Annotated in this window: 61 protein-coding genes, 6 tRNA genes and 1 riboswitch (2 of these 68 only partly in view); of the genes, 20 read left to right on the top strand and 47 right to left on the bottom strand. The window is 66.4% G+C overall.

Annotated elements, in window-relative coordinates:
• On the top strand, positions 1-190 hold the end of the coding sequence (locus tag AC5P9N_RS09260; RefSeq protein WP_005409007.1) for a Smr/MutS family protein. The gene continues 350 nt to the left of window position 1, outside the view; only the last 190 of its 540 coding nucleotides appear in the window; its start codon lies off the left edge, out of view; the stop codon is at positions 188-190.
• Positions 191-313: 123 nt separating this feature from the next.
• Here the strand turns inward: AC5P9N_RS09260 and truD are convergent, their stop codons facing one another.
• The 10 genes from truD to AC5P9N_RS09210 all read right to left on the bottom strand — a co-directional run bounded on the left by truD (position 314) and on the right by AC5P9N_RS09210 (position 8,207).
• Complete coding sequence (gene truD, locus AC5P9N_RS09255; RefSeq protein ID WP_005409006.1) at positions 314-1,345, bottom strand: tRNA pseudouridine(13) synthase TruD; 1,032 nt, start codon at positions 1,343-1,345, stop codon at positions 314-316.
• Positions 1,342-1,839, bottom strand: coding sequence for a 2-C-methyl-D-erythritol 2,4-cyclodiphosphate synthase (gene ispF / locus AC5P9N_RS09250; RefSeq protein ID WP_005409005.1), 498 nt, complete (start codon positions 1,837-1,839; stop codon positions 1,342-1,344). The genes truD and ispF overlap by 4 nt, the downstream gene beginning before the upstream one ends.
• A 34-nt stretch (positions 1,840-1,873) precedes the next feature.
• A complete protein-coding gene (gene ispD / locus AC5P9N_RS09245; protein ID WP_005409004.1) occupies positions 1,874-2,572 on the bottom strand; it encodes a 2-C-methyl-D-erythritol 4-phosphate cytidylyltransferase in 699 nt (232 codons plus the stop codon).
• A complete protein-coding gene (gene ftsB, locus AC5P9N_RS09240; protein WP_076739963.1) occupies positions 2,569-2,922 on the bottom strand; it encodes a cell division protein FtsB in 354 nt (117 codons plus the stop codon). The genes ispD and ftsB overlap by 4 nt, the downstream gene beginning before the upstream one ends.
• Before the next feature lie 4 nt (positions 2,923-2,926).
• Positions 2,927-4,219, bottom strand: coding sequence for a phosphopyruvate hydratase (eno, locus tag AC5P9N_RS09235; RefSeq protein WP_005409002.1), 1,293 nt, complete (start codon positions 4,217-4,219; stop codon positions 2,927-2,929).
• Between the two features lie 96 nt (positions 4,220-4,315).
• Positions 4,316-4,645, bottom strand: coding sequence for a hypothetical protein (locus AC5P9N_RS09230; protein WP_076739964.1), 330 nt, complete (start codon positions 4,643-4,645; stop codon positions 4,316-4,318).
• Positions 4,645-4,992: a hypothetical protein gene (locus tag AC5P9N_RS09225; protein ID WP_099485086.1), complete on the bottom strand. Its 348-nt coding sequence runs from the start codon at positions 4,990-4,992 to the stop codon at positions 4,645-4,647. The genes AC5P9N_RS09230 and AC5P9N_RS09225 overlap by 1 nt, the downstream gene beginning before the upstream one ends.
• Positions 4,989-5,819: a 3-deoxy-8-phosphooctulonate synthase gene (gene kdsA, locus AC5P9N_RS09220; protein ID WP_005408999.1), complete on the bottom strand. Its 831-nt coding sequence runs from the start codon at positions 5,817-5,819 to the stop codon at positions 4,989-4,991. The genes AC5P9N_RS09225 and kdsA overlap by 4 nt, the downstream gene beginning before the upstream one ends.
• Positions 5,820-5,908: 89 nt before the next feature.
• Positions 5,909-7,573 (bottom strand): CTP synthase, encoded by a 1,665-nt coding sequence (gene pyrG / locus AC5P9N_RS09215; RefSeq protein ID WP_005408998.1) that lies wholly within the window; start codon positions 7,571-7,573, stop codon positions 5,909-5,911.
• A 400-nt stretch (positions 7,574-7,973) separates the two neighbouring features.
• Positions 7,974-8,207, bottom strand: coding sequence for a hypothetical protein (locus AC5P9N_RS09210; RefSeq protein WP_005408997.1), 234 nt, complete (start codon positions 8,205-8,207; stop codon positions 7,974-7,976).
• A gap of 172 nt (positions 8,208-8,379) precedes the next feature.
• On the opposite strand from AC5P9N_RS09210, the gene parE reads away from it, so the two are divergent.
• From parE to AC5P9N_RS09195, 3 genes are all read left to right on the top strand, one after another.
• Positions 8,380-10,269 (top strand): DNA topoisomerase IV subunit B, encoded by a 1,890-nt coding sequence (gene parE, locus AC5P9N_RS09205; protein ID WP_005408996.1) that lies wholly within the window; start codon positions 8,380-8,382, stop codon positions 10,267-10,269.
• A gap of 191 nt (positions 10,270-10,460) precedes the next feature.
• The gene (locus AC5P9N_RS09200; RefSeq protein ID WP_012479721.1) at positions 10,461-11,039 is read left to right on the top strand and encodes a GNAT family N-acetyltransferase; all 579 of its coding nucleotides are present in this window, start codon (positions 10,461-10,463) and stop codon (positions 11,037-11,039) included.
• A gap of 110 nt (positions 11,040-11,149) precedes the next feature.
• Positions 11,150-12,646: a S10 family peptidase gene (locus tag AC5P9N_RS09195; protein ID WP_059033941.1), complete on the top strand. Its 1,497-nt coding sequence runs from the start codon at positions 11,150-11,152 to the stop codon at positions 12,644-12,646.
• 384 nt (positions 12,647-13,030) lie between these two features.
• Here AC5P9N_RS09195 and AC5P9N_RS09190 read toward each other — a convergent pair whose 3' ends face one another.
• The gene (locus AC5P9N_RS09190) at positions 13,031-14,152 is read right to left on the bottom strand and encodes an inorganic phosphate transporter (RefSeq protein WP_005408993.1); all 1,122 of its coding nucleotides are present in this window, start codon (positions 14,150-14,152) and stop codon (positions 13,031-13,033) included.
• Positions 14,153-14,165: 13 nt separating this feature from the next.
• The gene (locus tag AC5P9N_RS09185) at positions 14,166-14,792 is read right to left on the bottom strand and encodes a DUF47 domain-containing protein (protein ID WP_004152833.1); all 627 of its coding nucleotides are present in this window, start codon (positions 14,790-14,792) and stop codon (positions 14,166-14,168) included.
• Between the two features lie 292 nt (positions 14,793-15,084).
• On the opposite strand from AC5P9N_RS09185, the gene AC5P9N_RS09180 reads away from it, so the two are divergent.
• Positions 15,085-16,389 (top strand): hemolysin family protein, encoded by a 1,305-nt coding sequence (locus AC5P9N_RS09180; RefSeq protein WP_032966609.1) that lies wholly within the window; start codon positions 15,085-15,087, stop codon positions 16,387-16,389.
• A complete protein-coding gene (locus AC5P9N_RS09175) occupies positions 16,373-17,032 on the top strand; it encodes an exopolysaccharide biosynthesis protein (protein ID WP_043034336.1) in 660 nt (219 codons plus the stop codon). Before AC5P9N_RS09180 ends, AC5P9N_RS09175 begins: the two co-directional genes overlap by 17 nt.
• A gap of 93 nt (positions 17,033-17,125) precedes the next feature.
• Here the strand turns inward: AC5P9N_RS09175 and AC5P9N_RS09170 are convergent, their stop codons facing one another.
• The 4 genes from AC5P9N_RS09170 to AC5P9N_RS09155 all read right to left on the bottom strand — a co-directional run bounded on the left by AC5P9N_RS09170 (position 17,126) and on the right by AC5P9N_RS09155 (position 20,338).
• Complete coding sequence (locus AC5P9N_RS09170) at positions 17,126-17,623, bottom strand: pyridoxamine 5'-phosphate oxidase family protein (protein ID WP_005412916.1); 498 nt, start codon at positions 17,621-17,623, stop codon at positions 17,126-17,128.
• A gap of 68 nt (positions 17,624-17,691) precedes the next feature.
• On the bottom strand, positions 17,692-18,687 hold the full coding sequence (locus AC5P9N_RS09165) for an LLM class flavin-dependent oxidoreductase (RefSeq protein ID WP_005408989.1): 996 nt from the start codon (positions 18,685-18,687) through the stop codon (positions 17,692-17,694).
• A 224-nt stretch (positions 18,688-18,911) separates the two neighbouring features.
• Positions 18,912-19,679: a sulfurtransferase gene (locus tag AC5P9N_RS09160; RefSeq protein ID WP_049396359.1), complete on the bottom strand. Its 768-nt coding sequence runs from the start codon at positions 19,677-19,679 to the stop codon at positions 18,912-18,914.
• 293 nt (positions 19,680-19,972) lie between these two features.
• Positions 19,973-20,338: a DUF6164 family protein gene (locus AC5P9N_RS09155; protein ID WP_049396360.1), complete on the bottom strand. Its 366-nt coding sequence runs from the start codon at positions 20,336-20,338 to the stop codon at positions 19,973-19,975.
• Positions 20,339-20,408: 70 nt separating this feature from the next.
• Between AC5P9N_RS09155 and AC5P9N_RS09150 the strand changes: the two genes are divergently transcribed.
• Both AC5P9N_RS09150 and AC5P9N_RS09145 read left to right on the top strand, forming a co-directional pair.
• Positions 20,409-20,843 (top strand): FKBP-type peptidyl-prolyl cis-trans isomerase, encoded by a 435-nt coding sequence (locus AC5P9N_RS09150; RefSeq protein WP_099484714.1) that lies wholly within the window; start codon positions 20,409-20,411, stop codon positions 20,841-20,843.
• A complete protein-coding gene (locus tag AC5P9N_RS09145) occupies positions 20,830-22,077 on the top strand; it encodes a TIGR03862 family flavoprotein (RefSeq protein ID WP_099484715.1) in 1,248 nt (415 codons plus the stop codon). The genes AC5P9N_RS09150 and AC5P9N_RS09145 overlap by 14 nt, the downstream gene beginning before the upstream one ends.
• 53 nt (positions 22,078-22,130) lie before the next feature.
• On the opposite strand, the gene AC5P9N_RS09140 is transcribed toward AC5P9N_RS09145, so the two are convergent.
• From AC5P9N_RS09140 to AC5P9N_RS09125, 4 genes are all read right to left on the bottom strand, one after another.
• Entirely contained in the window at positions 22,131-22,592 is a 462-nt protein-coding gene (locus tag AC5P9N_RS09140) for a GNAT family N-acetyltransferase (protein ID WP_044569785.1), read from the bottom strand.
• Positions 22,593-22,691: 99 nt separating this feature from the next.
• A complete protein-coding gene (locus AC5P9N_RS09135) occupies positions 22,692-24,314 on the bottom strand; it encodes an FMN-binding glutamate synthase family protein (RefSeq protein ID WP_043034340.1) in 1,623 nt (540 codons plus the stop codon).
• A 55-nt stretch (positions 24,315-24,369) separates the two neighbouring features.
• On the bottom strand, positions 24,370-25,656 hold the full coding sequence (locus tag AC5P9N_RS09130; protein WP_005408982.1) for a nucleotide sugar dehydrogenase: 1,287 nt from the start codon (positions 25,654-25,656) through the stop codon (positions 24,370-24,372).
• 142 nt (positions 25,657-25,798) lie between these two features.
• Positions 25,799-26,233, bottom strand: a complete 435-nt coding sequence (locus AC5P9N_RS09125; protein WP_005408981.1) for a BLUF domain-containing protein — start codon at positions 26,231-26,233, stop codon at positions 25,799-25,801.
• Between the two features lie 128 nt (positions 26,234-26,361).
• Here AC5P9N_RS09125 and AC5P9N_RS09120 point away from each other — a divergent pair.
• Positions 26,362-26,448, top strand: a tRNA-Leu gene (locus tag AC5P9N_RS09120).
• A 23-nt stretch (positions 26,449-26,471) separates the two neighbouring features.
• Here the strand turns inward: AC5P9N_RS09120 and hemN are convergent.
• Positions 26,472-27,881: an oxygen-independent coproporphyrinogen III oxidase gene (gene hemN / locus AC5P9N_RS09115; protein ID WP_043034401.1), complete on the bottom strand. Its 1,410-nt coding sequence runs from the start codon at positions 27,879-27,881 to the stop codon at positions 26,472-26,474.
• Between the two features lie 44 nt (positions 27,882-27,925).
• Entirely contained in the window at positions 27,926-28,363 is a 438-nt protein-coding gene (locus AC5P9N_RS09110; RefSeq protein WP_099484716.1) for a group III truncated hemoglobin, read from the bottom strand.
• A gap of 178 nt (positions 28,364-28,541) precedes the next feature.
• Here AC5P9N_RS09110 and AC5P9N_RS09105 point away from each other — a divergent pair, with 178 nt between their 5' ends.
• Entirely contained in the window at positions 28,542-28,829 is a 288-nt protein-coding gene (locus AC5P9N_RS09105; protein WP_005408925.1) for a hypothetical protein, read from the top strand.
• Entirely contained in the window at positions 28,826-29,869 is a 1,044-nt protein-coding gene (locus AC5P9N_RS09100) for a 4Fe-4S dicluster domain-containing protein (RefSeq protein ID WP_099484717.1), read from the top strand. Before AC5P9N_RS09105 ends, AC5P9N_RS09100 begins: the two co-directional genes overlap by 4 nt.
• Before the next feature lies 1 nt (position 29,870).
• Here the strand turns inward: AC5P9N_RS09100 and AC5P9N_RS09095 are convergent, their stop codons facing one another.
• Together AC5P9N_RS09095 and AC5P9N_RS09090 are read right to left on the bottom strand one after the other, a co-directional pair.
• Positions 29,871-30,107, bottom strand: a complete 237-nt coding sequence (locus AC5P9N_RS09095) for a hypothetical protein (protein ID WP_005408923.1) — start codon at positions 30,105-30,107, stop codon at positions 29,871-29,873.
• A gap of 352 nt (positions 30,108-30,459) precedes the next feature.
• Positions 30,460-30,669: a helix-turn-helix domain-containing protein gene (locus AC5P9N_RS09090; RefSeq protein WP_005408922.1), complete on the bottom strand. Its 210-nt coding sequence runs from the start codon at positions 30,667-30,669 to the stop codon at positions 30,460-30,462.
• Between the two features lie 111 nt (positions 30,670-30,780).
• On the opposite strand from AC5P9N_RS09090, the gene AC5P9N_RS09085 reads away from it, so the two are divergent.
• Both AC5P9N_RS09085 and crcB read left to right on the top strand, forming a co-directional pair.
• The gene (locus AC5P9N_RS09085; protein ID WP_005408921.1) at positions 30,781-31,182 is read left to right on the top strand and encodes a transcriptional regulator; all 402 of its coding nucleotides are present in this window, start codon (positions 30,781-30,783) and stop codon (positions 31,180-31,182) included.
• Between the two features lie 22 nt (positions 31,183-31,204).
• A riboswitch (Fluoride riboswitch) is annotated at positions 31,205-31,268 on the top strand.
• 82 nt (positions 31,269-31,350) lie between these two features.
• Positions 31,351-31,743 (top strand): fluoride efflux transporter CrcB, encoded by a 393-nt coding sequence (gene crcB, locus AC5P9N_RS09080; protein WP_099484718.1) that lies wholly within the window; start codon positions 31,351-31,353, stop codon positions 31,741-31,743.
• Between the two features lie 3 nt (positions 31,744-31,746).
• Here crcB and AC5P9N_RS09075 read toward each other — a convergent pair whose 3' ends face one another.
• Positions 31,747-32,580 carry an AraC family transcriptional regulator gene (locus tag AC5P9N_RS09075; RefSeq protein ID WP_099484719.1) on the bottom strand — a complete coding sequence of 278 codons (834 nt, stop codon included), beginning with the start codon at positions 32,578-32,580 and terminating at the stop codon, positions 31,747-31,749.
• A gap of 134 nt (positions 32,581-32,714) precedes the next feature.
• On the opposite strand from AC5P9N_RS09075, the gene AC5P9N_RS09070 reads away from it, so the two are divergent.
• On the top strand, positions 32,715-33,209 hold the full coding sequence (locus tag AC5P9N_RS09070; protein WP_099484720.1) for a DUF6265 family protein: 495 nt from the start codon (positions 32,715-32,717) through the stop codon (positions 33,207-33,209).
• A 58-nt stretch (positions 33,210-33,267) separates the two neighbouring features.
• On the opposite strand, the gene AC5P9N_RS09065 is transcribed toward AC5P9N_RS09070, so the two are convergent.
• Positions 33,268-33,678, bottom strand: coding sequence for an SRPBCC family protein (locus AC5P9N_RS09065; protein WP_049452801.1), 411 nt, complete (start codon positions 33,676-33,678; stop codon positions 33,268-33,270).
• Between the two features lie 20 nt (positions 33,679-33,698).
• On the bottom strand, positions 33,699-34,718 hold the full coding sequence (locus AC5P9N_RS09060; protein ID WP_099484721.1) for an aldo/keto reductase: 1,020 nt from the start codon (positions 34,716-34,718) through the stop codon (positions 33,699-33,701).
• 103 nt (positions 34,719-34,821) lie between these two features.
• Between AC5P9N_RS09060 and AC5P9N_RS09055 the strand changes: the two genes are divergently transcribed.
• On the top strand, positions 34,822-35,739 hold the full coding sequence (locus tag AC5P9N_RS09055; RefSeq protein WP_049459686.1) for a LysR family transcriptional regulator: 918 nt from the start codon (positions 34,822-34,824) through the stop codon (positions 35,737-35,739).
• Between the two features lie 10 nt (positions 35,740-35,749).
• Here AC5P9N_RS09055 and AC5P9N_RS09050 read toward each other — a convergent pair whose 3' ends face one another.
• Positions 35,750-36,268: a P-loop nucleotide/nucleoside kinase family protein gene (locus tag AC5P9N_RS09050; RefSeq protein ID WP_005408914.1), complete on the bottom strand. Its 519-nt coding sequence runs from the start codon at positions 36,266-36,268 to the stop codon at positions 35,750-35,752.
• A 261-nt stretch (positions 36,269-36,529) separates the two neighbouring features.
• Between AC5P9N_RS09050 and AC5P9N_RS09045 the strand changes: the two genes are divergently transcribed.
• Complete coding sequence (locus tag AC5P9N_RS09045; protein ID WP_099484722.1) at positions 36,530-37,606, top strand: alpha/beta hydrolase family protein; 1,077 nt, start codon at positions 36,530-36,532, stop codon at positions 37,604-37,606.
• Positions 37,607-37,865: 259 nt separating this feature from the next.
• On the opposite strand, the gene AC5P9N_RS09040 is transcribed toward AC5P9N_RS09045, so the two are convergent.
• Together AC5P9N_RS09040 and AC5P9N_RS09035 are read right to left on the bottom strand one after the other, a co-directional pair.
• Entirely contained in the window at positions 37,866-38,135 is a 270-nt protein-coding gene (locus AC5P9N_RS09040; RefSeq protein ID WP_005408911.1) for a hypothetical protein, read from the bottom strand.
• A gap of 124 nt (positions 38,136-38,259) precedes the next feature.
• Entirely contained in the window at positions 38,260-38,964 is a 705-nt protein-coding gene (locus AC5P9N_RS09035) for an ArsR/SmtB family transcription factor (RefSeq protein WP_033834661.1), read from the bottom strand.
• Between the two features lie 103 nt (positions 38,965-39,067).
• On the opposite strand from AC5P9N_RS09035, the gene AC5P9N_RS09030 reads away from it, so the two are divergent.
• The gene (locus AC5P9N_RS09030; RefSeq protein WP_099484723.1) at positions 39,068-39,709 is read left to right on the top strand and encodes a flavin reductase family protein; all 642 of its coding nucleotides are present in this window, start codon (positions 39,068-39,070) and stop codon (positions 39,707-39,709) included.
• Between the two features lie 10 nt (positions 39,710-39,719).
• On the opposite strand, the gene AC5P9N_RS09025 is transcribed toward AC5P9N_RS09030, so the two are convergent.
• From AC5P9N_RS09025 to AC5P9N_RS09015, 3 genes are all read right to left on the bottom strand, one after another.
• Positions 39,720-40,265 (bottom strand): DUF4124 domain-containing protein, encoded by a 546-nt coding sequence (locus AC5P9N_RS09025; protein ID WP_099484724.1) that lies wholly within the window; start codon positions 40,263-40,265, stop codon positions 39,720-39,722.
• Between the two features lie 74 nt (positions 40,266-40,339).
• The gene (locus AC5P9N_RS09020) at positions 40,340-40,849 is read right to left on the bottom strand and encodes a GNAT family N-acetyltransferase (RefSeq protein ID WP_239498938.1); all 510 of its coding nucleotides are present in this window, start codon (positions 40,847-40,849) and stop codon (positions 40,340-40,342) included.
• Positions 40,850-40,931: 82 nt separating this feature from the next.
• Positions 40,932-41,429: a GNAT family N-acetyltransferase gene (locus tag AC5P9N_RS09015; protein ID WP_060380015.1), complete on the bottom strand. Its 498-nt coding sequence runs from the start codon at positions 41,427-41,429 to the stop codon at positions 40,932-40,934.
• A 107-nt stretch (positions 41,430-41,536) separates the two neighbouring features.
• On the opposite strand from AC5P9N_RS09015, the gene AC5P9N_RS09010 reads away from it, so the two are divergent.
• Entirely contained in the window at positions 41,537-41,941 is a 405-nt protein-coding gene (locus tag AC5P9N_RS09010; protein ID WP_060380016.1) for an NUDIX hydrolase, read from the top strand.
• A gap of 49 nt (positions 41,942-41,990) precedes the next feature.
• On the opposite strand, the gene AC5P9N_RS09005 is transcribed toward AC5P9N_RS09010, so the two are convergent.
• From AC5P9N_RS09005 to AC5P9N_RS08990, 4 genes are all read right to left on the bottom strand, one after another.
• Positions 41,991-42,326: a nuclear transport factor 2 family protein gene (locus tag AC5P9N_RS09005; protein ID WP_231347490.1), complete on the bottom strand. Its 336-nt coding sequence runs from the start codon at positions 42,324-42,326 to the stop codon at positions 41,991-41,993.
• A 122-nt stretch (positions 42,327-42,448) separates the two neighbouring features.
• Positions 42,449-42,522: transfer RNA gene (locus AC5P9N_RS09000), tRNA-Cys, on the bottom strand.
• Positions 42,523-42,588: 66 nt separating this feature from the next.
• Positions 42,589-42,664 (bottom strand) — tRNA-Gly (locus tag AC5P9N_RS08995).
• Positions 42,665-42,806: 142 nt separating this feature from the next.
• A tRNA-Gly gene (locus AC5P9N_RS08990) sits at positions 42,807-42,882 on the bottom strand.
• A 130-nt stretch (positions 42,883-43,012) separates the two neighbouring features.
• Here AC5P9N_RS08990 and AC5P9N_RS08985 point away from each other — a divergent pair.
• Entirely contained in the window at positions 43,013-43,414 is a 402-nt protein-coding gene (locus AC5P9N_RS08985; protein WP_099484728.1) for a hypothetical protein, read from the top strand.
• A complete protein-coding gene (locus AC5P9N_RS08980; RefSeq protein ID WP_099484729.1) occupies positions 43,407-43,856 on the top strand; it encodes a hypothetical protein in 450 nt (149 codons plus the stop codon). Before AC5P9N_RS08985 ends, AC5P9N_RS08980 begins: the two co-directional genes overlap by 8 nt.
• A gap of 2 nt (positions 43,857-43,858) precedes the next feature.
• Here the strand turns inward: AC5P9N_RS08980 and AC5P9N_RS08975 are convergent, their stop codons facing one another.
• The 10 genes from AC5P9N_RS08975 to AC5P9N_RS08930 form a co-directional block, all read right to left on the bottom strand.
• Positions 43,859-44,779 (bottom strand): HlyD family secretion protein, encoded by a 921-nt coding sequence (locus tag AC5P9N_RS08975; protein ID WP_099484730.1) that lies wholly within the window; start codon positions 44,777-44,779, stop codon positions 43,859-43,861.
• Positions 44,776-45,504: an ABC transporter ATP-binding protein gene (locus tag AC5P9N_RS08970; protein ID WP_012479691.1), complete on the bottom strand. Its 729-nt coding sequence runs from the start codon at positions 45,502-45,504 to the stop codon at positions 44,776-44,778. Before AC5P9N_RS08970 ends, AC5P9N_RS08975 begins: the two co-directional genes overlap by 4 nt.
• Positions 45,505-45,514: 10 nt before the next feature.
• Complete coding sequence (locus AC5P9N_RS08965; RefSeq protein ID WP_060380152.1) at positions 45,515-46,654, bottom strand: ABC transporter permease; 1,140 nt, start codon at positions 46,652-46,654, stop codon at positions 45,515-45,517.
• Entirely contained in the window at positions 46,651-48,114 is a 1,464-nt protein-coding gene (locus AC5P9N_RS08960) for an efflux transporter outer membrane subunit (RefSeq protein WP_060380151.1), read from the bottom strand. The genes AC5P9N_RS08965 and AC5P9N_RS08960 overlap by 4 nt, the downstream gene beginning before the upstream one ends.
• A gap of 369 nt (positions 48,115-48,483) precedes the next feature.
• Positions 48,484-48,559 (bottom strand) — tRNA-Gly (locus tag AC5P9N_RS08955).
• Between the two features lie 115 nt (positions 48,560-48,674).
• Positions 48,675-49,781, bottom strand: coding sequence for an NAD(P)/FAD-dependent oxidoreductase (locus AC5P9N_RS08950; RefSeq protein WP_049459966.1), 1,107 nt, complete (start codon positions 49,779-49,781; stop codon positions 48,675-48,677).
• A gap of 138 nt (positions 49,782-49,919) precedes the next feature.
• Positions 49,920-49,995 (bottom strand) — tRNA-Gly (locus AC5P9N_RS08945).
• Positions 49,996-50,230: 235 nt separating this feature from the next.
• A complete protein-coding gene (gene pgsA / locus AC5P9N_RS08940; protein ID WP_012510614.1) occupies positions 50,231-50,857 on the bottom strand; it encodes a CDP-diacylglycerol--glycerol-3-phosphate 3-phosphatidyltransferase in 627 nt (208 codons plus the stop codon).
• Positions 50,858-50,875: 18 nt separating this feature from the next.
• Complete coding sequence (uvrC, locus tag AC5P9N_RS08935; RefSeq protein ID WP_005408879.1) at positions 50,876-52,720, bottom strand: excinuclease ABC subunit UvrC; 1,845 nt, start codon at positions 52,718-52,720, stop codon at positions 50,876-50,878.
• A protein-coding gene (locus AC5P9N_RS08930) for a hypothetical protein (RefSeq protein WP_005412824.1) crosses the window boundary here: on the bottom strand, positions 52,717-52,759 show its 3' portion. 1,370 nt of this gene lie beyond the right edge of the window; the window shows 43 of its 1,413 coding nt (coding positions 1,371-1,413); its start codon lies beyond the right edge, outside the window — the gene reads right to left on this strand; it ends in the stop codon at positions 52,717-52,719. Before AC5P9N_RS08930 ends, uvrC begins: the two co-directional genes overlap by 4 nt.

Genomic DNA, 52,759 nt, shown 5'->3' with positions numbered 1-52,759 from the left:
GCATGCACACGAGTATGGCTGCGTGCGCATCATCCACGGCAAGGGATTGCAGTCCGACGGCGGTGCACCGGTACTGAAGAACCTGGTCGACCGCCTGCTGCGGCTGCGCAACGACGTACTGGCATTCCATTCGGCGCCGACCGGGCAAGGCGGCACCGGCGCGGTGCTGGTGCTGCTGGCGCGGCGCTGAAAAAAGGGGACGCCATGAGTCCAGGTAGAGTCGACTGTCAGTCGACTGCTCTTCCAGCGGCAAGCGAATACCCCGCGCTGCGCGCGCAAGTCGACTGACAGTCGACTCTACCGCGCGCCCTGCTCAGGCCTGCGAGGCGTCTTCGACCGGGCCGAGCTCGTGCAGCACGGCGGTGGCGTAGCAGCCCGGCGGCAGCGCGAACGATAGCTCCAGCACGTCATCGCCCAGCCACTGGTGCTGCAACAACGCGGGGCGCAGGCGCAGCGCGCGGCGCTCCTGCTTCAGGCGCGCGTCTTCCAGGCCGGCCCGCAGTGCCTTCGATTCCTCGTCGTCGAGCGCGGCCAGCTCCAGCTCGCGTGCCGCTTCGGTGCTGCGCAGCTCGCCTTCGCCCCACAGCGGTGCGCTGGGATGGATGTCGAACCGCGCGAGGCGCTCGGCCAGCACGTCGGTGTACGGCTCCGGGCCGAACACGCTGCGGCTGCCGTCCAGCATCCACACCTCGCCGTCCAGTGGCTGATCCCAGTTGCCCTGCTCCACGCGCGCAGCCAGCACGCGGTTGAACAGCGCCGATCGGGCGGCAGACAGCAGCAGTGAACGCTGGTCCTTGCGCATGCGGCGGCCACCGAACATCGCCAGTGCCGCCGGCACGTTGCCGCCGTCGCGGCCAAAGCGCTGCTCGCCAAACCAGTTCGGCAGGCCGCGCCCGGCAATCTGCTGCAGGCGTTCGCTGATCGCTGCGGCATCGCCCTGCACCTCGCGCAGGACCAGCTTGAAGCGGTTGCCGGCCAGTGCGCCACGCTGCAGCTTGCGGTTGTGCCAGGTCGCTTCGAGCACTTCGATCTCGTCACTGGCCAGCTCGGCCAAGTCCGGCGCAATGCGCTTGGGCAGGTGCACGCTGAAACGCTGGGTGGTGACCGCGTGGCGGTCTTTCATGCCGGCGTAACTCACCGCCATTTCCGGCAGGCCCGCCCACTTGGCCAGCACCTTGGCCACATGCACGGTGTTGGCACCGCGCTTTCGGATGTGCAGCAACAGGTGCTCGCCTTCGCCGGTGGCCTCGAAGGCCGGCAGCTCGTCAACCTGGAAATCGTCTGGCGTGGTGCGGATGCGCGCCGTCAACAACGGCGCACCAAATGCCAACGGCAGCGGAATCATGCCGCCACCAGCAACACGACCGCCTGTGCGGCAATGCCTTCACCACGGCCGGTGAAGCCCAGCTTTTCCGAGGTGGTGGCCTTGACGCTGACCGCATCCAGCGGCAACTGCAGCAGGCCGCCGATGCGCTCACGCATCGCCAGCGCATGCGGGCCAACCTTCGGCCGCTCGCAGATCACGGTGATGTCGGTGTTGCCGACGCGCCAGCCGCGCTCGCGCAGCAGGCTGTCGCAATGACGCACGAAGTCGCTGCTGTCGGCGCCCTTCCAGCGGTCGTCACTGGGTGGGAAATGCTGGCCGATGTCGCCCAGCGCAAGCGCACCGAGCATCGCATCGCACAAGGCGTGCAGGATCACGTCGCCATCGCTGTGCGCAAGCACGCCACAGCTGTGTGGAACGTTCACGCCGCCAAGCATGATGTGATCGCCTTCGCCGAAGGCATGGACGTCGTAGCCCTGGCCGATGCGGACGGGCGGGAACGGTGCGGTGCTCATGGATGCAACCCTTGCAGCAGGGCCACGCGGACGGTCAGCCGGCGCGGCGGGAAAGTACGAATTCGAACCGGTCCAGATCGGCCGGGGTGGTGACCTTGAAGTTGTCCTCGCTGCCTTCTACCAGCAGCGGGCGCTGGCCCTGGCGCTCCATGGCCATCGCCTCGTCGGTGACTTCAACACCGGCGGCAGCGGCGTCGGACAGCGCGCGGCTGAGCTGGTGGCGGCGGAACAGCTGCGGGGTCAGTGCACGCCACAGGCGCTCACGCGGCTCGGTGCCATCGATGCCACCGTCGTCGCCTGCACGCTTGAGCGTGTCACGTACCGGTGCGGCCAGGATCGCCCCCACCGGGTCGGTACGACCGACTTCAAGCAGGCGGCCGAGATCGGCCGGCGACAGGTTCGGCCGCGCGGCATCGTGGACCAGTACGAACTCATCAGCGCGCACCGTCTCCGGCAGCGCCTGCAGGCCAGCCAGCACCGAAGCGGCACGGGTCGCGCCACCGATGCAGGTCAGCACCGGCTTGCCCGCCCACTCGTTCCAGCCGGGCCAGTCGGCGTCGTCCTGGCCGATCACCACCATCGCCCCGGCCACGGCCGGGTGCGCCAGCAGGGCGTCCAGGGTATGGGCAAGCAGGATCTGTCCCCCTGCCTGCAGGTATTGCTTGGGCAACGGCGCGCCGAAGCGGGTGCCACGGCCCGCAGCCGGAACCACGACCCAGATGGCCGCACTCATGGCACGTCCGCCGAGTGGTCGCCAACCTGCGCACTGACACCTGCCGCAGGCTGCGCCGGATGGACCGGCGCATCCTCGACCACACGATAGAACTTCTCGCCGGGCTTGATCATGCCCAGCTCGCTGCGTGCGCGCTCTTCGATGGCGGACTGGCCTTCCTTGAGGTCCTTCACTTCGGCAGCGAGCGCATCGTTGCGCTGCTGCAGACCCTCATTGTCCCGCTCCTGGTTGGCGACCTGGGCTTCGAGCATCATCACTTCGCCCGAATTGCCCGGACCAAACCAGAAGCGGTACTGCAGCCAGCCCAGCAGCAGGGCCAGCACCAGCAGCATCCAGCGCCAGTCGCGCATCGGCTCAGCGCTTCAGCGAAACGAACGCGTCACGACCGGCGTAACGCGCGCCGGCACCGAGGGCTTCCTCGATGCGCAGCAGCTGGTTGTACTTGGCCACGCGATCGCTGCGGCACAGCGAACCGGTCTTGATCTGGGTGGCGGTGGTGGCCACTGCGATGTCGGCGATGGTGGTGTCTTCGGTTTCGCCCGAACGGTGCGAGACCACCGCGGCATAACCGGCGCGGTCGGCCATGGCGATCGCTTCCAGGGTTTCGCTCAGGGTGCCGATCTGGTTGACCTTGATCAGGATCGCGTTGGCGGTGCCCGAGTCGATGCCTTCCTGGAAGATCTTCGGGTTGGTCACGAACAGGTCGTCACCGACCAGCTGCACCTTCTTGCCGATGCGATCGGTCAGCAGCTTCCAGCCAGCCCAGTCGTTCTCGGCCAGGCCGTCTTCGATCGTGATGATCGGGTACTGCGCGGCCCAGTCGGCGAGGAAGTCGACGAACTGCTCGGAGGTCAGGCGCTTGTTCTCGCCGACCAGGTTGTACTTGCCGTTCTCGAAGAATTCGCTGGAGGCGACGTCCAGGCCCAGCAGCACGTCTTCACCGGCGGTGTAGCCGGCCTTGCCGATCGCTTCAAGGATGGTGTCCAGCGCTTCGACGTTGCTGCGGAAGTCCGGAGCAAAGCCGCCTTCGTCGCCGACCGCCGTGCTCAGGCCGTGGCCCTTCAGCACCGACTTCAGCGAATGGAAGATTTCGGTACCGGCACGCAGCGCTTCGGAGAACGAGGTGAAGCCGACCGGCAGCACCATGAATTCCTGGAAGTCGACGTTGTTGTCGGCGTGCGCGCCGCCGTTGATGATGTTCATCATCGGCACCGGCAGCGACGGGGTCACGCCGGTCCTGGCGGCCAGGTACTGCCACAGCGCCTGCTTGTTCGATGCGGCGGCGGCGTGCGCAGCGGCCATCGAAACACCCAGCAGCGCGTTGGCACCCAGGCGGCCCTTGTTCTCGGTGCCGTCAAGGTCGATCAGGCGACGGTCGAGGCCGGCCTGGTCGGTGGCCTCAAAGCCCTTCAGCGCGGCGGCAATCGTGGTGTTGACGTTGTCGACGGCCTTGCGCACGCCCTTGCCCAGGTAACGGGTCTTGTCGCCGTCACGCAGCTCGACCGCTTCCTTGGTGCCGGTCGAGGCGCCGGAGGGAACCGCGGCACGACCGAACGAACCGTCCTCCAGGATGACTTCGGCTTCCAGCGTGGGGTTGCCACGACTGTCGAGGATTTCACGGGCGTGGATGCTGCGGATCGTGCTCATGGTCGGACCGGTTACCTGTCTGGAGAGGGGGCGACAAAACGAATGCCGCGTGATTATCCCCGGCTGCCCGCCACTTGCCAAATGGCGTGGGCAGCTTCAGCCCCAGCTGGACCCGATCACGATCAGGACCATCGACACCAGCATCACCAGCAATGCACCAGCAACCGCCGCCAGGATGGGGCCACGCCGCCGTCGCCAGGCCAGCACCATCGCCACCGGGCTACCCAGGAAGGACAGCACCATCGTGACCAGTGCGCCCAGCAACCACCATTGCGTGGCCTGCACGCCGTTGTTCCCGTCCCCCGGCGGCCGGAAACCGGCGGTGAAGGCCAGTACGCCCACCACCAGGGCGATCCAGGTCAACACGGACAGCCCCAGGGCGATCAGGCCCCAGGGCCAGCCTCGCGCCGATGTGGTCGTATTCATCAAAGTGCTCCGTAGAACAGGGCGCCGAGCCACAGCGAGAGCAGGATGATCGCCAGGCCAGCGGCCACCTTGCCGCGATTCAGCCTCCAGGCCTGCACAGCAGCAGCGACGCATGCCACTGCACCGAGCAGCTCTGCCACCAGCAGCGCAATGAAGTACGCCCGCAGATGGAGTGCGCTGCTGCCATCACCCGGCGGCCGCACGGACGCGGCACCGATCAGCACCAGCCCGAACATGCCTACAGTGAACAGCACGGCCAGGCCCAGTGCAATCAGGCCCCATGGCCACTGTTTCCAGTGCCGGCGGCGGCGCTGGGTTTCCAGCGCCAGCCACGGGTCACGACTCACGCGAAGCGCGAGAAGCCGTGCTTCTTGGTCACTGCGTCGAGTTCCATCAAGGTCTCAAGCAGTGCTTCCATCTGGTCCAGCGGCCACGCATTGGGGCCATCGGACAGCGCCTTGGACGGATCCGGATGGGTCTCGGCGAACAGGCCGGAGATGCCCACCGCCACGGCGGCACGCGCCAGCACCGGCACGTGCTCGCGCTGGCCACCGGAACTGGTGCCCTGCCCGCCCGGCAGCTGCACCGAATGGGTGGCGTCGAACACCACCGGGCAACCGGTGTCGCGCATCACCGCCAGCGAACGCATGTCGCTGACCAGGTTGTTGTAGCCGAAGCTGGCACCACGTTCGCAGACCATGATCTGCTCGTTGCCGGTGGCCTTGGCCTTCTCCACGACCGGCTTCATGTCCCACGGCGCCAGGAACTGGCCCTTCTTGATGTTGACCGGCTTGCCGGCCGAGCACACCTTGCGGATGAAGTCGGTCTGGCGGACCAGGAACGCCGGGGTCTGCAGCACGTCCACCACCGAGGCCACTTCGTCCATCGGGGTGTATTCGTGGACGTCGGTCAGCACCGGCACGCCGATCTGCTTCCTGACCTCGGCCAGGACCTTCAGGCCCTCTTCCATGCCCGGGCCACGGAACGCGGTGCCCGAAGTACGGTTGGCCTTGTCGAAGCTGGACTTGAAGATGAAGTTGACGCCGAGCTTGTCGGTGACTTCCTTCAACTTGCCGGCGGTATCGAGCTGCAGCTGCATCGACTCGATCACGCAGGGGCCGGCGATCAGGAACAGGGGCTGGTCCAGCCCGACCTCGAATCCACACAGTTTCATGGCGTTTCCTTGTTGTCCGCAGCACCGGCCGGGCCGGTGCGCTGGGGGTTGAAGCATGCAGGATGGGGGCCGAAGCCCCCATTCACAAGTCAGGCGCGCGCTTCGGAAAGCAGCTTGCCGCCGGCCTTGCGCTCGCGTGCGGCGCGGATGAAACCGATGAACAGCGGATGGCCGTCACGCGGCGTGGACAGGAATTCCGGGTGCGCCTGGCAGGCCAGGAACCACGGGTGCGCGTCGCGCGGCAGTTCGACCACTTCCACCAGGGTGTCGTCCATCGACTTGCCGGCGATCACCAGGCCGGCATCTTCCAGCTGGGTGCGGTAACGGTTGTTGAACTCGTAACGGTGGCGGTGACGCTCGGCGACGACGTCCTTGCCATACAGCTCGCGGGCCAGCGTGCCCGGCTTCAGGCGCTGTTCCTGCAGGCCCAGGCGCATGGTGCCGCCGAGGTCGCTCTTGTCGTCGCGCTTTTCCACGTCACCGGTCGCGGTGCGCCATTCGGTGATCAGGCCGATCACCGGGTTCGGCGACTGGCGGTCGTTCTCGGTGCTGTTGGCACCTTCCAGGCCGACCACGTTGCGCGCGTAGTCGACCACGGCCGCCTGCATGCCGTAGCAGATGCCGAAGTACGGCACCTGCTGCTCGCGGGCGAACTTCGAGGTCAGCACCTTGCCTTCGAAACCACGGTCACCGAAACCACCCGGCACCAGGATGCCGTCGACATCGGCCAGTGCGGCCATGTCGGTGCCTTCCAGGTCCTGTGCTTCCAGCCACTTCAGGTTGACCTTGGTGCGCTGGCGCAGGCCACCGTGCTTGAGGGCTTCGCCGACCGACTTGTAGGCATCCTGGTGATCGACGTACTTGCCAACCACGGCGATGGTCACTTCGTCCAGCGGATGCAGGGTCGCGTCGACCGCGTCTTCCCACATCGACAGGTCGACCGGGCCGGCCTTGTCGGCCAGCTTCAGCTGGTTGACCACGATCTCGTCCAGGCCCTGCGCGTGCAGGCCCGACGGAATGCGGTACAGCACGTCCACGTCCGGCACGCTGATCACCGCGCGCTCGGAGACGTTGGTGAACTGGGCGATCTTGCGGCGCTCCGAATCCGGCACCGCCTGCTCGGAGCGGCACAGCAGCACGTCCGGCTGGATGCCGATCGAGCGCAGCTCCTTCACCGAATGCTGGGTCGGCTTGGTCTTCAGCTCGCCGGCGGCGCCGATGTACGGCACCAGGGTAAGGTGCATGAACAGCGCCTTCTCCGGGCCACGCTCGGTGCGCACCTGGCGGATCGCTTCCAGGAACGGCAGCGACTCGATGTCGCCGACAGTACCGCCGATCTCGACCAGCGCCACGTCGTAACCTTCGGTGGCTTCATCGATGCAGCGGCGGATCTCGTCGGTGATGTGCGGGATGACCTGCACGGTCGCGCCCAGATAGTCGCCACGGCGCTCCTTGCGGATCACGTTCTCGTAGATGCGGCCGGTGGTAACCGAGTTCTTGCGGCTCAGGCGGGTGCGCACGAAGCGCTCGTAGTGGCCCAGGTCGAGGTCGGTCTCGGCGCCGTCGTCGGTGACGTAGACCTCACCGTGCTGGAACGGGCTCATGGTGCCCGGGTCGACGTTGATGTACGGGTCGAGCTTCATCATCGTGACCTTCAGGCCACGGGCTTCGAGAATGGCGGCCAGTGACGCAGCGGCAATGCCTTTGCCGAGCGAGGACACCACGCCGCCGGTTACGAAAATCAAGGGAGTCATGGCTGCAAGCATCCTGTCTGGAAATGGAAAACGGCAGCACCACGCGCACCCGGAGGGCGGGCATGGAGCTTGAAGGGGGTTTTCCGGTTCGCTGGGGCAGCGAGGGAGGTGCTGGGCCGTGCGGCGGCAGGCGCCGGACGGGGACCACCCTGCGAGGTCGGGGCGGCCGTGCCGGTCAAATCGACCGTCACCTGCGACCCGCATTGCTGGCGACCACGCATGGCCGTGCCAGCCCATTCGCAAAGGGTGGACACGCACTTACTCCCGGAAAGCCATAGTTTACAGATTGATGGCCGCCAACCCAAGGGGCAGTTGCGGCCATCACCCAAAAGAAACGCCCCGCTGGGCGGGGCGTCGGGGGGCGAATCCCTTGCGGCAAGGGCTTCGGAGGGCGGAAGAATTACTTCTTCTTCCGCGCCTCTTCTTCCTCTTCCTGCTGCGGGGCCGGCTGGCCCTGCGCCTTCATTTCGGCATTGGCCTGGGCGCGGCGCTTGGCCTTGGCATCGGCTTCGGCCTGCGCCTTGTCGGCCTGGCCACCCTGCTGCGGGGCCGGCTGGCCGGCGTTCTGCGCCACCACCAGCGGCACTGCAACGGCGGCAGCGGCCAGGATCGCAATGGTCAGCAACTTCTTCATGAGGTCCTCCTCGCGGTATGGCTTGGATGTTTCGACCCAACGGGGGTCGCCGGCATTCAGATTCCAGCGGCTGCCATTTTACCCCCTCTGCGTCGCCGAGACTGAACCGCAGGCGTGCAAAATCCCGTGCCAGACCCCACACTTGCCCGTCGCTCCAAGCTTTCGAAGACAGATGAACGCCCGCTATAACGCCGCCGATATTGAAGTCCTGTCCGGCCTTGACCCGGTCAAGCGCCGTCCCGGCATGTATACCGACACCGCGCGCCCGAACCACCTGGCGCAGGAAGTGATCGACAACTCGGTGGACGAGGCCCTCGCCGGCCACGCCCGCTCGATCGAGATCACCCTGTACAAGGACGGCAGCGTGGAGGTCAGCGATGACGGCCGCGGCATGCCGGTGGACATCCACCCGGAAGAGAAGATCCCGGGTGTCGAGCTGATCCTCACCCGCCTGCATGCGGGCGGCAAGTTCAGCAACAACAACTACACCTTCTCCGGCGGTCTGCACGGCGTCGGCGTCAGCGTGGTCAATGCGCTGTCGACCCTGGTGGAAGTGCACATCAAGCGCGAGGGTGCCGAGCACCGCATCACCTTCCGCAACGGCGACCGCGCCACGCCGCTGGAAGTGGTCGGCAGCGTCGGCAAGAAGAACACCGGCACCCGCGTGCGCTTCTGGCCTGACCCGAAATACTTCGACACGCCCAAGTTCGCGGTGCGCGCGCTGAAGCACCTGCTGCGCGCCAAGGCCGTGCTGTGCCCGGGCCTGACGGTCAAGCTGACCGATGAGGCCACCGGTGAAGTCGACACCTGGTACTACGAAGACGGCCTGCGCGATTACCTGAAGCTGGAACTGGGCGAACGCGAATCGCTGCCGGCCGACCTGTTCGTCGGCAACCTGAAGAAGGACACCGAGGTGGTGGACTGGGCCGTGGCCTGGCTGCCGGAAGGCGAGCTGGTGCAGGAAAGCTACGTCAACCTGATTCCCACCGCCCAGCACGGCACCCACGTCAACGGCCTGCGTACCGGCCTGACCGAGGCGCTGCGCGAGTTCTGCGACTTCCGCAACCTACTGCCGCGCGGCGTCAAGCTGGCCCCGGAAGACGTGTGGGACCGCGTGTCGTTCGTGCTGTCGCTGAAGATGACCGATCCGCAGTTCAGTGGCCAGACCAAGGAACGCCTGTCCTCGCGCCAGGCCGCCGGCTTCGTTGAAGGCGCCGCCCACGATGCCTTCAGCCTGCTGTTGAACCAGAACGTCGAGCTGGGCGAGAAAATCGCGCAGATCGCCATCGAGCGCGCCAGCGCACGCCTGAAGACCGAGAAGCTGGTCGTCCGCAAGAAGGTCACCCAGGGCCCGGCCCTGCCCGGCAAGCTGGCCGACTGCATCAGCCAGGACCTGTCGCGTACCGAGCTGTTCCTGGTGGAAGGCGACTCGGCAGGGGGCAGCGCCAAGCAGGCCCGCGACAAGGACTTCCAGGCCATCATGCCGTTGCGCGGCAAGATCCTGAACACCTGGGAAGTCTCGTCCAACAGCGTGCTGGCCTCGGAGGAAGTACACAACCTGGCCATCGCCATCGGCTGCGACCCCGGCAAGGACGACATCAGCGGCCTGCGTTACGGCAAGGTCATCATCCTGGCCGACGCGGACTCCGACGGCCTGCACATCGCAACCCTGCTGACCGCACTGTTCCTGAAGCACTTCCCGGCGCTGGTCGATGCCGGCCACGTGTTCGTGGCGATGCCGCCGCTGTTCCGCATCGACGTGGGCAAGCAGGTGTTCTACGCCCTGGACGAGGAAGAAAAGCGCTCGATGCTGGATAAGATCGAACGCGAGAAGATCAAGGGCGCGATCAACGTCACCCGCTTCAAGGGCCTGGGCGAGATGAATCCGCCGCAGCTGCGCGAATCGACCATCCACCCGGATACGCGCCGCCTGGTGCAGCTGACCGTGGACGATCGCGAACAGACGAGCTCGCTGATGGACATGCTGCTGGCCAAGAAGCGCGCCTCCGACCGCAAGGGCTGGCTGGAGAGCAAGGGCGACCTGGCCTCGCTGGAAGTCTGATCCCGGCACGGGGTCGGATCCCTTTGTGGCAAAGGGCTCTGACCCGGTTGCCCGGTAGTGCCGGCCGCTGGCCGGCAACCTCGACTGCCGGCCAGCGGCCGCCATTACCGGCTCATGCGCCCTTGGCATTACGCCGCCATCGGCAAACCCGGCGGCGGCATAATGCGCGTCCACCCGTGTGGACCATCGTATTGGCCAGCCACTCGCTGCTGTTTCCCGCCCTGCCGCTGCACAGCGCGCGGTTGGTGCTGAGCCCGATCCGCCGTGACGACGCGGCCGCGCTGTTCGCGCTGCAATCCAATCCGGACGTGATGCGCTGGTGGAACCATCCGGCCTGGACACGACCGGCCGAAGCCCGCGAACAGATCGACGACGACCTTGCCGCGCACGCGATCGGCACCCAGTTGAAGCTGGCCTTGCGCGAATCACCCAACGGCCCACTGCTGGGCGTCTGCGTCGCATTCGCCATTGATCGTGAGGCCATGCGGGCCGAGATCGGCTATCTGCTGGCGCCCGACCGCCAGGGCCAGGGCTACATGCATGAGGCCCTGCAGCAGATGCTGGGCTATCTGTTCCACACCCTGCACCTGCACCGCATCGAAGCCGAGATCGATCCACGCAACGTACCCTCGGCACATGTGCTTGACCGCCTCGGCTTCCACCGCGAGGGGGTGCTGCGCCAGCGCTGGCGCATCCAGGGCGAGCTTTCGGACTCGGCCGTCTATGGCCTGCTGGCCAACGACGAAGCGGCAGCCACCCTGCCCGTTTGATCCAATCTGGCCGCAAGCCGCTGCAGAACGTGGCCATGCCTTTGGACACATACGGCATGGCACTCCACCGGCCTAGCATCGGACCCCCCTTCCGCTGCCGATCCGGTGCCATGAAGTCCCTGCTGCACACTGCCGCGCTCTGCGTCGGCCTGCTCATCGCCCCCACCAGCGTGCTGGCCGCGCCCGCCGCTGACACCAAGCCCGATTCGAAAGACGACAGGACCGACGCGCCTGCGCTGCCTGCCGATGCGTCGGCGCGCCAGAGCATGCGCCTGGCCGGCCGCACCCTGGACTACACCGCCACCGTCGGCACCCTGCCGGTGCGCGATGAGAAGGGCAAGGTCATCGCCGATGTGGTGTTCACTGCGTACACGATGCCGGGCAAGGACCGGCCGGTGACGTTCGCGCTCAATGGCGGCCCCGGTGCCTCGTCGGTGTACCTCAACATGGGCGCGATCGGGCCCAAGGTGGTCACCTTCGGTTCGGAAGGCGACAGCGCCTCGGCGCCCGCGACCCTGCATGACAACCCGGGCACCTGGCTGGATTTCACCGACCTGGTATTCATCGATCCGGTCGGCACCGGTTTCAGCCGCGCGCGCATCGGCGATGACGAGGCGAAGAAGCAGCTGTACAACCCCGGCGCCGACATCGAGTACCTGTCGCGCTCGATCTACGACTGGCTGCTGCGCAACCAGCGCATGGCGTCACGCAAGTACCTGACCGGCGAAAGCTACGGCGGCTATCGCGGCCCGCGCATCACCCATTTCCTGCAGACCCGGCTGGGCGTGGCGATGAACGGCCTGGTACTGGTCTCGCCGTACCTGAGCCCGACGCTGGAAGACAACGCCGACGTCTCGCCGATGGCATGGATGCAGACGCTGCCGTCGATCGCCGCGGCGCACCTGGAGCGCCAGGGCAGGCTCACCGACGCGGCAATGCGCGAGGTGGTGGAGTACACCCGTGGCGATTACGCCACCGCGTTGATGAAGGGCCGCAGCGATCCGCAGGCGACCGAGGCGATGCTGCGCCGGGTGACCGAGCTGACCGGGCTTGACCCGCAGTTCGTGCGCCGTGCCGGTGGCCGTCTTGAAACCCAGGCCTACCTGCGCGAAGTATTCCGCGACAAGGGCACGCTGGGCAGCCGCTACGACTCCAATGTGACCGCGTTCGATCCATTCCCGAATGACCCGGAGCAGCGCGCCAATGATCCGCTGCTGGACAGCATCATTGCGCCGACCACCACGGCGATGGTCGACTTCGTGACGCGCGTGGTCGGCTGGAAGGTGGATGCGCGCTACCAGGCGCTGAACTACGACGTGAATCGTCTGTGGGACCGCAACGGCGAGCTGCGCCAGGGTGCGGTGACCCAGCTGCGCCAGGCGGTGGCGATCGATCCGCATCTGCAGGTGCTGATCGTGCATGGCTGGAACGACCTGTCGTGCCCGTTCATGGGTTCGATCCTGACGGTGGACCAGATGCCGGCGATGGGCAGCAACCCGGACCGGGTGCAGGTGCGGAGCTATCCGGGCGGGCACATGTTCTACAGCCGGACGGACAGCCAGGCGGCGTTCCGAAAGGATGTGCAGGCGCTGTTCCAGCGCAATTGAGGGGTTCGGCCGGGCCTGCGGCCCGGCACCCGCCGGATCAACGGCAACGGCAACGGCAACGGCAACGGCAACGGCAAAAGCAGGGTTTCCGTGGGCTGGCGAGGTGGGGTGGGGTTGCAGGACACGCCGTAAACCCGTCCCTGGGGGCTCGATGGCGCCATCCATGGCGCCAACGGTCCTGCAACCCCACCCCACCCCGCCGCTGACAGGTTCCTGCTGCTGTTGGTGGGTGCCGACCGTTGGTCGGCACGGGATCGGATCCCTGTTTCTGCTCTGGTAGGTGTCGACCTTGGTCGACACGATGTGTCCGGAAGAATTCTCTGCCCATGAAAAAAGCCCGCCGGATACCGGCGGGCTTTTTCGTTTGCAACCTTGGCGTGGCGATCAGGTCCAGCCGAACAGCTCGAACAGCTTCAGGATCAGGTACGCACAGCCGCCGGCTGCCGGGATGGTCAGGATCCAGGCCCAGACGATGCGTTCGATCACGCCGAACTTCAGCGAGCGCGGGTTCTTGGCGAAGCCGACGCCCATGATCGCGGTGGAGATGCTGTGCGTGGTCGAGACCGGCATGCCGAAGTGCGCGGCCAGGGTCAGGATGGTGGCCGAGCTGGTCTCCGCGGCGAAGCCGTGGATCGGGTGCAGCTTGACCATCTTGTGGCCCAGGGTCTTGATGATCTTCCAGCCGCCCGAAGCGGTACCGGCGGCCATCACCACCGCACAGGTCAGCACGATCCACATCGCGATGCCGTCACCGGCGTGGGCGTCCGGGTGCATGAAGGCCAGCCAGGACGGCAGGTCATCCAGTGCGCCGGTGGCCTCGGCACCGATCAGGGTCATGGCGATGATGCCCATGGTCTTCTGCGCATCGTTGTGGCCGTGGGCGAAGCCCATGTAGGCCGCCGAGGCGATCTGGGCCTTGCCGAAGAATGCATTGACGATGCGTGGGCGGGCCAGGCGACCGATGGCGCCACCGATCCTGGCCAGGCCGGCGATCAGGCCCCACAGCAGCACCATCACCACGATGCCGAGCAGGAAACCGGCGATCGGCGAGGTGATCATCGGCACGAACACCTTCCACAGCAGGCCCTTGTTCTGCGCCCAGCTGCCCAGGCGCTCGGACCAGATCAGGGCGTCCCAGTTGTTGTGGGCCGCCGCCAGGCCGGCGCCGCAGAGGCCACCGATCAGCGCATGCGAGGACGAGGACGGCAGGCCCTTCCACCAGGTGATCAGGTTCCAGATGATGCCGCCCAGCAGCGCGCACAGGATCACCTGCGGGGTGACCTCGACCACGTTGGTGTTGAGCAGGCCCGAAGCGATGGTCAGCGCCACCGCGGTGCCGGTCAGCGCACCGATGAGGTTCATGAAGGCGGCCAGCATCACCGCCCAGCCGGGCGAGAGCACCTTGGTCGCGACCACGGTGGCAATGGAATTGGCGGTGTCGTGGAAGCCGTTGATGAACTCGAAGACGAGTGCGGCCAGGATCACCACCAGGACAAGGGTCAACATGCGGCGGCGTCCGTCAGCTGTTCTTCAACACGATCTGGTACGCAACCACGCCGGCCTCGCGGCAACGGTCGATGGCCTTTTCCAGGATCTCGAAGAATTCCTTCAGCAGGAACATCTGCAGGTTGTCCAGGCGGCCGGAATAGATGTCGCGGTACAGCTCGAGCATCAGGCGGTCGGCCTCGTTTTCCAGCGAGCGCAGCTTCTCGTTCAGCGCGGTCATCCGGTCCAGGTTCATGTGGCGCAGGTCGGCCACCATCTCCACCACCACGCCGGCGGCCTGTTCCAGCATCGCCGCGCGCGGCGCGAAGTCGATGTGCTCCAGGTGGGTCGTGGCCAGCGAATAGCGATCGGCGAACTTCTCGATCTGCTTGGGAATCTTGTACAGGGCCGAGCCCAGCGCTTCGATGTCTTCGCGCTCGATCGGGGTCATGAAGCTGTCCACCAGCGCCTGGCTGATCTTGTCCGAGGCCGCGCGCTCGCGCAGGCGGGCCAGCTTGAAGGCGTCCAGCGCGGGCTGGCGGTCGGCCTCGCGCAGCATGGAATGCAGCGCCTTGGCGGCGTCGGAGGCCGCGACGGCAGCCTCATCGAGCAGGGTGTAGAACTGTTTGCCGGAACCGAAAATGGTCTGCAGAGAGAACATTGAGAAACCTGTCAGCCGTCGCGGGAAGGACGGCACCAGACGGAATTATGACGGCTAGATGACCATCACGGGTATCCCCGCCGCCTTTCGGGGCGCTGGAACCCCCAACCTGAACAGGCGGTTGCCACCCTGCCACGCCCCTTTGCTAAGATGACAGCGCGCCTTCGGGCGCACCTTATGGACGACGACCCTTATCCCCCTGCGCCGCGCCGGACCCCGTTCCTGAGCGCCTGCCGCCATCGCAAGCACCCGCCCTCCCTGCCACCAACCGGGGACGACGCCCGTGTTTGAAATGATCCTGATTGTCTTCGCGCTTGTTCTGCTGAACGGCTTCTTCGCCATGTCCGAGATGTCGGTCATGACCTCGCGCAAGAGCCGCCTGAAGCAGATGGCCGCCACCTCCAAGCGCGCGGCCAAGGCGCTGGAGCTGTCCGAGAAGCCGGAGAGCTTCCTGTCCACCGTGCAGATCGGCATCACCGTGATCGGCGTGCTGACCGGCTACCTCGGCGGTGAAGCCCTGGGCGAAGCCTTCGCCGGCTGGATCCAGGGCCTGATGCCGGGCTTCGCCTATGCCGGCAACATCGGTACCGCACTGGCTGTCAGCCTGATCACCTTCATCACGTTGATCTTCGGCGAACTGGTGCCCAAGCGCCTGGCGCTGACCCGTTCGGAGGCCATTGCCGGCCTGGTCGCGATGCCGATGAGTTGGCTGGCCAAGCTCGCCCTGCCCTTCGTCTGGCTGCTGTCCAGGACCACCCAGCTGGTGCTGCGCCTGTTCGGCCTGGGCAAGGATGAAGTCGCCTCGGTGACCGAAGAAGAGATCCGCATGCTGGTCGCCGAAAGCCACGAGGCCGGCGTGATCGATGCCCACGAGCGCGACATGATGAACCGCGTCATGCGCCTGGGCGACCGCACCGCCGACAGCCTGATGACCCCGCGCAACCGCATCGCGTGGCTGGATACCCAGGCCGGGCTGGAGCGCAACCTGGAAATCATGGCCGAACACGAGTTCTCCCGGTACCCGGTGTACCGCGACAACGACATGGACGTGGTCGGCGTGCTCGAACTGAAATCGCTGGCCACGCGCATGGCGCGCGGTGACAACGCGCTGTTCCAGACCCTGCGCGAACCCCTGTACGTCTCCGAATCGACCCACGCGATGAAGCTGCTGGAAATCTTCCGCGAGGAACAGCAGTCGATGGCACTGGTGGTGGACGAGTACGGCGAGATCCAGGGCCTGGTGACCATCAGCGACCTGATGGGCGCGGTGGTCGGCCGCCTGCAGGCGGTTGAGAACGCCGACGAGGACGCGCTGGTGGTGACCCGCGAAGACGGCTCGCTGCTGGTGGACGGCTCGCTGCCGATCGAAGACGTGCGCGAACTGATCGGCAGCAACGACCTGCCCGACGCCGAGGACGGCGACTACTACACGCTGGCCGGCATGTGCATCCATTACTTCGGCCGCATTCCGCACGCAGGCGAGTACTTCGACTGGGCGGGCTGGCGCTTCGAAGTGGTTGACCTGGATGGTGCGCGCGTGGACAAGCTGCTGCTGCGCACGTTGTCCGACGAGCAGGCCGATGAGCTCACCGCCTGAGGCCGGCAAGGGTCCGGGCGACGAGCGCCCGGCCTACCGCAACGAGGGCATCCGTACCCTGCTGGAGATGTTCGCCTCTGGCGATCCCGCCGAGCACATGCCGCTGGGCCAGATCCTCGGCAACCTGCAGCAGAGCGCGTTCGGCGTGTTCCTGTTCGTGGCGATCCTGCCGTCGTTCATCCCGATCCCGGGCATGGGCGGCGCGGTCAGCGGCCCACTGGTGGTCCTGATCGGCCTGCAGATGCTGTTCTGCCTGCGCCGGCCCTGGCTGCCCGGCTTCATTGCCCGCCGCGGGCCAAAGCGCGGCACCATGCATCGTTTCCTGGACCGCATCGACCGCCCGCTGCGGCGCCTGGACAAGATGCTGAAACCCCGCCTGCCGCAACTGCTGACACCGCTGATGGCGCACGCCTTCACCGGCCTGCTGCTGGTGCTGCTGGGCCTGCTGCTGTCGTTGCCGATTCCCTTCACCAATTTCCTGTTCGGCTTCCAGCTGCTGCTGTTCTCGCTGGCGCTGCTGGAACGCGATGGCGCGCTGATGCTGTTCAACTGGATCGCCGCCGTGGCAGCGATCGCGTTCTTCGGTTTCAGTTCGGGGCAGCTGGTGGGTTATACGGTGGAGCTGTTCCAGCGCTGGTTCTGATCCGGAATCCGGTAGAGCCGGCCGCTGGCCGGCTGCCACGTTTCCCAGGTTTGCCGGCCAGCGGCCGGCACTACCAATACCGGACATCGGTCATCACCGAAGATCGATGAAACCGTTGTCGGCCAGCGCCGCCGGTTCGTCCTGCACCGCCGACAGCACGAACGTCAACGCCTTGCCCAGCAGCGTGCCCGGACCGTCCCAGTACTCGGCACTGTCGGCGCGCACATGGATCAGGCGAAGGTTGGGGTCATCCTTGCCACCGGGGAAGAACAGCTTCATCGCCGGTGACCACAGCTCCTCGATCTTCGCGCGATCGTCGACCACGCGTGCCCGCCCCGCCACCGACACATAGGTGTTCTTCGAGGGCGAGGCATACGCCACGTTGACCCGCGGGTCGAGCGCGATCTCGGCCACCTTGGGGCTGTCGCCGGTGATCACGAACCACAGGTCACCGTCGAAGGCGACCTGCTGGGTGGCCAACGGCCGGCTGTAGAGGCGGCCATCGACGCCGGTGGTGGTGAACATCGCCACCTCCACGTCCTTGATCAGTTCGGCCAGCTGGGCGATGTGTTCGGCACGGGTGTCGGCCATGTGGGGGCTCCTTCGATATGAGCCCCCATCAGACGCGGTTTGGCCGCAATGGGCCGTGACGCAATTGTTCAGCCCGCGTGGCGGGCGTGCCAGGCCTGCATGGTGAGTTCGAACGAGCGCAGGCGCGCGCGGTGGTCGTACAGGTTGGCGGTGAGCATCAGCTCGTCGGGCTTGTGCCGTTCGACGAACGCGGCAATGCCCTCCGCCACCTGCTGCGGATCGCCCAGCACGGTGCAGGCCAGCGCCCGCTCCACGCCCAGTTTTTCGTGCGGCTCCCAGAAGGACTCGATGTCGTCGATCGGTGCCGGAATCTTGCCCGGTCGGCCGCGACGCAGGTTCACGAAACTCTGCTGCTGGCTGGTGAACAGGCGCCGCGATTCGGTTTCGCTGTCGCTGGCAACGACGTTCAGGGCCAGCATCGCGTGCGGCTGCTTCAGCGTGGCCGAGGGGCGGAACTCGCGGCGGTACACGGCAACGGCTTCATCCATCGCGTCGGGTGCGAAGTGCGAGGCGAACGCATACGGCAGGCCCATCGAGGCGGCCATGCGCGCACCGAACAGGCTCGAACCGAGGATCCAGGTCGGCACCCGCAGGCCGCCACCCGGAACCGCCTGCACCGCCTGCCCGGGTTGTACCGGCTCGAAGTAATGCAGCAGCTCGCGCACGTCCTGCGGGAACTGGTCGGCGCTGTCGAAGTAGCGGCGCAGCGCACGCGCGGTCGGCTGGTCGGTACCGGGTGCACGGCCCAGGCCGAGGTCGATGCGGTCCGGATACAGCGAAGCCAGCGTGCCGAACTGCTCGGCCACCTGCAGCGGGGCATGGTTGGGCAGCATGATGCCGCCGGCACCGACGCGGATGCGCTTTGTGCCACCGGCGACGTGGCCGATCAGCACGGCGGTGGCCGCACTGGCGATGCCCGGCATGTTGTGGTGTTCGGCCAGCCAGTAGCGGCGGTAGCCCAGCGCGTCGGCATGCTGGGCCAGTTCCAGCATGTTGGCGAAAGCGGCGGTGGTGTCACTGCCCTCGCAGACCGGGGCCAGGTCAAGGATCGACAACGGGATCATCAGGCGTTTTTTCCGTCACAGGATCTCCCATGCATGGGGTCGGCCAGGCGCTGCGGCCAGTGACGGTGGCGGGATGCTGATTCCCGTGTGGCGGGTTCAGGGCTGACCGGGCCGATCCGGGGTGGCCTGATCCGCGCCAAGCGCGATTGGTAGTGCCGGCCGCTGGCCGGCATACAGGTAGATGGCTTCGCAGCCGGCCAGCGGCCGGCTCTATCGCGGAAGCGTCAGAACGCGCTGGGGCGTGGCTCCGGCAGCGGCTGGTCGACCATTGGCTTCAGCTCGGCATCCAGCGCCACGCGCTCATCGAACACGAAGCAGCGGCCTTCGTAGCCTTCGCCGCCCACCTCCTCGAAGTAGCCGAGGATGCCACCGTCCAGCTGCAGCACGTTGTCCATGCCGTCGTTGACCATCCACAGCGCCGCCTTCTCGCAGCGGATGCCGCCGGTGCAGAAACTGACCACGGTGCTGTCTTTCAGCGCCTCGCGGTGCGGCGTCAGCGCCTCGGGCAGGTCGGTGAACTTGTGAATCGGCAGCACCAGCGCATCCTTGAAGGTGCCGTACTCCACTTCCTGCAGGTTGCGGGTATCGAGCATCACCACCGGCTTGCCGGCGTCGTCATGCCCCTGCCGCAACCAGCGCTGCAGCGTGGCCGGATCGACCGCCGGCGCGCGCGGATAGTCCAGCGGCTGACCGTCGTCACGGCGGAAGCTGATGATCTCGTCCTTCACCTTGGCCTTCAGCCGCGCGAACGGCTGATGTTCACTGAAGCTGGTCTTGACCCGCATATCGGCAAACCGCGCGTCAGAACGCAGCGCCGCGTAGAAACCCTCGACCGCCTCCGGCGCACCCGCCAGGAACAGGTTCAGCCCCTCGCCCGCCACCAGGATCGTGCCCCGCAACTGCGCCGCCTCGGCACGCGCCAGCATCTGGTCGCACAGGGCCTGGGGAGCGTCGATGACGGCGAAATGGTAAGCGGCGGTATTGGCGATCATCCTGGCATTTTAGCGCCTCCCGCCCCTCCGGGCAGATTCAGGGGTCAGAGCCCTCTGCGCAGGAGGGGCCCGACCCCAAGCCCGGCAAACAACCGGAATCAGTCATGGGTGGGGCGGTGTGGGCAGGCGGGGGCGCAGAGCGCCATGGATGGCGCTCTACGAGGCACGCAGCAGCAGCTTTTGCCGTCCCCCGCCTGTCCACACCGCCCCGCCCTCCCACTGAAGCCCGGCTTTTGACGTTGCCGTTGCCGTTGTGTCTGCGGGTGCCGGGTGCAACCCGGCCAGAAGCCCCATTACCCCCGCAACAGCACGAACGGCAGCAGCACCAGCGCCGCCGCACCGGCCATCGCCAGCAGCACCAGCACCACGTAGACCGGCCGCCGCCGGAACAGGCTGCCGAAGGTCTCCGCCGTGCCATCACGCAATGCCTGCTCACGCTCGGCACGGATGCGCGGCCCGCGTTCGGCCTGGTATTCCGCCATCAGCGCCTTCGCACGTGGATGATCGGCGTCCTCGCGCAGCCACAGGCCACCATTGGAGATGCCCCAAGGGCTGGGTTCGGTGCGATACCAGGCGATGCCGTGCTGGTCGAGCAGCGTGCAGACATCGGCATATTCGTCGTCGCCGACATTGCGCAGATTGAGCAGGAGTTTTGCCATGCCCCCATGATACCCGGCGCCGATGCGCTACCCTTGCCGCCCTCGCCCTGCGCCCTTCCGGAGACGCCCGATGCGCCGCCTGCTGCTTCCCCTGCTGCTGTCCCTCGCCGCCGCTGGCTGCACAACCGAACCGTCCGGCCCACCGCCCGGCGGCACCCTGACCACCTTCGAGCGCATCGATACCGTGCCCGGCACCGGCACCGAAGCCGTTGCCGGCAGCAAGGTCACCGTGCACTACACCGGCTGGATCTACGACAACCGCACCGAAAGCAAGCACGGCAAGACCTTCGACAGCTCCTTCAAGCACGGCGAACCGTTCACCTTCGCGCTCGGCGCCGGCCAGGTCATCCGCGGCTGGGATGAGGGCGTGGCCGGCATGAAGGTCGGTGGCAAGCGCACCCTGATGATCCCGCCGGATTACGGCTATGGCGACCGCCGGGTTGGCCCGATTCCGGCCGGTTCGTCGCTGGTGTTCGATGTCGAGCTGCTCGATGTCAAACCGTAATGCCGCACCGCTTCCGCGGGTCGCCGTCATCGGCGGCGGCCCGACCGGCCTGTTCGCCGCCGAGCGCCTGCGCGCCGCCGGTCTGGAGGTGGACCTGTACGAGGCCAAGGGTTCGCCCGGCCGCAAGTTCCTGATCGCCGGCAAGGGCGGGCTCAACCTCACCCATTCCGATCCGCGTCCGCTGTTCGACAGCCGCTACCGCGAGCAGTCCACGACCGTGGGCCGCTGGCTGGATGGCTTCGATGCGCAGGCATTGCGCGACTGGGCCGGCGGCTTTGGCGTGGAGACCTATGTGGGCAGCTCCGGCCGCGTGTTCCCGGTCGACCGCAAGGCCGCGCCACTGCTGCGTGGCTGGGTGCGCCGGCTGAAGGAACAGGGCGTGCGCCTGCATGCCAACCACCGTTGGATCGGCTGGGGCAACGACGGCGCGCTGCGCTTCGCCACCGAAGCCGGCGAGATCGATGTCCACGCCGATGCCACCGTGTTGGCGATGGGCGGCGGCAGCTGGCCGCAGCTGGGCAGCGACGGCGCCTGGGTTGCACCACTGCAGGCCCGTGGCGTGGACATCGCGCCACTGCAGTCAGCCAACTGCGGCTTCGACGTGGACTGGACCCCGTTCTTCGCCCAGCGCAATGCCGGTGCACCGTTGAAGCCGGTGGTCGCGCACTGGATCGACCTGGCCGGACAGCCACAGTCGCTGCAGGGCGAATGCGTGGCCAGCGAGTACGGCATCGAAGGCAGCCTGATCTATGCGTTGGCGGCGGACCTCCGCGAGACCATCAACCGCGATGGCCACGCGATGCTGTGGCTGGATCTGGTGCCGGGCCGCGACGAAGCGCGCCTGCTGGCCGATCTGTCACGCCCGCGCAAGGGCCGCAGCTTCGGCGAGCACCTGCGTCGCCAGGCGGGCCTTGATGCGGTGAAGGCCGCACTGGTGTTCGAGATTCTGGGTAAGGAAGCCGGCAACGACCTGCCTGCCGTGGCGGCTACGCTCAAGCGCCTGCCGCTGCGCCTGCTGCGTCCCCGGCCGATGGCCGAGGTGATCAGCACCGCCGGTGGCGTGCGCCTGGATGCGCTGGATGATGGCCTGATGCTGCGGGCCGTGCCCGGCGTGTTCTGCGCCGGCGAGATGCTGGACTGGGAGGCGCCAACAGGTGGCTACCTGTTGACCGCGTGCTACGCCAGTGGCCTGCGCGCCGCCGAGGGCGTGATCAGGTGGCTGGCCGGGCGGTGACGCCTGCATTGTAGAGTCGAGCCATCCTCGACTGCCTTACAGTCCCCGGGCGCTCACCATGGCCTGCGCATGCTCACCGAAGCCAGCGCCACGCCGCTGGGATGCGGATAGACCTCTTCGCGCACGCTGATGAATCCCTGCCGTTGGTAGAACGGCACCGCGTTGAGCGAGGCCGACAGCACCACCTCACGCTCACGATCGGCCATTGCCAGCAGGCGCTGCATCAGCGCCTGGCCAATTCCCTGGCCGCCACGATCAGGATCAACGAACAACGCGTCGACTTCATTGGCATCGGCATCGAACACACCGAAGCCAAGAAGGCCGCCCTGCCCATCCTCGGCCACCACGCAGCCGCCCTGCCCCAGCAACCGCGCGTACTGCGACGGCGGCGGCGAGGCCGACCAGGGCGCAATCACTTCGGGCGGATAATGGCTGCTGCAGGTCTCGCGCACGCAACGCGTGCGCAACGCCCACAGCGTGGCGACATCATCCGTGGTGCCGGTCCGGAACCGCATGGCATCTCCTTGCAGCGTCGAGCCATGCTCGACTGTTCTTCGTTCCAACATCGCGATGAGAGAAGCAGCCGAGCATGGGCTCGGTTCTACAGCAACACGTTATCGCGACTTGCTGGCCCGCAGCGCCTGGATCTTCGGCGGCGGCTGGAAGGAATCGCTGCGCGCATCGGCCCAGAACGCATGGAACACGGCGTGGTCCGGCACCTTGTGCAGCAGCTCGCCCGGTTCAAGGTAGCGGTACAGCGAGGCCAGCGAACGGATCTCAACAGGCGAAACCCGACGCAGGATATGCTCCGGGCCCAGTTCCGCCGGGTCGTTCAGGCCCGCGGCACACAGCAGTTCCTTCAAGGCATGCAGCGTGTGCTCGTGGTAGCTGTACACACGGGTGGCCTTGTCCGGTGCATCCAGATGCTTCCAGCGCGCCGGGTCCTGGGTCGCGATGCCGGTCGGGCACTTGTCGGTATGGCAACTCAACGACTGGATGCAGCCCAGCGCGAACATGAAGCCGCGGCCGGCATTGCACCAGTCGGCACCCAGCGCGATGGTGCGCGCGATGTCGAACGCACTGGTGATCTTGCCGGCTGCACCGATGCGGATGCGCTCGCGCAGATCGAGGCCGACCAGGGTATTGTGCACCAGCAGCAGCGCTTCGTGCATCGGCACGCCGACATGGTCGACGAACTCGGCCGGCGCCGCGCCGGTGCCCCCTTCGGCACCGTCCACCACGATGAAATCCGGCAGCAACCCGGTTTCCTGCATCGCCTTGGCAATGCCGAACCACTCCCACGGGTGACCGATCGCCAGCTTGAAACCGACCGGCTTGCCCCCGGACAGCTCGCGCAGGCGGGCGACGAACTGCAGCAACTCGACCGGTGTCGAGAACGCCGAGTGACGCGACGGCGACACGCAGTCCACGCCCATCGGCACGCCCCGGGTCACCGAGATCTCGGCAGTCACCTTCGGCGCTGGCAGCACGCCGCCATGACCCGGCTTGGCACCCTGCGACAGCTTGATCTCGATCATCCTGACCTGTTCATGGGTGGCATTGGCAACGAAGCGTTCCTCGCTGAAACCACCCTTCTCGTCGCGGCAACCGAAGTAGCCCGAGCCGATCTCCCAGACCAGATCGCCGCCCATCTCACGGTGATAGGGCGAGATCGAGCCTTCGCCGGTGTCGTGGTAGAAACCACCACGCCGCGCGCCTTCGTTCAGTGCGCGGATGGCATTGGCCGACAGTGAACCGAAGCTCATCGCCGAGATGTTGAACACGCTGGCCGAATAGGGCTTGGCACAGTTCGGGCCGATCAACACGCGGAAGTCATGCTTGGCGATGGCGGTTGGCGCCAGCGAATGGTTGATCCACTCGTAGTCCACCGCATAGGTGCTGCGCAGGGTACCGAACGGCACCGTGTCCATCTCGTTCTTGGCGCGCTGGTAGATCAGTGCACGTTGCTGGCGCGAGAACGGCACATCCTCCAGGTCACTCTGCACGAAGTACTGGCGGATCTCCGGGCCGATCGATTCCAGCCCGTAGCGGAAGTGCGCCATCACCGGATAGTTGCGGCGCAGCGTGCTGCGTTTCTGCAGCAGGTCCCAGGTCCCCAATGCCACCATCGCGGCAGTCAGGCCGACGCCCCAGTACCAGGCCGGCCAGATCGTGGCCAGCCACAGGCATATCGGGAACATCAGGATGGCGAGCAGGTAGACGATGTACCGGTGCATGGCTTTCCTCGGTTGCAACTGTTCCCGAGTCTACCGCGCCGCTCGCTGCCAAGGCTTACAAACGATCGTCAACCACGTTGCGCGGCCAGGCCGATTTGACGTCGTAGACCAGGCCGCCTGGCGCCAGCAGCGCCCGGATTGCGTCTTCATCCATTGCCTTGAAACGGGCGTGGGCCACCGCCAGCACCACCGCGTCATAGCGCCCTGCCCCGGGTTCGGCCAGCCAATCCAGGCCCTCGCCGGTCAATGCCGCCGGGCCGACCCACGGGTCGCTCACCTCCACCTGCGCCCCCGCATCGCGCAGGCGCTGGGCCAGTTCCAGCGCGCGGCTGTTGCGCAGGTCGGGGCAATCCTCCTTGAAGGTCACGCCCAGCACCAGGATGCGTGCCTCCGCCGGTGCACGGCCACGCTCGGCCAGCATCGCCAGCACGCGCGCCGCCACGTGCTCGCCGACGCGGTTGTTGACCTGCCGCGCGGTGTGGATCAGGTCCGGGTGGTAGCCCACGCTTTCGGACTTGTGCAGCAGATAGTACGGATCGACGCCGATGCAGTGACCGCCAACCAGGCCTGGCCGGAACGGCAGGAAATTCCACTTGCTGCCGGCGGCGTCCAGTACGTCCTGGGTATCAATGCCGAGCCGGTCGAAGATCAGCGCCAGCTCGTTGACCAGCGCGATGTTGACGTCGCGCTGGATGTTCTCGACCACCTTGGCTGCTTCGGCCACGCGCATCGACGGCGCCGGGAACGTACCGGCGTCGATGATGCGCTGGTAGAGACCATCGATCACCGCAGCGACTTCCGGGGTCGAACCAGACGTGATCTTGCGGATGTCGGCCAGGCGCCGCTGGCGGTCACCGGGACTGACCCGTTCCGGGCTGTAGCCGCAATAGAAGTCTTCGTTGAAGCCCAGGCCCGAACCCTGTTCCAGCAGCGGCACGCACACTTCCTCGGTGGTGCCGGGGTACACCGTGGACTCGTAGATCACCAGATCGCCGGCGCGAAGATGACTGGCAATCAGCCGTGTCGCCGAACGCAGGGGCTCCAGGTCGGGCTGCTCGTATGCATCGATCGGGGTCGGCACGGTGACGATATAGACGTTGCAGGCATCGAGCAGCGAAGGATCGCTGCCGTACTGCAGATGCGTGGCTTCGGCCAGCTCGTCGGCCTCCATCTCCAGCGTGTGATCGCGGCCACCGCGCAGCTCCGCGATGCGGCCGGCATCGATGTCAAAGCCCAGTGTCGGCCAGTGCCGGCCAAACGCCACCGCCAATGGCAGGCCGACGTAACCCAGGCCGATCACGGCGAAACGCGGCGTCACCGCCGCCGCAACGGGCACGCTCATCGGCATATCCCGTGCGCCGGGTGAAACCGGATGCGTGCCGCCATGGCTTGGGCCAACCCACTCATTCGCTGTACCACTCCGGGAAACCCGCACCAGAAAGGCTACAGCCTACCGGCCCCGATACCCCGCCGCCAAGGCGGGCTCAGGAACCCAGCGCGACCGCGGCGGGTTCCAGCTCGCCGTCGGCACCGGTCCAGGCCTGCAGCAGGCGCTCGAAACCACCGCTGCCAAGCAGGAAACCCGGCCACGCCGCGTCAACGATCTGGGTCAGCAGGTCCGCATCGATCCGCCGCGTCCCCATCGACCAGCGCGGGAACGCACGCTGCACCACCGGCGCGCGGCACAACAGCCTCATCTGCGCGTGGCTGCGTGCATTGAAGATGCGCTGGAACACCGAATCGATGCCATCTTCGGGGCCTTCCAGATACTGCAGGAAGCGGCTGCCGTCGAACATCAGGACACCGGTGACACCGGCTACACGATTGAATGCCGTGGCGTCGGCCAGCAGGCGATCAAGATCGGTTGTCCGCAGATCGGCGCGGGCCTCACTGGCATAGGCAATCGCGTGCAGCGACATCGGGTGGCTCCCCCCCTGGGAACGGTGGCTGGGACTATGACATGAACAGGGATAACAGTTAAGCACGTCGCTCCCGCGCAATCCGGCTGCAGCGACACGGGTAGGCTACAATCGGCGCCGCGCTGCAGGCCCGGATGGCGAAACTGGTAGACGCATCGGACTTAAAATCCGCCGGGGGCAACCCCATGCCGGTTCGATTCCGGCTCCGGGCACCACACGCACGCAGCACATCCCGCTTTCAGATCGCCCGCGAGTAACGTGGCTGCTCATGTGCGGCACGCAGATACGGGTCGAAGCACATTGCCAGCAACCGCAGCAACGGTCGCCCGGGCTCGCTCGCACGCACCACGCCATCGCGGTATTCGGCCAGGCCATCTTCCTGCAGCCGCTGTACCGAACGCAGGTCCTCGGCGAAGTACTGCTGGAAATCCACGCCGTGGCGCTGCCCCAGCACCGCACCATCCACCTCGCCCTGGCACATCAGCTGCTGGATCAGCTCCGCGCGCAGCTGGTCGTCGGCACTCAGCGCGACACCGCGCCAGACCGGCAACTGCCCCTGGTCCACCGCGTCCTCCCAGGACGCCAGGTCACGTGGATTCTGGCTGTAGGTGGCGCCGATATGGCTGATCGCACTTACGCCCAGGCCGAGCAGATCGGTATCGGCGTGGGTGGTGTAACCCATGAAGTTGCGATGCAGCTGGCCGGCACGCTGCGCGCGTGACAGATCCTCTTCCGGCAATGCGAAATGATCCATGCCGATGTACTGGTAGCCAGCCGCAGAGAGCTTCTCCACCGCCAGGCCCAGCAGCGCCAGCTTGTCTTCCGGCGACGGCAACCGGCTTTCGTCGATCTGCTTCTGCGCCCGAAAAAGATGCGGCAGGTGCGCATAGCCATACACCGCCAGGCGGTCCGGGCGCAGCGCCAGCACCCGTTCGAGGGTGCGGCCGAATCCTTCCAGGCTCTGCCCGGGCAGGCCGTAGATCAGGTCGACGTTGACCGAACGCATGCCGCTGTCGCGGCAGGCGCGCAGGATGTCCAGTGTCTGCTGCACGCCCTGTATGCGGTTGATCGATTCCTGCACCTGCGGGTCGAAATCCTGCACGCCCAGGCTGGCCCGGTTGAAGCCCAGGCGCGCCAGCATGGCGACGTCACGGGTGTCGATGAAGCGTGGATCGAGTTCGATCGAGAAATCGCGCTGCGGTGAATCGCTGAAATCGAAGCGCCTGCGCAAACCTTCCACCAGTGTGGTCATCGCCTCGGCATCGAGGAAGTTCGGCGTACCACCGCCCAGATGCAGCTGGATGACCTCGCGCCCGTCCTCGAACTGTGGTGCCAGCAGATCGGCCTCGGCCAGCACGCGCGACACATAGCTGTGGCCACGGCCGCGATCGCGGGTGATCACCCGGTTGCAGCCGCAGTAGAAGCACGGGCTGGAACAGAACGGCACATGCACGTACAGCGACAGCGCGCGGGCCAGCTGGTTGCTGTCGGCGATCGCCTGGCGCAGCGCCGGCGCGTCGAACCCATCATGGAAATGCGGCGCGGTCGGGTACGAGGTGTAGCGCGGGCCCGGCCGGTCGTGCCGGCGCAGAAGGTCGGGGTCGAAGGTCCAGGCCAGGCCACCAGCGGCGGGAGAGAACGTGTCCATGGCGCCAGCATCGCGCCGGGCGGCCTGCGCCGCCTTGACCCAGATCAATCCTTGGCGGGCATCGCCAGCACCGGCAGGCCGACCTGCGGCCATCGCAGCATCTGGTAGCGCTTCCAGAAGGTGTCACCGATGCGCGCAGCCACGTCGTTGGCCAGCTCCTCCATCGGCGGGTTGTCGCATTCGGCGGTGGTGATCCGGAACAGCACCAGCCAGCGGTCGAACAGATCCTTGTCCAGCTCGATGGCCATGTGCTTGGACATCGGCGAACCCTTGAAGCGCCGGGTGCCGCGCAGCATCGCCGACCAGAAGTCGACCAGCTGGGCCAGATGCTCCGGCCAGTCGTGGACGTGGGCCTCGAACACCGGCCCCAATCGCTCCTCCCCGCGCACGCGGGCGTAGAAGTCGTGGACCAGGCGGGTCACTTCCTGCTCGGTGCACAGCTCGGGCGAGGCGACAGGAAGGACAGGCGGCGTTGCGTTCATCGGGGTACCCAAAGCGTGCCGGCAGTGTGCCGCAGCCGGCCGGCACCGCCGTTGATCCAGATCAATGTCGGCGCAGTCCGCTGCACCTAGGCTGGCACGCTTGCAGGAAGCATGCCCTGCGGATGCCGCGCCAACCCAGGCGAGTATACGCGCCGCCCACTTTTCGATCCGGGACAGCATGAACAGACCCTCTCCCAACCGTCGCCAGCAGTTGATCCAGCAATGGGGCGCGATCCTCTGGCCCAGCTTCATCGCTGCCGGCCTGGCCAGCGTGGTGTTCTTCGCCTTCGTCGACCCGCTGCGGTTGCAGGCCATCAGTTTCCCGGGCACCCAGATCAGCCGTGAAATGGGCTACACGGCCGGCTTCTTCATGTTCTGGACGGTGACGGCGCTGTCCAGCGCGATCACCTGGTACCTGCAGCGACCGATGCCCAGCGGCGACGACGACGAGTTGCCGCTGGGATGAGTACGACCTGCACACCGAGACCACGGCACTGGCGCGGCACGCTCAGCGCCGCCTTGCTGGTGCTGTTCTACGCATTGCCATGGCTGCGCTGGGACGGCCGCCAGGCCTTGCTGCTGGACATCAACGCCCGCCGCTTCGATCTGTTCGGCTGGACGCTGTGGCCGGGAGACGTCGGGGTGCTGGTCGGCCTGCTGGCGGTGCTCGCGGTGGGGCTGGCACTGCTCACCCACCTCACCGGGCGCATCTGGTGCGGCCACGCCTGCCCGCAGACACTGTGGCGCCGTGCCTTCGACTGGATCGCCGACGGCATGGCCCGCACGCTTCCGGCACGCGTTGCGCGCGCGGCCACACAGCTGGCCTGGGGGCTGCTCTCGCTGTGGACCGGCATCACCTTCGTGGGCCTGTTCAGCCCGATCGCCGAGCTGGTGATCGCAGCGCCGCGTGCCGGCTGGAGCGGCTGGGAAACGTTCTGGGTGCTGTTCTATGCCGCCGCCACCTGGGCTAACGCCGGCTTCCTGCGCGAGCAGGTCTGCCGTTCGCTGTGCCCATTCGCACGCATGCAGCCGCTGCTGACCGATCCACATACGCCGCGCATGCTGTACGACGCCCGCCGCGGCGAGCCACGCGGACCTCGCCCATCCGGCCTGGGCGGCGTGCTGGGCCGTGGCCGCGGCCTGCTCGACCCGACCACTGCACAGGACTACGTGTTCCGCGCCGCGCATCCGCTGCTGGCCGGACCGATGCCGACCTTCAGCGCCGACCGTCTTGGCGATTGCACCGATTGCGCGGCCTGCATCAGCGCCTGCCCGATGCAGCTGGACATCCGCCAGGGGCCGCAGGCCGACTGCCTGGCCTGCGGCGCCTGTCTGGAAGCCTGCGCACAGCAACAGCACCGGGCCGGGTTCGGTCCGGGGCTGGTGCGCTACTGCAGTCCGCAGGCGATGGCCGGGCAACCGAAGCGCTGGTGGCGACCCCGGACCCTGGCCCTGCTGTCTTTGCTGCTGGCGCTGCTTGCCTGCGGCGCCTGGCGCCTGCTCTGAATCAACGCGGCCCGTCGGCGTGCGGTGGTACCAGCTGCGCGCGTCGGACAATGCCCAGCTGCTCGATGATCAGCGCCATTTCGTTGGTGAACTCGGTACGCTCGGTCCCCTGCGGGACGAGCCGGTCCAGCACCTGCTGGTAGGTATCCCAGAACGCCGGACCGCATCCGTGTTTGTGATAGCTGGCTTCCAGTTCGCGGCGTACCCGTTCAGCCAAGCCATGCATGCCGTATTCCATACGACCTCCGTTGGACTTGTTCTGCATCGTTGACGGTCTACCGACTCACTTGCGTGCTACTGAAAGACTCCCAGGCTTCACGCCCGGTTGATCCAAATTAGTCACAGATTTCACGACAGGTCAATTACATGCAGCGACTTTCGCGATTGAAATTATTAATCGTTCACGGAACCACATACGGGACCCCGCCCCTCCCGGATGGGGTGAAGCCGACAACGCGACCCAGCCACCTGTGCGGCAGCTGGTAGGCCTCGACAATAGGTACTGCCAGAACGATCAGTTTTTCCTATTTTGCTAAGTGCACTTAACAGAATGCGCTTAGCACGCTAAATGCGACAAAAGGCGGCGTAATTCAGGCGGATTCGACTTCGGCGGCGCCCGTTGCGGGGAACAGGTTCGGGTAGCGCTGATGCAGGATGTACTGCCGCAGAGCGGGGATCGGGAAGTCTTTCGGCCATTGCGATACCGCGGAACGGCTGATGCCGAAGAAGCGCGCCAGCTCCGCATCGGTCTGGAACCCCAGCCGCGTGCGCACCTGCCGCTTGTTCCAGAATTCGGTCATGGTCTGCCCTTTTGTTAACCAGACTTATTCTTGTGGCAAGGATTCTTCGCATTCCACGCGTTAAGCTGGCTTGCATAGATGAATACTCTCGGCCAACGACTCGCCGCCGCCATGAAGAAAGCCGGGCACCCCCGCCCGGCCGATCTGGCCCGCGCCGCCAAATCCACCACGGCAACCATCAGCAACTGGCTCAACGACCATGTCAGTGCGTCCCATGTGAAAGCCGAGCAGCTGTTCCGCATCGCCGATGCGGCCAAGCTGGACGCACGCGAGCTGCTGTATGGAGTGAACGGGCGCGGCGTCGGGGAGCCGGGTAACGCCTACATTCCCAGCCAGGCCCACCTTGACGTCTGGCAGGACGCCTACGAGCTGGTCAGTCACCTGGTGGCCGAGAATGGCCTGGAAATCGACCACCGCCGCCACGCGGCGCTGGACCTGCTCGCGTTCGAACTGCTGATGGATGGCTTCAGCCGCAGCAAGGTGGCCCGCGTGCTGACGACCTCGATGACGTGAATGCACCGCCGCTGGTAGCATGGACCGCGATGGGGATGGGGCTCCCCCGATAACCGCCTGAGAAGGCTGATGGCTCCTGCCAGGACGAACCCGGTGTTCGTCGACGGCAGGTCGTGCCTGCCCTCGGCGTTCGCCACTGACCCTGCGAACCCGCATTCGAGGCACGCCATGCAAGCATTGAACAACTATTTCCTGGTCTTCGTCGGCGGCGGCATCGGTGCCTGCCTGCGCCACGCCTGCAACCTGATCGGCGCCCGAGTGGCCGTCGGCAGCCCCTGGCCGTGGTCGACCTTCCTGATCAACATCAGCGGCGCCCTGCTGATGGGCGTGGTGGTCGAGGTCTTCGCGATGCGCAATGGTGGCTCGCCGCAGCTTCGCCTGTTGCTCGCCACCGGTATCCTTGGCGGCTACACCACGTTCTCTACCTATGCGCTGGAGATCGGCCTGCTGCTGCAGCGCGGGCAGCACGGACTGGCCGCGCTGTATGCCGGTGGCTCGGTGGCGCTGGGCCTGGCCGGCCTGTTCGGTGGCATGAAGCTGGCCCGGCTGGTGCTGGGCTGAGGCTCAGGCCGCGCCAGCACGCGCCTGTCCGCGCCATTCGCGTGGTGACTGCCCCGTGTGCGCCTTGAACGCGCGCGAGAGTGCCGCCTCGCTGCCGTAGCCCACCTCGTCGGCAATCCGCTTCAGCGGCCGGCCCTGGCGCAGCGCCTGCTGTGCCAGCCCGACCCGCCAGCCTTGCAGGTACTGGCCCGGGGTGGTCCCCATCGCCTCGCGGAAGCTGGCGGCGAACACGCTGCGTGACATGCCAGCCACCTCGGCCAGATCTTCCAGCGTCCACCCCTGCGCCGGGGCTTCGTGCATCGCCACCAGCGCCAACCGCAATCGCGGGTGGCCAAGCCCAGCGAACAGACCGCCGCGCATTTCGCCACCTTCCATCAGCTGGCGCAGCACCTGGATCATCACCACCTCGAACAGGCGGTTGACCATCGCCGCGCGCCCGCAACGCTGCTCGAACGCTTCTTCGAACAACAACTCCAGCGCTGAGTTGCCGCCATACAGCCCAGCCAGCGGCAGGCAGATGAAATCCGGCAACGCGGCGCTGATCGGATTGAGCCGGCCGCCTTCGAAATGCAGGTTCGCGCAGGCCATGTCGGCGCCCTGCTGTGGGTCGGTACTGAAGCGGTGCGGCATCGGCCGCGGATACAGCAGCAGGCTGGGCACATCCACCTGCACGGTCTGCTGGGCATGACTGACCTGCAGCGGGCCACGTCGCACCAGGTGCAGCTGCCCGGCTTCATCCTCACCCTCCAGCGTGTTGATGCCGCACAGCGCACCGGCATGGAACACCGAGGCGGTGACCGCGAAGCGTTCAAGCAGAATGGCGAGACGGTCGACCATGACGGGACTCCGGGTCAAGCGAGATAAGCTCAATGTGACAGATCGTATCGGAATCAGCACTGGAAAGGACGGCACTGGCCGCGTGATCTGGCGGGCGCTATACAGGCCGCACATTCCCGCGCATGGAGGCACCGATGTCACTCCGCATCGCCCTGGCCCTGTTGCCGCTGCTGCTCGCGGCCCCGCACGCGCTATCCGCCTCACCCTCGAAGATCGAACACCTGGCCTGGCTGGCCGGTTGCTGGCAGCTTGATGGGCAGCCACCCGGTGCCGGCGAGCAATGGACCAGCCTGGCTGGAAACACCCTGTTCGGCAGCAGCCGCAGCCTGCGTGAAGGGCGAACCGTCGGCTTCGAGTTCATGCAACTGCGCCAGCACGATGATGGGCGCCTGGTGCTGACTGCCCTGCCCTCTGGCCAGAACGCCACGGACTTCAACGCCACCCGGGTCGATGCCAACGAGGCGGTCTTCGAGAATCCTGCCAACGACTTCCCACAGCGTATCCACTACCGGCGGCTCGACAACCAGCGCGCACATGCGCGCATCGAGATCGCGCAGGACAATCCGAAGCAGGCAATGGACTTTCCCATGCATCGCGTCGCCTGCGGTGCACCGACGCCCGCCCCCTGACACGCAGACGCCCCGGACCCGCCGGGGCGCCTGCATGCGGTCAACGCCACACGGGCATTCACCCGGCCAGCGTGGTTTCCAGGGCCTTCAGGCCATCGCGATAGATGCCCTCGAACAGCGCGGACGCTTCTTCGTTGCTGACGCCTACCGGAGTGAACTCACCGGACCAGTCGATCCGCGAACCGTCGCCCTGCTCGACCACACGCAGGGTGGATCGATAGCCGCTGATCGGGAACGGGGCCTGCAGGATCGAGTAGGTGTAGCTGCGATCGGCCTGGTCGAAGGCTTCCAGGCGCTCGACGATGGCATCGCCATCGGGATTTGCCAGATGGCGCACGCGACCGCCTTCGCTGAGCGTGCTCTGGGGAATGTACGGAAGCCAGTCGGGCAATGAATCGAAGCCGCCGATGAGGTTCCAGACCTGGTCGGCCGGGGTCGGCACGGTGATGGATACAGAAGCAGTTGCCATGGGAATGTCTCCTTCGGGACTCAGATGTTGTCGATCGGCAGCGGGGCGTTGGCCGCGACCAGGCCCTGAGCGCGCAGCGCCTGCCAGAACCCGGCCGGGATGATTTCCTTCAGTGCGGCGTAGTCTTCGGCAATGCGCTCGGGACGGCTGGCGCCCGGAATCACCGCAGCCACTGCCGGGTTGGCCAGCGAGAACTGCAACGCGGCCGCCTTGATGCTGATGCCGTACTCGGCCGCGATGGCCTTGATGCGCTCGACCTTGGCCAGGATCTCCGGCGACGCCTTCTGGTACTCGAAGTGGCTGCCACCGGCCAGCACGCCGGAGCTGTACGGACCGCCGACCACGATGCCGGTGTTGCGCTCGGCCGCCTTGGGCATCACCCGCTGCAGCGCACGCTCGTGGTCGAGCAGCGAGTAGCGGCCTGCCAGCAGGAAGCCATCCGGACGGGCTTCGTCCAAGTCCAGGGTCAGCTCGATCGGCTCGATACGGTTGACGCCCAGGCCCCAGGCCTTGATCACGCCCTCCTCGCGCAGGCGGGTCAGCACCTTGAAGGCGCCGCGGCGTGCGGTCTCGAAGTACGACAGCCACTCATCGCCGTAGAAGTCCTGTGCGATGTCGTGCACCCAGACGATATCCAGGCGATCGGTCTTCAGGCGCTTGAGGCTGTCGTCGATCGAACGCAGGGTGGCATCGGCCGAGTAGTCGTTGACCAGCTTGTTGGGGCGGCCGGCGACGAACAGGCCGCCCTTCTCGCCAAGGTCGCGGGCGCTGGTGTCTTCCACTTCGTCCAGGATCAGGCGGCCGACCTTGGTGCTGAGCACGAAGTCATCGCGGTTGCGCTTGGCCAGCGCGTCGCCAAGGCGGATCTCGGCCAGGCCTGCGCCATAGAACGGGGCGGTATCGAAGTAGCGGGTGCCCTGTTCCCAGGCCGCGTCCACCGTGGCCTGGGCCTCGGCTTCCGGGATGTCACGGAACATGTTGCCCAGCGGCGCGGTACCGAAGCCGAGGGTCTTGCCAGCCAGCAGCGTGTTGATGCTCATGGATTCCCCCTTGGGGAGGTTGTTGAAGTTGAGGCACAGGCTAGGCTTGCCCGATAAGACTGTCCAAGACATAATTTAATTATCTTGAGTCCCGCAGGGTCTTATGCTCGACCTCCGCCAACTGCGCTACTTCGTGGCCGTCGCCGAAGATGAACACGTCGGCCGCGCTGCCGAGCGCCTTCACATCTCCCAATCCCCGCTCAGCCGGCAGATCGCCCAGCTGGAGGAACGGCTGGAACTGCAGCTGTTCGAACGCTCGCAGCAGCGCATCCGGCTGACCGCCGATGGCCGTACCTTCCTGGCCGAGGCGCGGGCCCTGCTGACCCATGCCAACCGGCTGGAATCGCTGGCACGCCGGCTCGGCCGCGGCGACGAAGGCGGCCTGTGCATCGGCTATCTGGAGTACGCGATGCACTCCGGCGTATTGCCCACCGCCCTGCGCGAACTGCGCGGCGATCGCCCGGCAGTGCATATCGCGCTCTACAACCAGCAGTCGGACGTGCAGCTGGAAGGCCTGCGACAACGCAGCCTGGACATCGCCCTGGTCTGCGAACCACCGGCGTTCGACGATCCGGACCTGGAGGCCACGCAGGTGCTGAACGACCCGATGCTGCTGGCCGTGCCAGCAGCGCACGCACTGGCCAGCGCAGAACTCATCACGCCCGCGGATCTGGCCAGCCAGCAGTGGATCGGCGTGATGCACAGGGAAAACGCACTGCGCCACGACACCTTCATCGCCGCGTGTGCGAAAGCCGGATTCACCCCGACCATCGCCATGGAAGCGACCGAGCCACTGGCCGCGCTTGGCCTGGTTGCCGCCGGCCTGGGCCTGACCACCGTCCAGCAGAGCCTGGATCACCAGGCGCCGGACGGCGTGGTGCTGCGCGAGCTGCCGTGGTTCAGCTACCGCACACCGCTGTGGGCGGCCTGGCACCGCATCAACCTGCGCCCCCTGGTCGAGACCTTCCGCAGGACGCTCGTGCGCACCGCCACCGAAGGCAAGCCGGCATTCGGCGACTGAGCCGACCGCGCTATGCCGGGCCTGCCTCGGTGTAGCGCATCACCATGAAACCCTCTTCTGCGGCCGGTGCAACGAAGTGGCGGGTGATCTGCTCGAATTCCTCATCGCTGGCCTGGAAGGGATGCTCGCCGCATGCATTGCGTGCACGCAGCCGCGCCTTGCAGACCTCGTCGGCGATATCGAGGAAGTGCAGTTGATGCGCGGCGCCCACTGGCGAGAACACCTCACGTGCCCACCCGCGGGTTGCGGGCGTGTTGAAGGGGAAATCGAGCACCACCGAGACGCCGGCCCGCAGCAGCGTACGCAGATGATCGGTCAGCACGCTGCGCAGCGTGGCTGCGCGCTGCAGATAATCGGCGACGGAGTGGATTTCACCCGGGTGCAGCGTGGCCAACCAGGCATCTTCGCTGATCAATACGTGGCGAGGATTGGCCGCCAGCTGTTGCGACAACGTCGATTTTCCTGCGCCGATCTTGCCGCACAGCAGGTGCAGGGTTGCGCCGCCATCGGCGGATGGAGGGTGTTGCATCTGCGATCTCCTCGGTGGATTCCAGTTCCCGGGAGAGCGCTGCATGCAATCCGCCTTCCCGGGCGGGTTGCAGGGCCGTGACGACCGCGCGCTACCCCGCCTTCCCTTGGGGAATGCGGATAATCGACGCGGTGACGTGCGGAGCCATGCCACCAGCGTAGAGCGCCGCCTGTACGGCCCGCAATCCCCTGCGGCAGTGCAGCGCGCGCAACATTCCGCTGGCATCTATGCTCGGCGCCATTCCCGCATGGAATGACCACGATGCGCCCCTTGCTTCGATGTGCCCTCGCCCTTGGCCTGCTGCATGCTTCGACGGCATCGCTGGCAGCACCAACCACGGCACCACGCACGCTCAGCGGCGAGCTGCAGGGCGCCCCCTGGCGGCTGGATGTACCGGCAGACTGGAACGGCGACCTGGTGATGCTGGCCCATGGCTATGAGCCCGTGGGCGTGCCACGCACCACGCCAATGGCCGCCGGTGACAGCACCGCAGCACTGCTGGGCGCGGGCTACGCCGTCGCGCAGAGCGCGTATTCCAGCCAAGGCTGGGCGGTGGCCGAGGCGATCACCGACATGGAACACCTGCGACAGCATGCCCTGGGTGAACTCAAGCGCGTGCGACACACCTGGATGCTGGGCTTCTCGATGGGTGGTGCCGTAACCATTGGCAGCCTCGAGCGTTTCCCGCAGCACTATGCCGGTGGTGTGTCGCTGTGCGGCGCCAATCTCAGTGGCGAACAGATCGCGGCCGACCTGCTGACCACACTGGTCGCGTTCGATTATTTCTTCCCCAAGGCTGAGGGGTTGCCGGCCACCGAGTTGGCGTCGCGCGAAGCAGCCATGCTGCCCCAGAGCGAGCTTTACCAGGGCATCGCCACCACGCTGCAACGCGACCCGGCGCATGCCGCGTTGCTGGCGCAGCAGCTGCAGGTTTCCCCCGATGAAGTGGCCGGCACGATCAGCCTGCACGCCCTGGTGCTGCACGAGCTGGCCACACGCAGCGGTGGCATGCCGGTCGGCAACAGGGGCACGGTCTACAGCGGCTTCGGCGATGACGCCGCATTCAACGCCGGGGTGCGGCGCATCGATGCTGTACCTGCCGCGCAGGCCAGGGTGCGCGCGACGCTGGCGCTGACCGGCGCACTGCAGCGCCCGCTGGTGATCCAGTTCAACCACAACGACCCCACCATCGTGCCGCACATGCAGACGGTGTATCCGCAGTTGGCCGCACACGCCGGTGCGCGGCCAGCGCCACGGGTACTGCCATCGGTGGGCGAAGGACATTGTGGCTTCTCTGAAGCACAGGTTGTCGATGCCTTGAAGACAGTGCAACGCTGAGTCCATCGCGTAGCGAAACGTGTCCGCCAGGCTGGCAACGCTTACGGTGCAGGGACCCGCGCAGCATGTGTCGCCTCCCCTCGATCCGACCGCGCACCTGTTCGGCATGCCCGAAGGCGAGTGGCTGGGCTTCGACATGTCGGTGCCGTTTGGCCACCCCGGTGTCGGCCGACCAGCACAGTGCCGTTCGATGCGCGCGGTCAGATCGGCGCGCTCGGCCAGGTCTTGGCCGTGCGCCCGTAGCCGCAGCAGGCGGGGATCAGCCGCCCAGCGTGCCCATCGTGAAGGTGTAGCCCGAGCTCATCAGGAATTCGCGCATGCGCATTTCCGCGCGCCGCGGTGAGGCCAGGTTGGCCGGCGCATACAGGGCGTACACCAGGCCCGATCCCTCGATATGCTCGCGGCGGACCTCGCAGCGGGCGGTTTCCGAGGCTATCACCCATCCGTCCTTCAGCCGCTCCGGCCCGATGGATTGCCCGTTCTTCAACCGAAAGGTCAGCCAACGCACATCTGCCATGATTTTGCTCATTTCCGATTCGCTCCGTGCCCGAAGCGACCCGTGATGTCCTTGCTCGCCATTGCAGCTCCCTGAGACGTGGAACTCGACCATAACGCCTTGCCATGTCGCGGGTGGCTGAGACTGGCCGCGCCGCTCAGGTCGCCAGGTTGAAGAGCCGCCACAACGCCTCGCGCCCGGGTGGCGTCAGCCGCAGTTCGCGCCGGCCCTCGACGCGCCGCAGCCAATCGTTGTTCACGAAACTGTCCAGCATCGCCTCACCGACCAGCCCTGCCAGGTGTGGCCGCCGTTCGGTGCAGTCCAGGCAGCCACGGCAGTAGCGCGCCGGCTTGGCCGCCACCGGCTGCTGCAGGAGCTCGCGCAACGGCAGGCCCAGTCCGGCAAGGAATGCGGCGCCTCCAGCGCTGATCTGCCAATGCCCTTCGCATGGCAGTACATGCCCCGCCTGCAGCAGGCGATCGGTGATGGCGACCGCGTGCACGCCGGCCAGGTGCCGATAGCAGGAACGCGCCTCGCGCAGTGCAGGCATGCTGCGCGCGGCCGCAGCGGTACAGGAAGGGGTACGGTCGGCCACGCGCAGGATGCCTTCGAGCATCTCTGCCACCTCGCTTGATGCCAGCCGGTGGTAGCGATGACGCCCCTGCGCCACCGCCACCAGCAGGTCACCCTCGACCAGCCTGCGCAGGTGCGTGCTCGCCGTCTGCGGCGTTACCCCGGCCACGCGCGCCAGCTCCATCGCGGTGTAAGCCCGTCCATCCATCAACTGCAGCAGCATGGCGGCACGCGCCTGGTCCCCGACCAGTGCACCGACACTGACAAGGGAACCGGAGGTGTGGACCATGCCCCATTGTGGCATGCCGTCATCTGCCAACAGTTCGATGCAGGCCGAAGCGTCAGCAGCCGACTGCGCGGCACAGTGCTCGCCCGCAACCGCGAGACCTGCCGTGAAGACCGCTTCGATCCATCGCCGCCGCATCACCCCTTCGGTCCTGTACCCAGGCACGCCCGTGCTGCTGATGACCACGTTGAATGACGATGGCAGCAGCAACATCAGCCCGCTTTCTTCGTTCTGGGCGCTGGGCAACCGGGTAGTGCTGGGTCTCGGTACGCAGGGCCAGGGCTATCGCAACCTGCAACTGCGCAACGAGTGCGTGCTGAACTTCCCCTCATCCGCGCAGGCCGCACAGGTCGAGGCGATCGCGCGGGCAACCGGCTGTAACCCGGTGCCGACCGCCAAGCAGGCGATGGGCTACGTGCACGTGCGCGACAAGTTCGCACTGGGCGGATTCACTGCCGCCGTGTCGACGCATGTTGCTCCGATGGCCATTGCCGAGTGCCCGCTGCAGGTGGAGGCCACCGTCATGGCGATGCATCCACCCGGCGAGGATGATGGCCAGGGCTTCGTGATCGTCGAAGGCCGCATCCGCTGCGTGCATGCGCACGAAGACATCACCGTGCACGGCACCCAGCACATCGATGCGACGCGCTGGAAACCGCTGATCTACCTGTTCCGGCACTACCTGGGCGTGAGCGCGCCGGTTGGGCGCAACTTCCGTGCGGAGACACCCATGCGCCTTCCCGCCTAGCGGGAACGACTCATGGCGTACCCGCGGGTACGTTGCTGAACTTGTCGCGCACCGAGCGCTCGCGTTCACGCCGGGTCGAGGCGCACTGTTCGCGCGCACTCGCCATCTGTGTATCCGCCGCCATCCGCTCGGCACTCAACGATTGCTGCAGGCTGGCAATCTGCGTACGGATGCCCGAGTCACGGGTTGCGCCGGCCAGGTTGTTGCTCGACGCGGCTATCTGCCGGTTCAACTCGGCGATCTGCCGACCGATCTGCTGGCTGCGCGACTCCAGCGGACCGTAGATGCGCGAGCGCTCGCCCTGCACGCAGTTGCGCTCGGCGATACCGGCGTCGGCCAGTTCGGTGTTCTGGTACACCGCCGCGCGGTTCGATGCCTCCCCCGCCGTTTCCGTGGAGGAACGGCTGGAACGCAGCTTCATGGGTTCAGCGCCGGCAGCACAGGGATTCTGGCTGTATACCGTTTCACCGGAAGCGCCCTTGCACTTGTAGACCTGGGCCGATGCCAGCGGGAAACACCCCAGCAGCATCATCGCCATCACTACCTTCCCCTTCATCCTGCACCGCTCCCTGGTTCATTGGACAACCGCCACGATACGGTGGTTGGGTGGCGACTGCACGCTGGCGCCGTTCAGACCGTTTCGCCCTGCAGATCGAGCAAGGCCGTGGTCCAGCGGCGCGCTCCCAGCGTGGCCACCATGCCGCCGCGGTAGACGAACCTGCGTACGTGGCCGTCTTCAATGAAGCAGGTCTCGTTCTGCATCGGCACATAGCCCACAGAGGCATAGTGCCGATGATCCAGGGCGAACAGCACGGCGAAATCGATACCGTGCCGGCGCAGCTCTGCATGGGCCGCTTCGATCAACCGCGAGGCAACGCCCTGCCGGCGAACGTCGGCACGCACCACCACGCCGCCAATCAAGCCTATGCGTTCCGGCTCGCCGTCCAGCAGTACGTTGCGTTCGTACAGCGCGAGATGTGCGACAACGTGATCACCTCCCATCCCCAGGACCAGAGCGACCGGCCCCGGGATGGCGTAGCCCTCGCCCTGCATGTCCGGGAAAGCCTGGCGGAGCAGATCCACCGCCTGCTGACGGTGTTGCGGCGCTACGCTTTGCCAGCGGCATACCTGAACGTGCATTGCCCTATCTTCGTCGAATGAATGTGGGTCCAGGCCCATCGTGCCACGGAAATATGACCGGGCCCGCGCTAACGTTTCACTGTCAGTGCAATGTGATCCAGTACGAGACGATATCCGTGTAGATGCCCTCGCGCTTGACTGCGCGCGGCTCCCTGCCGAGTACGCTGAAACCCAGCGATTCATACAGCCCGCGCGCAGCAGCATTGTCCTCCAGCACCGTGAGGGTGAGCGATTCAATGCCCTCGGCGCGCGCAGATGCAAACGCAGCAAGAAGAAGCTGGCGGGCGACACCCTGGCCACGGTGGCCGGTGCCCACATGGACACTGTGCACTTCCGCCGTATGCCGTCGCGCCATCCGCATCGGGCGTACGTAGCGCAGGAAGCCCGCAAGCTTGCCGTCGATGAAAGCGCCGAAATAACGCGTGCCGGGATCAGCAAGCTGGGCGCGCATCACGTCTGCTGTCTCATTCTGCGCCTCGGCCAGCGTGGACAGGAACGCAGCGGGCGACTCGCGAAGCGCCTGCAACCGTGCTTGCCAGAGAATATCGGCGTCGTCAGCGCTGAGTTGCCGGATAAGCATGCGACACACCTGTGAGGTTGCTGATGCGCAGGTGCCCAGCCTAGCGCGGGTTCGCCTGATGCGGTGTGCATGCAAGAATGAAAACCGTCCCTCCTTCATTCACCGCCATGACTGAACTGCAGATTCCCCGCGTTGGATGCGGCGCCGTCGTCCGTGATGCCGACGGCCGCATCCTGCTGATCCAGCGCGGACGCGATCCGGAGCGCGGGCATTGGGGCCTGCCCGGCGGCAAAGTCGACTGGATGGAAACGGTGGAGGCTGCCGTGGTCCGCGAAGTCCGCGAGGAGACGGCGTTGGAAGTGACGCTGCTGCGCCTGCTGTGCGTGGCCGATCATTTCGAGCCGGCGCTTGCGCAGCACTGGGTCGCGCCTATCTACGAGGCACGGGCACTTGCGGGTGCCGAGGCTTCCATCCAGGAGCCGGGCGTGCAGACCGGGCTGGGCTGGTTTGCCATGGATGCTCTGCCCCAGCCGCTGACGCAGGCCACGGTGCAGACGCTGGCCAGGCTGTAGCCGCTCAGAACACGATGAAGGCGGCACAGATGACGCCCGGCCTTGCGGCTCACTCGATCGGAAGACCGTGCATCTTCAGGAACGAGAGTTTGTCCCAGTAGCCGCGCTGGAACGTGATCAATCCTTCGTCAACCGTGAAGAAACCGCATCCTCGCAGACCAAGAGGGTCGCGCCATTCTAGCGCGGCGACATTGCCGGCCTCATGGATGACTTCGGGAATGCAGACCATTTCAGCAGTGCCGAATTCACGCTCGAAGGTGGCACGGATCGCATCGCGGCCCTTGATCGGGTCCTGGGTGACCTGGTGATTGATCGCGTCGGGGTGATACAGCTCCGCCAAGCCAGCAGCATCGCCTGCGTTGAAGCGCTCGATCCAGGTTTCCACGATGTGTCGGGGAGTCATCCGCATGAAGTCCGCTAAGGCCCAGACCCGATCATAGCGCTCGAGCGACCCATTCCAGATCGCAGAAAAACAAAAAGCCCTGACCGGAGTCAGGGCTTTTCAATTGGAGGCCTCAAGCGGAATCGAACCGCTGTAAACGGATTTGCAATCCGGTGCATAGCCACTCTGCCATGAGGCCAACGTACTGCGCGCCAGGAACTGGGCCCTGACAAGACAAAACCCCAAGATGGGGCCTGTCGGAACATGGAGCGGGAAACGAGACTCGAACTCGCGACCTCAACCTTGGCAAGGTTGCGCTCTACCAACTGAGCTATTCCCGCGTAAGCCGACATGCTACCGGAAATCCGGAAAACACACCAGCGATTTCACTTTTCTGACTGCGCGCAAAGCCTTGTGGCCCAACGTGCCCCACCTTGCCGTGGCGGGAGAAAAACAAGGCCCCTGCGGGGGCCCTGTAGAATCTGGAGCGGGAAACGAGACTCGAACTCGCGACCTCAACCTTGGCAAGGTTGCGCTCTACCAACTGAGCTATTCCCGCAGATTCCGTTCGACCTGCGTCGAAGGAGCGCTATTGTGTCCAAATTCCTTCACGCCGTCAACAGTCTTCACATCATGCGGTCACGGGCGTCCGCAGTGGGGTACGCTGCCCCGCCCGGCCCCGTTCGCCCATGTTCCTTCGCGGCACGCCTCTGTTGATCGCCCTGCTGCTGCATTTGCTGGTGGCCCTGCTGTACTGGGCGCTGATGCCGATGGGAATGAACTGGTATCGCGACCATTTCGGCTTTGCTTCACATCGTGACATCGGCCTGGGCATCGCCCAGTTCTATCTGTTCTGGATGTTCATTGGCGCCCAGCCGCTGATCGCGGTGCTGCGGCCACTGTTTGCCAAGCTGCTGGTGCTGGCGATTCCCCTGGCGTTCGCGAGTTGGACACTGATGCACAACCATCCGCTGCGCCTGCTGTACTTCACCCTCGGGCCCGGCCTGCTGGCACTGGCCGCGATCGCCACAACCGCGTGGTATGCATCACGCAAGCGCCTGCCTGCCGCCACGGACACCGCCGATGCCTAGACGCTACGTCCGCCTATTCTGGTTGCTGGTTGCGTTGACCTGGCTGGCGCTGATCGCCGCACTGGTCAATGCCGGCTTCACCCCAGACTACTGGCTGCTGCATCACCTGGAAGGCGCCGAGTCGCCCTACCCGACCAGCACTGTCATCGTGTTCGCGTTGCTGGGCACCGTCGAACTGGTGGTGGCCGCCTTGATCGTGCGGCCGTGGCGACTGAAACGACTGTGGCTGCGCCTGCTGATCGCCTTCGCCCTGCTGCTGGCATGGTCGGTGCCGTGGATGCTGTCGGCGATGCACCAGCCACCGGTGCACGGCATGCACCTGCTGTGGTTGCTGCTGCTGGACGTGGGACTACTGCTGGCGCTGTGCTTGGTGTCGGCGGTGAGCGCATGGCGGGTGCTCAGGCGTCGAGGGCGCGCGGATGCGCCCCCGCCGCAGCACTAGGCTTACTTCCGGAACTCCACCCGCACATGCTGGCCGAAGCGCGCCTTGGCCTCGCCATCGAACTCCAGCACGCACTCCACCACCTTGGCCACGCCACGCCCAGCGTCTTCAGGCAGGCGTGCCTGTGCGAACACCGGGCTGATGCGTACCACGCGTGCGGGCGGCAGCGTGCTGGTGTTTTCGGCGCCATCGCTGTCCGGAACGACGGTAGCCTTCATGCCGACCTGCACGGCATCGGCGTAGGCCGCGCTGAGTTCGGCACGTACCTGCAGCGGGCGCGCGGGCAGCAGGGAGATTGCCGGCTTGCCCGCCTGCACGAATGCGCCAAGGCCCGGCACCTGGCCGACCACGGTGCCAGCTTCCGGCGCGCTCAGCGACATCTGCTGCAGTTTCAGCCTGGCGTGTTCCAGCTTGTGCTGGGCCATGTCGACCTGCGCACCGGCCACGTCAACATCGGCGCGTACGCCAGCCAGCTGCTGCTTGGCCGCATCGGCCTGCTGGTTGGACGACACGCCCTCGCTGGCGCCCGTGGACAGGCGGGTAACGTTGCGCTCCAGTTCGCGCAGCTGCGCCTGGCTGCCCTTCAGGCGGTCATTGGCCAGGGCGAGATCGGCGCTGGCCATCGCCACCTCCTGCTGCAGCAAGGCACCATCCAGCGACAGCAGTAGCTGCCCCTTCTTCACCGTGGCGCCTTCCTTCACCGGTGCGGCGGTGATCGAACCATCCACCGGCGGTGCCAGCGCGATCAGGCCACCCTCGACGTCGATGATGCCGCGCGCCACCGCGACCTTGCCGACGGCGGTTGCACCGGCCTTGCCCGAAGGCGACTGCGCAGGCGCAGGCGCGTCCCTGGAACAGGCGCCGAGCAGCAGTGCCGCGGACAGGGCCAGGCTGAGGGGAAGCAGGTGCGACGTCTTGGTCATGGGGCGGACTCTACAGTTTCGTTCTGGCGGCGGTCATCACGGACCATGCCGTCTTCCATGGCGATCACCCGATCCGCATGCCGGATCAGGCGCGGATCGTGGCTCACGCACAGCACGGTGGCGCCATGCGCACGTGCGTAGCGATGCAGGATGTCGATCACGCGCTGACCGTTCTCGGCGTCCAGCGCGCTGGTGGGTTCGTCTGCGAAGATCAGCGTCGGCGACTTGGCGAAGGCGCGGGCAACGGCCACACGCTGCTTCTCGCCGCCGGACAGCTGCGCCGGGCGCATGTGACTGCGGTGGCTGAGGCCCACTTCTTCCAGCGCCTTGCGCGCCAGCGGTTCGCTTTCGCGATTGCGCATGCCGCGGTAGCCCAGCGGCAGCTGCACCTGCTCCAGCGCAGTCAGTGCCGGGAACAGATTGAAGCCCTGGAACACGAAACCGACATGGTGCAGGCGGAAGCGCTCCACCTCGCTTCGGGTCATGTGCCCCACATCCTGGCCAAGTGCGTGCACGCGGCCACCATCGGGCGCGGACAGGCCGGACAGCAGCGACAACAGCGTGCTCTTCCCGCAACCCGACGGGCCCGATACCAGGGTCAGCTCGCCAGGATAGATGTCCAGCGACAGGCCGCGCAGCACCGGCACCTGCACGTCGCCGGACATGAAGCCCTTTTCAAGTGCATCGGCCCGCAGGGTCGGGGCGACGGCGCGTGTGGAAGTCATCGGCCGGCCCTCAACGCAACAGCAACGATGGATCGGAGCGGACGACACTGCGCACCGCCATGATGCTCGACAGCATGGCCATCACCGCAACCAGGGCAACACAGCCAAGGATCACCATTGGCGTCAGCTGCACCGGCACGCGCTGGGTCTGCGCGATCAGCAGCACCACGGTACTGAAGGCCGCCGCCAGCAACATGCCCACACCGCCGATCAGCAACGCCTGCTCGAACACCACCCGCGCCAGCGCATAGCGACCGGCGCCGAGTGCATTGAGCGTGGCGTACTCGCGAACCGAGCCAGCCACCACCGACGCGAACGACTGGTTGGTGATCACCGCGCCGACGAAGCAGACGATGACGGCCATGAACAACACCGCGATGCCGGCACCGGTGTCGAACAGCCAGTACTGCTGCGAGCGGCTGGCGAACTCCGGCGCGGTCCAGAACTCGACCGGCGTAGCCTGGCCCATTGACGCGGCCAGGCGATCGCGCACGCGGTCGGCCAGGTCAGGCGAGCGCAGGCCCGCCACGAAGTAGGTACTGCCCTCATGTGGGTCGGTACCGGCGATGGCGCGCGCGGTATCCAGCGAAGCCAGTACGTTGACACCACCAAGGCCACGCAGGCCCGGCTGCGCGGCAACCACGCGCACGGCCTTGCCATTGATCCAGGCGCGGTTGTTCTGCAGGTCCACGCCCAGCGTATCCAGGTCGGCGCTGTCGACGATCACCGCACCCGGTTCGCGCAGCTGTGCACGCAGGTCGGCAGGCAGGATGCGCGCGAACATCATTGCATCGTCGCGGGTGGAGATGCCGGACAGATACACCGACACGTTGCCGGTACCCTGCGCGCTGGAGCGCCATTCGCCATCCACCCACTCGTAAGGTTCGACGCGGGTGACATCCGGATCCATGCGCAGGTGGCTTTCCACATCGGCGCTGATCGCGTGGCCGTAGTTGACGCTCTGGGTGCCGGGGAAACCGGCCCAGATATCGGCCGAAGATGCCTTCACATAGATCGCGGCGGTACCGAAGATGCCCAGCACCAGCGCCGCCTGCACGATCAGCAGCACGCCGGCGAAGCACATCGCCAGCACCACCGGCAGGAACCGGCGCCACTCATAGGCCAGGGTCTTGCGGGCCAGCGCGATCATTGCGGTTCGCCCTCAGCCTCGACCGGCAGCGGTGCGCCGCCAAGGGCGCGGTACAGCGAAGCAAACGCCAGCACGCGTGCGCCCTGCGCACCGATCAGATCCGCCTGCGAAGCGAGCGCGGCACGTTGCGTGTCCAGCCCATCGAACTCGCTGGACAGGCCCAGCTGCACCTGCCGCGCCTGGCGCTTGACCTGCTGGTTGGCGGCATCGTTGGCCGCGCGCAGCGACTGGATGCTGCTGTCCTGGCGTGCAAGGCTGCCCAGCGCACCTTCCACTTCGCTCACGCCTTCCAGCACGGCCTTGCGATACCCGAGCAGCGCGGCGTCCAGTTGCTTCTCATCGGCATGGAAACGCGCACGGCGTTGGCCCCAGTCCCACAGCGGAATATCGACGTATGGACCGATCGACGGACTGGAGTCGGAATTGGAGCGCGCGTTCTGGGTGAGGTTGTAGGCATACAGAATGGAGCCGCCGAGGCTGATCCGCGGGTACATCGCGGCGCGCGCCGAGCCCTTGCTGGCGGCGGCCTGCATCACTTCCGACTCGGCCAGCAGGATCTGCGGCCGATGGCGCAGCAGATCGGCGGGGACCTGCTGCAGCGAGAACGTGCCCAGCGTCGGCGGCGTGCGATAGGCGCGCCAGGCCGGATCCGGGCCATCGCGGCCCAGCAGCAATGCCAGCGCGCGGGCCGCGTTGTCCGCGTTTTCCCGCGACTGTGCGATGGCGGCGCGGGTCGCGGCCTGGCGTGCACGCAGGCGATCAAGTTCGCCGGGCTCATCCAGGCGCAGGCGCTGGCGCACCAGGGCCAACTGTTCGCCACGGTCATCCACGGTCTGCTGCCGGCCCAGCAGGTCCTGCTGGGCCTGCGCCACGGTCAGGTCCAGATAGCTGCGCACCACGTCGGCAATCACCGCTACCTGCGCGGCATTGCGCAGCGCCTCGGCATTGCCGGCCGAGGCCTGCGCGCTCAGCTGCGCACTCTCGGCGGCGCCGAACAGGCCCAGGTCCCAGATCGCTTCAATGCCGGCATGGAAGTAGGTATCGACAGCGGCGGCGTCCTGCACCTGCTTGGCGCTGGCGGAGATTTCCGGCAGGAAACGCGAGTCGGACGTGCCAGCGACGATCCGAACGGCCTGCAGGCGCAAGGTGGCCTGCTGCAGGTCGAGATTGCCGGCGACCGCCTGATCGACCAGGCCATCCAGCGCCGGGTCGGCCAGCACCTTCCACCACTGCCTGGCGTCCACCGCCACGCCCTGGCCCTGCGGTACCTGGGTCCAGGCGCTGGGTGTGCGATCAGGCAGGTCCGGGACGGGCACCGACATGCAGCCGGCCAGGGCCAGGGTTGCCAACAACGCACCGGGGCGCAGCACTGCCTGCAGGGAGAGTCCGCGCCCGGTCCTGGGCACTGCCACTGAAGTGATACGCCTGACCACCAGCCCGCCAACGTGTAGAAGGAGCATGAAGGCTACCGTGCGATTGTGGAGCGAACATGGAGAATTGGTCCGAAAAAGGTCACAACACGCATGCGGTTCAGGCAACGATGGCGTTGGCCTTTCGCCAGCCTTTCACTGCATGCGACGCACGGAACGCTGGTGCGACATCCGGGCCATTGCGTCTTGTTGCCAACTTCCCCGAGCCCCGCCCCTGCGGTCATCCCCACGACCGATACGCCCCGCCATTCCGATTGCGACACTAACGCTGGAATCGTCCCGCCAGGCCGCCGATATCACGCCCGCCATGACGACGCCATGGCGCGACTGTAGCGCCCCGTGCCGCCAACGTCATGACAAACGAAAAACGCCCCCTTGCGGGAGCGTTCTTCTTGAATCTGGAGCGGGAAACGAGACTCGAACTCGCGACCTCAACCTTGGCAAGGTTGCGCTCTACCAACTGAGCTATTCCCGCAGATTTCGTTCGACCTGCGTCGAAGGAGCGCTATTGTGTCGATATTGCTGCACGGCGTCAACAGGAATTTTCGCCTGCATTTCGGGGAGGCGTTCAGGCCCCCAGGACCGATACCTCAGGTTCGCAGGCCACGGCGGTGGAAGTAGACCTGCTCGGCGATGCGCCGCGTGGCCGCCGTGTGCAGCAGTGCATTGAGCGGCCAGTCGGCCTGCAGATGGTCCATCGCCCAGCGCAGCAGGCGCTTGCCATGGAATGCCGGCGCCACCCGCCGCGCCACCCGTTCCGCTTCCGGCCCTTGCCCACGCAGATGGCGGGCAATCGCCTCGCCGACCGCCCAGCCGTGCCGCCACGAGGAGTGGATGCCCCCGGCGGACAGCGGCGAGACGATGCCTGCCGCGTCGCCGGTCAGGATCACGCGTTGGCCGGTGAACGGCCCATCCGGCCGGCCGCACGGGACCAAGCCGGCGCGGGTGGCCGAGGGACGCGCCGAAGGCGGAATGCCGACCACATCGCGCACGTGGTCGAGGAAGCCATCGATATCCGGCGGCCGCACCTGTTGCGGGTCATGACGCAGCGCCAATCCCACCTGCAGCCCGGTCGGATTCTGTGCGACCCAGCCGATGTAGCCCGGCGCGTAGCGCTTGCTGACAAAGCAATGCAGCGCATTGCCTTGCGCCACCTGCAGGCCGGCGAACTCGCGCTCGACGCCGTAGAGGGTGTCGCGCACCTGACCAAGGCCGGTGCGCTGGGCCACGCGTGAGCGTGCGCCATCAGCACCAACCAGATAGGCGCATCGCCCTGCCCCATCCACCTGCCAGCCATCACCACTGCGATGGGCATCGGTGAAAGACCGTTGCAGGCGCAGGTCGACACCATTCGCGCGCAGCTCGCTGGCCAGCCAGCGCATCAGGTTCGGCGTATCGGTGGTGAGGAAGTAATAGCCCGGCGCGGCCAGCAACACGTTGCGCAGGTTCGGCGCATACAGGCGCACGTTTGCGACCCGCTGCACCAGATGCTCGGGCATGCGCCCCAGCCAGGTCTGCTCCATCGCTTCCTTCACCACGATGCCGGTGGTGTGCAGGCGCTCGCCGGGGTCGGCCTTGCGTTCAAGCACGCAGACGCGCAGACCGTACTGGGCGGCAGCCAGTGCGCAGGCGGCACCGGCGAAGCTGGCGCCGACGATGACGACGTCGTGGTCGTAGGCGGAGAGAGTGTGAGGCATTGCGGCATCGCCGTGGAGAGTCGGAGATGCAGCTTCGAACTGCCGCGTGGTGAGCCGAAGGAGTGGCGGTGAAGTGAGGATGAAGCGTGGAACACGCAAACGAAAAACGCTCCCTTGCGGGAGCGTTTCTCTTGAATCTGGAGCGGGAAACGAGACTCGAACTCGCGACCTCAACCTTGGCAAGGTTGCGCTCTACCAACTGAGCTATTCCCGCTTGGGAGGCGAAATTTTACCTATTCCAAGGATGGCGTCAAGCGCTTTTTTCAGGGTCTGTGAGGCGCCTTGCACCGCCTATCCACGCATGGCGTGGATCTACTACAGCGTCTCCGCAAACTGATGGATCCGCCCCCTCCGTGGATGCGGCATTTCCAATAGATCCACGCCATGCGTGGATGGCAGCAACCGTGGGGTCAGAGCCCTTTCCTGCAGAAAGGGATCCGACCCCGGGCTCAGTTGCCCAGCTTCTTCTGCCGCGCACGCTCGCGCGCAGCGCGCTCGTCATCGCGCAGGCTCGGCCAGGCGGCGTGCAGGTACTGCAGTCCCGACCACAGGGTCAGCACCGCGGCAATCGCCAGGGTCCAGTCACCGATGTGGAACACCGGCCAGCCCATCCAGATGTCTTCCACCGGCACGTTCGGGGCCACCGAATACAGCAGGCACAGCAGCGCGACCATCTGCGCGGTGGTCTTGACCTTGCCGATCATCGCCACGCGCACCTTCGCACGCTGGCCCAGCTCGGCCATCCATTCGCGCAGCGCCGACACCGCGATCTCGCGGCCGACGATCACCGCCGCCCAGAACGCCATCCACGGCGTCGGATGGCCCTGCACGATCAGGAACAGTGCCACTGCCACCATCAGCTTGTCCGCGACCGGGTCGAGGAAGGCGCCGAAGGCCGACTCCAGCTGGTAACGGCGTGCGATCCAGCCATCGAGCCAGTCGGTGATCGCGGCCAGGCCGAAGATCGCCGCCGAAGCGAAGTTGGTCCAGGTGTAGGGCAGGTAGAACACCAGCACCAGCACCGGGATCATCACGATCCGCAACAACGTCAGCCAGGTGGGCAGGGTCAACTTCATGCTTGCGTGCTTCTCTCTCTACTCGGCCGCATCAGGCGTGGCCAACCCGTGCAGGTTAGCGTAGATACGTGCCGCGAGGGCGTCATTGATGCCTTCCACCTTGGCGATTTCCGCTTCGCCAGCGGCTTTCAGGCCCACCAGGCCGCCGAAATGCTTGAGCAGGCTGGCGCGGCGGCGCGGCCCGATACCGGGAATGTCCTCCAGCTTGCTGGTCATCCGCGCCTTCTGCCGGCGGCCGCGGTGGCCGGTGATGGCGAAGCGGTGCGCCTCGTCGCGCACCTGCTGGATGAACTGCAGCGCCGGGTTGGCCGCGCCGGGGCGCAGCTCGCGGCCGTCGGGCATCACCAGCGCTTCATGGCCGGCGCGGCGCTCCACGCCCTTGGCCACACCCACCAGCAGCACGCCTTCCACGCCCAGGTCGGCCAGTGCGGCCTGGGCCTGCGCCAGCTGCCCGGCGCCGCCGTCGATCAGCAGCACGTCCGGCAGCACGCCCTGCTCTTCCACCGCACGGCGGAAGCGGCGGTCGATGGCCTGGCGCATTGCGGCGTAGTCATCGCCCGGCTCGATGCCGCTGATGTTGAAGCGGCGATACTGCGCGCGCACCGGACCGGCAGCGTCGAACACCACGCACGAGGCCACGGTAGCCTCGCCCAGGGTGTGGCTGATATCGAAACACTCGACCCGCTTGACCGGCTCGGCCAGGCCCAGCATCTCGCGCAGTGCGTCGCTGCGCGCATGCTGCGCGTTGCGGCTGTTGAGTTCGGTGGCCAGGGTCAGCTGCGCGTTGCGGCTGGCCAGTTCCACGTAGCCGGCGCGCTCGCCGCGCACGTTCCACTTCAGCTGCACCTTGCGCTCGGCCGAGGCCGACAGCGCGGCGACCAGCAGGTCGGCATCGGGGATCTCGCGGTCCAGCAGGATCTCGCGCGGCGGCTCGAATTCGATGTAGTACTGCGAGACGAACGCGGCCAGCACTTCCTCCGGGCTTTCTTCACCATTGGTGCGCGGGAAGAACGGGCGGGTGCCGAGGTTGCGGCCATCGCGGAACGCCAGCAGCAGCACGCAGGCCTGCGAGCCCTGCATGGCCACCGCCAGCACGTCCAGGTCGGCAGCACGGCCATCCACGTACTGGCGGGTCTGCATGCTGCGCAGCGAGGAAATCAGGTCACGCAGGCGCGCGGCCTGCTCGAATTCCAGTGCCTCGCTGGCGGCCTGCATCTGCTCGCCCAGCTCGCGGGTCAGTTCGTCGCTCTTGCCTTCCAGGAACAATGCAGCGCGACGCACCGATTCGGCGTACTCGGCAGGCGCCACCAGCTCCACGCAGGGCGCGCTGCAACGCCCGATCTGGTATTGCAGGCACGGCCGCGAGCGGTTGCGGAACACGCTGTCCTCGCAGCTGCGCAGCTTGAACAGCTTGTGCATCAGGTTCAGCGTTTCGCGCACCGCAGTGACGCCGGGATACGGCCCGAAATAGCGGCCGGGAATGGCGCGCGGGCCGCGATGCAGCGCGATGCGCGGCCAGTCCTCGCGGGTCAGCAGCACATGCGGATAGGTCTTGTCGTCGCGCAGCGAGACGTTGTAACGCGGCGACAGCGACTTGATCAGCTGGTTTTCCAGCAGCAGCGCCTCGGCTTCCGAGCGCGTCACCGTCACGTCCATGCGCACGATCTGCGAGATCATCGACATGATCCGCGCATTCTTCGGGCTGCCGTTGAAATAGCTGCCGACGCGGTTACGCAGCGCACGCGCCTTGCCGACATACAGCAGGGTGTCGTCGGCCGCGTACATGCGGTACACACCGGGGGCGGTACTGAGCTGGGCCGCGAAGGCCTTGCCGTCGAAGGCCGGGGCGGGAACGTCGGTCATTCGCTGATCGGCACTTCGCTGAGCACGCCGCTTTCGGGA

The organism is Stenotrophomonas sp. YJH_SMC_6, assembly GCF_059371335.1.
This window is presented reverse-complemented; position numbering and strand designations above follow the sequence as displayed.

Bases quoted from the DNA above. Each gene is read 5' to 3' on its own strand.
- AC5P9N_RS09160 (WP_049396359.1), bottom strand. From the start codon at position 19,679: ATGATCGCCAATACCGCCGCTTACCATTTCGCCGTCATCGACGCTCCC.
- AC5P9N_RS08975 (WP_099484730.1), bottom strand. From the start codon at position 44,779: ATGACCAAGACGTCGCACCTGCTTCCCCTCAGCCTGGCCCTGTCCGCG.
- AC5P9N_RS09035 (WP_033834661.1), bottom strand. From the start codon at position 38,964: ATGGTCCACACCTCCGGTTCCCTTGTCAGTGTCGGTGCACTGGTCGGG.
- kdsA (WP_005408999.1), bottom strand. From the start codon at position 5,819: ATGAAACTGTGTGGATTCGAGGTCGGGCTGGACCAGCCCCTGTTCCTG.
- AC5P9N_RS09150 (WP_099484714.1), top strand. From the start codon at position 20,409: ATGCGCCGCCTGCTGCTTCCCCTGCTGCTGTCCCTCGCCGCCGCTGGC.
- AC5P9N_RS09195 (WP_059033941.1), top strand. From the start codon at position 11,150: ATGAAGTCCCTGCTGCACACTGCCGCGCTCTGCGTCGGCCTGCTCATC.
- AC5P9N_RS09065 (WP_049452801.1), bottom strand. From the start codon at position 33,678: ATGGCAACTGCTTCTGTATCCATCACCGTGCCGACCCCGGCCGACCAG.
- eno (WP_005409002.1), bottom strand. From the start codon at position 4,219: ATGAGCACGATCCGCAGCATCCACGCCCGTGAAATCCTCGACAGTCGT.
- AC5P9N_RS09105 (WP_005408925.1), top strand. From the start codon at position 28,542: ATGAACAGACCCTCTCCCAACCGTCGCCAGCAGTTGATCCAGCAATGG.
- AC5P9N_RS09025 (WP_099484724.1), bottom strand. From the start codon at position 40,265: ATGAAGGGGAAGGTAGTGATGGCGATGATGCTGCTGGGGTGTTTCCCG.
- AC5P9N_RS09210 (WP_005408997.1), bottom strand. From the start codon at position 8,207: ATGAAGAAGTTGCTGACCATTGCGATCCTGGCCGCTGCCGCCGTTGCA.
- AC5P9N_RS09230 (WP_076739964.1), bottom strand. From the start codon at position 4,645: ATGAATACGACCACATCGGCGCGAGGCTGGCCCTGGGGCCTGATCGCC.
- AC5P9N_RS09190 (WP_005408993.1), bottom strand. From the start codon at position 14,152: ATGTTGACCCTTGTCCTGGTGGTGATCCTGGCCGCACTCGTCTTCGAG.
- AC5P9N_RS09185 (WP_004152833.1), bottom strand. From the start codon at position 14,792: ATGTTCTCTCTGCAGACCATTTTCGGTTCCGGCAAACAGTTCTACACC.
- AC5P9N_RS09045 (WP_099484722.1), top strand. From the start codon at position 36,530: ATGCGCCCCTTGCTTCGATGTGCCCTCGCCCTTGGCCTGCTGCATGCT.
- AC5P9N_RS09110 (WP_099484716.1), bottom strand. From the start codon at position 28,363: ATGAACGCAACGCCGCCTGTCCTTCCTGTCGCCTCGCCCGAGCTGTGC.
- AC5P9N_RS08970 (WP_012479691.1), bottom strand. From the start codon at position 45,504: ATGACTTCCACACGCGCCGTCGCCCCGACCCTGCGGGCCGATGCACTT.
- AC5P9N_RS09015 (WP_060380015.1), bottom strand. From the start codon at position 41,429: ATGCTTATCCGGCAACTCAGCGCTGACGACGCCGATATTCTCTGGCAA.
- ispF (WP_005409005.1), bottom strand. From the start codon at position 1,839: ATGAGCACCGCACCGTTCCCGCCCGTCCGCATCGGCCAGGGCTACGAC.
- AC5P9N_RS09075 (WP_099484719.1), bottom strand. From the start codon at position 32,580: ATGGTCGACCGTCTCGCCATTCTGCTTGAACGCTTCGCGGTCACCGCC.
- AC5P9N_RS09055 (WP_049459686.1), top strand. From the start codon at position 34,822: ATGCTCGACCTCCGCCAACTGCGCTACTTCGTGGCCGTCGCCGAAGAT.
- AC5P9N_RS09145 (WP_099484715.1), top strand. From the start codon at position 20,830: ATGTCAAACCGTAATGCCGCACCGCTTCCGCGGGTCGCCGTCATCGGC.
- AC5P9N_RS09165 (WP_005408989.1), bottom strand. From the start codon at position 18,687: ATGATCCCGTTGTCGATCCTTGACCTGGCCCCGGTCTGCGAGGGCAGT.
- AC5P9N_RS08980 (WP_099484729.1), top strand. From the start codon at position 43,407: ATGCCTAGACGCTACGTCCGCCTATTCTGGTTGCTGGTTGCGTTGACC.
- AC5P9N_RS09085 (WP_005408921.1), top strand. From the start codon at position 30,781: ATGAAGAAAGCCGGGCACCCCCGCCCGGCCGATCTGGCCCGCGCCGCC.
- uvrC (WP_005408879.1), bottom strand. From the start codon at position 52,720: ATGACCGACGTTCCCGCCCCGGCCTTCGACGGCAAGGCCTTCGCGGCC.
- AC5P9N_RS09175 (WP_043034336.1), top strand. From the start codon at position 16,373: ATGAGCTCACCGCCTGAGGCCGGCAAGGGTCCGGGCGACGAGCGCCCG.
- crcB (WP_099484718.1), top strand. From the start codon at position 31,351: ATGCAAGCATTGAACAACTATTTCCTGGTCTTCGTCGGCGGCGGCATC.
- AC5P9N_RS08960 (WP_060380151.1), bottom strand. From the start codon at position 48,114: ATGCTCCTTCTACACGTTGGCGGGCTGGTGGTCAGGCGTATCACTTCA.
- parE (WP_005408996.1), top strand. From the start codon at position 8,380: ATGAACGCCCGCTATAACGCCGCCGATATTGAAGTCCTGTCCGGCCTT.
- AC5P9N_RS09050 (WP_005408914.1), bottom strand. From the start codon at position 36,268: ATGCAACACCCTCCATCCGCCGATGGCGGCGCAACCCTGCACCTGCTG.
- AC5P9N_RS09140 (WP_044569785.1), bottom strand. From the start codon at position 22,592: ATGCGGTTCCGGACCGGCACCACGGATGATGTCGCCACGCTGTGGGCG.
- AC5P9N_RS09125 (WP_005408981.1), bottom strand. From the start codon at position 26,233: ATGTCGCTGCACGCGATTGCCTATGCCAGTGAGGCCCGCGCCGATCTG.
- AC5P9N_RS09100 (WP_099484717.1), top strand. From the start codon at position 28,826: ATGAGTACGACCTGCACACCGAGACCACGGCACTGGCGCGGCACGCTC.
- AC5P9N_RS09095 (WP_005408923.1), bottom strand. From the start codon at position 30,107: ATGGAATACGGCATGCATGGCTTGGCTGAACGGGTACGCCGCGAACTG.
- AC5P9N_RS09155 (WP_049396360.1), bottom strand. From the start codon at position 20,338: ATGGCAAAACTCCTGCTCAATCTGCGCAATGTCGGCGACGACGAATAT.
- AC5P9N_RS09130 (WP_005408982.1), bottom strand. From the start codon at position 25,656: ATGAGCGTGCCCGTTGCGGCGGCGGTGACGCCGCGTTTCGCCGTGATC.
- AC5P9N_RS09040 (WP_005408911.1), bottom strand. From the start codon at position 38,135: ATGAGCAAAATCATGGCAGATGTGCGTTGGCTGACCTTTCGGTTGAAG.
- AC5P9N_RS09135 (WP_043034340.1), bottom strand. From the start codon at position 24,314: ATGCACCGGTACATCGTCTACCTGCTCGCCATCCTGATGTTCCCGATA.
- AC5P9N_RS08950 (WP_049459966.1), bottom strand. From the start codon at position 49,781: ATGCCTCACACTCTCTCCGCCTACGACCACGACGTCGTCATCGTCGGC.
- AC5P9N_RS09170 (WP_005412916.1), bottom strand. From the start codon at position 17,623: ATGGCCGACACCCGTGCCGAACACATCGCCCAGCTGGCCGAACTGATC.
- pyrG (WP_005408998.1), bottom strand. From the start codon at position 7,573: ATGACTCCCTTGATTTTCGTAACCGGCGGCGTGGTGTCCTCGCTCGGC.
- truD (WP_005409006.1), bottom strand. From the start codon at position 1,345: ATGATTCCGCTGCCGTTGGCATTTGGTGCGCCGTTGTTGACGGCGCGC.
- AC5P9N_RS08985 (WP_099484728.1), top strand. From the start codon at position 43,013: ATGTTCCTTCGCGGCACGCCTCTGTTGATCGCCCTGCTGCTGCATTTG.
- AC5P9N_RS08965 (WP_060380152.1), bottom strand. From the start codon at position 46,654: ATGATCGCGCTGGCCCGCAAGACCCTGGCCTATGAGTGGCGCCGGTTC.
- hemN (WP_043034401.1), bottom strand. From the start codon at position 27,881: ATGGACACGTTCTCTCCCGCCGCTGGTGGCCTGGCCTGGACCTTCGAC.
- ispD (WP_005409004.1), bottom strand. From the start codon at position 2,572: ATGAGTGCGGCCATCTGGGTCGTGGTTCCGGCTGCGGGCCGTGGCACC.
- ftsB (WP_076739963.1), bottom strand. From the start codon at position 2,922: ATGCGCGACTGGCGCTGGATGCTGCTGGTGCTGGCCCTGCTGCTGGGC.
- AC5P9N_RS09020 (WP_239498938.1), bottom strand. From the start codon at position 40,849: ATGCACGTTCAGGTATGCCGCTGGCAAAGCGTAGCGCCGCAACACCGT.
- AC5P9N_RS09180 (WP_032966609.1), top strand. From the start codon at position 15,085: ATGATCCTGATTGTCTTCGCGCTTGTTCTGCTGAACGGCTTCTTCGCC.
- AC5P9N_RS09090 (WP_005408922.1), bottom strand. From the start codon at position 30,669: ATGACCGAATTCTGGAACAAGCGGCAGGTGCGCACGCGGCTGGGGTTC.
- AC5P9N_RS09010 (WP_060380016.1), top strand. From the start codon at position 41,537: ATGACTGAACTGCAGATTCCCCGCGTTGGATGCGGCGCCGTCGTCCGT.
- pgsA (WP_012510614.1), bottom strand. From the start codon at position 50,857: ATGAAGTTGACCCTGCCCACCTGGCTGACGTTGTTGCGGATCGTGATG.
- AC5P9N_RS09070 (WP_099484720.1), top strand. From the start codon at position 32,715: ATGTCACTCCGCATCGCCCTGGCCCTGTTGCCGCTGCTGCTCGCGGCC.
- AC5P9N_RS09060 (WP_099484721.1), bottom strand. From the start codon at position 34,718: ATGAGCATCAACACGCTGCTGGCTGGCAAGACCCTCGGCTTCGGTACC.